Source organism: Aeromonas sp. TECH754 (assembly GCF_056279295.1).
This window is the reverse complement of record NZ_JBWBRA010000001.1, coordinates 1,897,833-1,953,370: the sequence shown is the minus strand read 5'-3', so window position 1 is coordinate 1,953,370 and position 55,538 is coordinate 1,897,833. Positions and strand designations below refer to the sequence as shown.

Genomic DNA, 55,538 nt, shown 5'->3' with positions numbered 1-55,538 from the left:
TCCGAGGTAGGCACCGACTCCGCCAAAGACGTGCTTTATGGCCGCCTGGGGGATGTACCGACCTCATTGTCTGGCCCATCACCGGGTTACCGCCATCATCCGGTGGCCGAGTGGGCCGACGATTTCTACTTTAAGGGACTCACCTGTGAACGAAAGCGGGTTGAGTTCGTCAAGGGGCGCCGGGTGTATCGCTGGGTCGCCCCGTCTGGCGCCCGTAACGAGCCAACCGACTGCGCCGTGTATGCCCTGGCGGGCATTCGCCTCGGGGTGCAGCACCGGGGATGGAGGCTGATAGCCAAGCCGCGCCCGACCACCATCAACCCCTCACCGCCTGCCAGCGTCAAGCCCGCCGCGTCTGCTGCGGGCAATAGCTGGCTGGGCACATCATCAGGATCAGGAGGCTGGCTGTGAAGCTGGAAGATATTGACAGCATGATCGCGCTCTACCTTCAGGCCGAGCGCGATTTACTGGCAGGCAAGCAGATCACTTTTCAGGGGCGCTCGGTCACCTCTGAAAATCTCAACGAGATCCGCACTGGTCGTCAGGAGTGGGAGCGCCGGCGTCAGCAGGTAGCGTCACCGCGTCGCCGCCCCTATGCAGTAGCGAGGTTCACATGACTGCGCTGGATAAGCTGCTCGGATTTGTCTCGCCAGGCTGGGCAGCCAACCGAATGCGTGACCGCCTGCGGATGCAAGCCTATGAGGCTGCCATGCCGAGTCGCACCCACAATGCCAAGCGGGAGCGCAGTGGAGCCAACCAGGCGGTGCAGATGTCGGCGATCAGCCTGCGCGAGCAGGCGCGGGCGCTTGATGAAAACCACGACATCGTGATCGGCCTGCTCGACAAGCTGGAAGAGCGGATCGTCGGTGGCAAAGGTATCCAGATCGAGCCGCAGCCCCGGGCGGTAGACGGCACCCTGCTGCTGGATCTTGCAAAAGAGATCCGCCGCCGTTGGGCCGCCTGGTCGCTGAAACCGGAAACCACCGGCACGTTCACTCGCCCCGCGATGGAGCGGCTGGTTTGCCGTACCTGGCTGCGCGATGGGGAGATGTTTGGCCGCCGCCTGCTCGGCACGGTGCCTGGCTACAAGCATCACAGCGATACGCCTTACTCGATAGAGCTGTTAGAGCCTGATTTCGTCCCGTTCGACTACAACCAGGTAGCAGAGGGGATCCGGCAAGGCATCAAGCTAGATGGCTGGCGGCGCCCAAAATCGTACTTTGTGATGTTCGATCACCCCGGTGAGTTGCAGGGGTTCCGCTATCGCCACAAGGAGATCGATGCCGCCGAGATCTACCACCTGGCCTTGCGCAAGCGGATTCATCAGCTGCGCGGCGTGTCTCTGCTCCATGGGGTGATCACCCGCCTGGCCGATTTGAAATCCGTGGAGGAAGCCGAACGGGTGGCGGCCCGCATCAGCGCCTCGCTCGCCTTCTTCATCAAGCGGGAGGTGCCAGACAACTACATCGAGCCGGAGGCCGGCGAGGGGGAACGAGCCCCACGGATGATCGACATCACCCCCGGCACGACGTTTGACGACCTGCGTCCCGGCGAGGATGTGGGGGTGATCCAGTCCAACCGTCCGAACACCGCCCTGAACGTCTGGCGGGCGGGGCAGCTCCGGTCGTCGTGTGCCGGCACCCGCAGCCAGTATTCGAGCGTGGCCCGCGACTATGACGGCACTTACTCCGCCCAGCGCCAGGAGCTGGTTGAAGGGTGGGAGGGTTTTGCCGTTCTGCAGGATGACTTTGTGGCGCTTTGGTCGCGCCCGGTGTTTCGTGACTGGCTGCTGGCCGAAACCCTGCGCAGCAAAGATCCCCTTGTCCTGCCGCCTGAACTCGACCCAAAAACCCTGTTCGATGCCATCTATCTTGCGCCCGTCATGCCCTGGATTGACCCGGAGCGTGAAGCCAACGGCTGGAAGGCGGTCATTCGTGGCGGTGCCGGGACAGAAACCGAGTGGATCCGGGCTCGCAACCGCAATCCCGATGAGGTACGAGACCAGCGCTTGTCTGAGCTGGAGTGGGCTGAGAAAAACGGCGTGATGACAGATACCAACCCAGCCAATGACCCAGGAGCACAACCCAGTGAAAAAGCACCATCTGACGGCGACGATGCAAACCACGCTGATGCCAGCGCGGGCGGCCGCCAGCGGCCACCCCGCACCCGAGCATGAAATCCCCAATGCCCAGAGTTGGTACAGCATAAGCGCCTTTTCCGGTGCTGTGCCCACAGTCGAGATCTACATCTACGACGTGATCGGGTACTGGGGAGTATCAGCCCAGCAGTTCATCTCCGACTGCAAGGCCGCCGGGGTGTTCGATGCCAAGCAGCTCAACATCCACATCCACAGTCCGGGGGGCGACATCATGGATGGCTTTGCCATCTACAACACCCTGGCCCGCCTGAGCTGCAAGATCGACATCTGGAACGATGGCCTGGCGGCCAGCATGGCCTCGGTCATCCTCTGCCTGCCCAATGCCACCGTCCACATGCCAAGCAATGCCTGGGTGATGATCCACAAGCCCTGGTCTGGCACGGTCGGCAATGCCGACGATCTGCGCGACATGGCGGATTGGCTGGATCGCAATGAGGCGCTGTTGCTCAACGCCTACGAGAAGAAAACCGGCAAGACCCGCGAGGAGCTGGCCGCGCTACTGTCGGCAGACACCTGGCTCGATGGCCCCCAGGCCAAGGAGCTGGGTTTTGTCGATGTCCTGGAAGAGCCGATCTTGGCCGCCGCCTACGTAAATGAGAACAAAATGAACGACTTCACCAATATGCCTACCCAGGCCCGAGCCCTGTTCGGTGCCAAAGCGACCGCTGGCCAGCCTCCCGCGTCGGCGGCCCCTGCTTCTGTCACGACTCAGCCGGCCGCCGCGCCGAGTCAAGCCGAGGCGCTGGCCGCCTTCAAACAGGCGGAGCAGGGCCGCCGCAACGAGATCCAGGATCTGTTCGCTCTCACCGGCGGCCGCTTCCCTGAGCTGATGGCCGAGTGCCTGGGCGATATGGATGTGAACCCCGCCCAGACCAAAGAGAAAATCAAGGCGGCGCTGGGCAAGCCCGCTGGCGAGGCGGGGCCGACTGGCCCGGCAGCCCATATTCATGTGGGCAACGGCAACCTGATCGGCGATTCGATCCGCGCCTCGCTGCTGGCCCGTTGTGGCCATGCTGCCGCCGAGGGTGACAACCGTTACGGCGGTTACAGCCTGCGCGAGCTGGCCCGCGCGTCGCTGGATGGTCGCGGCATTCAGACCGGCGGACACTCCCCGATGGCCTATGTCGGCATGGCCTTCACTCACACCAGCTCCGACTTTGGCAAGATCCTGCTGGATGTCGCCAACAAGTCGGTGCTGGAAGGCTGGGAACATGCCGAAGAAACCTTCGACAAGTGGACGCGCAAAGGCACCCTGTCCGACTTCAAGGTGGCGAGCCGTATCGGTCTGAGTGACATCCCCAGCCTGCGCAAGGTGCGGGAGGGGGCGGAATACAAGCACGTCACCCTGTCAGATACCGGAGCTACCATCCAGCTGGCTACCTATGGCGAGCTGTTTGCTATCACCCGGCAAGCCATCATCAACGATGATCTCGACATGCTGACTCGTGTGCCGGCGTTGTTCGGGGCGGCCGCTCGCGGCACCATCGGCGACCTGGTTTATGCGGTGCTGACGGGCAACGTCAAGATGCCGGACAACAAGACGCTGTTCCATGCGGATCACAAAAACCTGCTGACCGGCGCTGATGCCGCGATGGGGATCAAGGGGCTCTCCGCTGCCAAGACCCTGATGCGCGGCCAGCGCGCCGTTGGGGCCGATGACAAGCCGGGTCGTGCCCTCAACATCCGCCCGGGGTATGCCCTGGTGCCGATCGAGCTGGAAGATACCGCGCTGCAACTCATCAACAGCACCTCTGTCCCGGGCGCGGATGCCAACTCTGGCATCGCCAACCCGATCAAGGGCTTCGTGGATGTGATCGGTGAGCCTCGTCTCTCCGACGCCAGCACCGAGGCGTGGTACTTGGCGGCCAAGGGGGGCGACACCATCGAGGTGGCCTACCTCGACGGCCAGGACACTCCCTGGATCGAGCAGCAAGAAGGTTTCACCGTAGACGGTGTGACCACCAAGGTACGTATCGATGCGGGCGTTTCTGCCCTCGATTACCGTGGCCTGGTCAAGTCCGCCGGCAAGTAATCCCTTGGCCCGCACTGTGCGGGCCATCTCTGACAGCTCCAATACAGGAATAACCTCATGGCTAAAAACTATGTCAGTACCGGCAGTCAACAGTCCTTCGTGGCCCCTGCCGGCGGTGTGGTATCGGGCAAGCCCGTCAAGATCGGCGCCCTGACCGTCGTTCCCCTTGAGTCGGCGCTGGCTGGCGCGGAATTTACCGGGGCCCTCGGCGGTGTCTGGCTGCTGCCCTGCGACTCCGCCCTGACAGTCGGCGCAGCCGTTAAGTGGGACGGCACCAGGCTGGTCGCTGACACCACCAAAGACGCCGACGACTTCGGCAAGCTGGTCAGCAGCGGCTCCAGCGGTTATGCCGACGCGCTGATCGTCCAGTAATGGTGACCGGTTCCCGCTGGCAGCGGGCTGTCAGTCGCCTCAATGTGGCCGTTGACCAGGCGATGGGTATCCCTGCCGTTGTCGCCGGTCAGTCGCTGACCGTGCTCTATGACGAACAGCCTGATGCGTTTGCCCAGGTGGCGACTGTGCTGCGCGAGTTGGCAGTGAGCAGCCCGCCAGCCGGAGTGCGTTTCCGTAACGGTGACAAGGTAGAGGTTCCCAGCCTTGGCCTGGTGACCACCGTCAGAGAGGTGCCATACATGCGGGCTGGTCAGCTGATCATCCCCATCAAGTGAGGCGGCTATGTCCATCAAGCTCGATCTGGAGAAGGCAGTCGCTAACCTTAACCAGCTGCCAGCCAAGCTGGTTCCCAAGGCCAGTGCGCAGGCGGTTAATCGGGTCAGCTCTCGGGCGTCCGGGCGGGCCATCCGGTTGACGGCAAAGGACGCGCGGGTGCGGGTGCCAGCCAAGCTGATCCGCCCCAGGGTGAAGATCTTCAAAGCCACCCCGCAGGCACCGAATGCAGTGATCAGAGTGCGCCGCCGCCCCATCCCCATGATCCGGCTTGGGCCAGCCCAGCAGCGGCTCACCCGGCGAGGTGGCCGCTATCAGGCCGGCGACATGCAGGTTGGGCGTCATCGGGTTGCTGGCGGATTTGTGGCGGACGGTTCCAAAGGGTTTGGCCGGTATCGGCGCGGTAGTGGCTATGCCAGCACAGCGCTCAGGAGCTGGCAGATCCTGCGCCGTGTCGGCAAGGGTCGCCACGCCCTGGAAGTAATGCGGATACCGCTGGTCACCCCGATAACCGAGCACTACGAGCGCGAGGCCAAGGCGGCGATGAGCCGTGACATGCCCCGCGAAATGCAGCAGGCGCTGCTGCGTCAGTTGAAGCTGGCGATTAAATAGGGCTAGGATCCTGATCTCGATAGAAGGAGAGAGCATGATCATCATAAAAATAGCCGTGGCCCTGCTGATGCTGGCGCTGATCGCCGTGGGCACCTATCAGGGCGGCTGGCTTGGCTTTGCCATCACAGTCGGCATGACGCTGGTGCTGAACAACATGTTCAACCGATGGGATGCCAGACGGCAAGCCTCAACCACCAAATAACCCGCTTCGGCGGGTTTTTTATTGGACTCACCATGACCAAAAGAACCCGCATCCGGCAGGCACTGCAAGAGGAGGTGTCACAGCTTCTCAACGCCGGCTCGAGTAGCAAGCCGGCAACGGTGTTTGCCAATCGTCCGTTCTCAGTTGATGAGCAGGATCTACCGGTTGCCTTCTGTTACATGCTGGAAGGCGCACCCTCCGAGTATGCCCTGGATGATGCCTATGACAGCACTCAGCTGATGGTCTCCCTCTACGTGATGGAGAGCAACCAGGCGGATGCCGAGCTGGATGTGCTGGCCGAGGTTTTGGCCGGCCTCAATGAGTCAAACCTGAGCGGATTGCTCACCGAGGGTATGGGCCTAATCAACTGGGCCTATGGCCAAGACGAAGAGGGGACAGGACTTGCCAGCCTGACCCTGTCATTTAACGCAACCTGGAGCGACAGCGATGTCTGATACCACTACACCAACCAAAGGCACGGGCACTCAGTTCCTGATGGCCAAGACGGCCGGCAAGGTAAAACCCGACCCTTCCTCCTCTGTCGATGTCCTGCGCCTGGCGCAAGTGACGGACATTACCCCGCCGGAGATGAGCGCCGAAGCGTCAGAAGAGAATTACCTGGACGCAGAGGATCCTCAGTGGAAAGAGAAGTCGGCCGGCCAGATTGACCCGGGCGAGCTTGGCATCACGCTGGCCTGGAAACCGGGTGATGCCAATCAGACCACCATGGTTAATCTGCTGGGCGGTGAGCCTCGCTGGTTCTTCATCAAATTCCCGAACGGTGCCTATGACGCCCACTTCGGTTTTGTCTCGAAAGTGGGCAAAGCCATCCCGGCGAAAGAGAAGATGACCCGCACCTTTGGCATCACGCTGACCGGCAAGCAGGCGCTGGCCGAACATGTATACGAGGGGGGTTGATGGAACCGCTGATTGATAGCCGCGAGGTAACACTGGTGACCCCGGGCGGCCTGAGTGCCTCAGTGGTTGTGCGTGCCCTGACCGGCCTGCAGATGTTCGAGTACCAGGAGCTGCTGTTGACCAAGCACAGTGACTGGCCACAACAGCCTGCTCCCCCGGCGAGTGATAGCGACATGGCGCGCTATATGTTCGAGGTGCAGAAGCATGTGAGCCGCCTCAACCTGCTGCTGGCTGCGTTAGGGCTGTCTTACCTGCACCCTGACAAAACCCTAGACCAGGTGATCGAGTGGGTGGCTGCGAGCTACCCCAACCTTGATCACCAGCTGCGGCTGGCCATGGCGGTGAAAGCGCTGTCTGGTCTCGAGCCGCCGGCGCCGACCGATGCGGGTAGCGAGCAGGAGGTCGCTCCGCTCGATCCAAAAAAAGGTTAGAGATCGAGCGCGATTATGCAATGGCGTTTGCCCGCCAGTTTGTGCGGGCAGACTGGCGCCGTTTCCTCAGCGAGATATCGGCCCGTGAGTATATCGAGTGGAGCGGCCATTTCCGCCGCTTCCCGTTCGATTACCACCTGCGCCAGTTCGAGATGGGGCAGATCTGCGCTGCGATCTACAACACCGCTTTCCGACCTCAAGACCCCATCCAGTTAACCCAGTTTCTCTATAACCAGCCAGCCGATCCCGAGCCTGTCGAGCGTAGCGATGACGAGCTGATGATGCTGTCTGGTTCCGTACCCGGTGTGGAGCGTGTCGATGTCATCAACGAATGTAGCTGATCTGCGCGTCATGCTCAGCGCGGATCTGTCATCGCTTCCGGGCGATGTTCGTTCCGCTGCCAACATCCTGAAAAGCTATGTCTCTGATGCGGTGCAGGCCGAGGATGCCACCCGCCGGTTCGGCCAGAGCTTTGGTGAGTCTGCCGATCTGCTGTCGCAGAAATCCCAGGCCATCATCGGCGGGTTCAATGTGGTGCAGGGTGCCGTCATGGGCATTGCCGGCACGGCGGTCGGCTTGGCCGCTTCTGTCAGTGCCCTGGCCCAGCAGGGGCGTGAACTTGAGCAGATGGCCCTCAAGGCGGGCGTGACTGTCGAGCGGATGCAGGAGCTCTCCTATGCCACCCAGCAGTACAACGTCACCGGCGATCAGCTGTCTGACATGCTCAAGGACGTTCAGGACAAACTCGGTGACTTCTCGGCAACGGGCGGCGGCGAGTTCAAGGACTGGATGGAAAACATCGCCCCCAAGGTGGGGCTGACCGTTGCCAAGCTGCAGCAAATGGCGGGGCCAGAGGCCTTGGTTGCTGTCCAGAACGCCATGGACGCGACCAACGTCTCGGCCTCTGAGCAAATCTTCTACCTGGAATCCATCGCCAACGATGTCTCGACCCTGCAGCCGCTGCTGCGCAACAACGGGGCAGAGCTGCAGCGACTTACCGGCCACTATCGCAGCCTCAACGTGGCGCTGTCAGAGACCGATATCCGCCAGCTCAAGGAGATGGATCAGGCGCTGCAGGATGTGTCCCTGCGTCTGCGCAGCTCCTTCGCCCAGGGGGTGCTCGGTGCCAGTGAGCAAATCGACTGGCTGAGCCAAAAGCTCGGCTATGCCGTGCAGTGGTGGGGCTCGTTGCTCGATTCATGGGCAGATAATCCCCGCACCATTGACGGCATGGCCAGCCGCCTCGGCAACCTGCGCGAAGAGCTCAAGGAGCTGGACGACCAGATCCGGGAGACCGGCACCCAAAAGGCCTTCGGGGGGGTGGGGCTGCTCGATGCCATTATGGGGAACACCCAGGGCAAGGCCGGGCTGCCAGAACTGCAGCGCCAGCGGGAAGAGATTGCCGCTGAAATCGATCGTATCCAGGAGACCTATAACCGGGCCCGTTTCGGGATCGGGGAGGCCCCTGAATACAAGCCGCCGTTGCCGGTGTCATCCCGGGATATGTCAGCCGACACCAAGAAGCTGACAGACAAGGGCGCGACCACGCTCTCCTCGCTCGATATGCAGTATGCGGACGAACGGGAAAAGATGCGGCTGGCCCATGAGGAACGGCTGGCCAGCATCAGCGAGATGCAGCTATCAGAGCAAGATCTGGTGCGAACCGGGTTCGACTCTATCGAGGCGCTGCGTGACGAGTACCGCCAGCGCGAGGCAAGCCACTACCAGCAAGAGCAAGACGACTACCTGCGCAAGCGCGAGGAGCAGATCGAGCGCGAGCTCGAGGTGGAGCAGCGCCGGCAGGAGCAGCTTGCCGAGCAGGAGCGCCGGCGGGTAGAGCAGCAGTCACGTGACCAGCAGCAAGCCGCCCGCGACATGCTGTCGTTTACCACCCAGACAACTGGGCTGATCACCGACATGCTGCAGAGCAGCGGCAAAGAGCAGACCTTTCTGATGAAGGCCCTGCTGGCCACTCAGAAGCTGCTGGCCATCCCCTCGATTATGGTGGCCGGTCAGCAAGCCGAAGCGGGAGCCGCTGCGTTTGCGGCGATGACCGGCGGCATGATCGGGGCTGAGTCTGCCCGGGCGCTGATGAAGGCCCAGACCATGATCTCGGTCGGCATTGTCGCCGGCACAGCCATCGCCGGCATGGCCCATGACGGTATCGATGCCATCCCCAGGGAGGGAACCTGGCTGCTGAATACCGGTGAACGGGTTTACACCAACCAGAGCGCCCAGCGCATCGATCAGATGTACGACAAGCTGATGGGTTCTGGTGGCGGCACGTTGGGCGGCAGTCCGGTGTTTGAACAGCACCTGCACTTTAGCGCCGACATGACCGACACCGATCGCAATGCGGTGATCAGCAACGCCGCCCAGCAGGGTTACCAGATGATGATCCAGGACTTTGCCGGCTACGGCCAAGGCCGCCGTATGTTGGGGGTTTAATGAATATCTACGATTGGCCTGCAGGTGTGCGGGTGCGGGGGTTCCGTGCCGCCCTGGAAAGCAACAGCCGCTCGTTTGAATCGCCGTTCACCGGTGACGAGCAAGTGGTGGATACCCCCGGCAGCAAGTGGGTGTTTGAGGTGGTGATCGGGCAGATAAAAGACCTGCCGCTTGCCAGCCGTTTCAGTGCTCGCCTTGAGAGTGTGGGCGGCCGCAAACACTGCATCAAGCTGTATGACTTCTCTCGCCCGCGACGCGCCGTGCTCGGTGCGCCAGTGGTGAATGAGTCGCTGGCCATGCGCCGCTATCTGACCAGCCGAGGGTGGACGCCATCCAAGCTGGTGCTGACTGAGGGTGACTGGCTGCAGGTTGGCAATGAGCTCAAGCGGGTGGTCAGTGATGTTCGCTCTGATGCGTCTGGCCGCGCCACCATTAACATCGAGCCGGAGCTGCGGGCAACCTATGCCAGCGGCACCCTGCTGCTGGTAGAGCGGCCTATGGGGCTGTTCCGCATCGATGACAAGCAAGCCGGCAAGGGGATGATCACCAACAAGGGGGCCGACTTCGGCACCATCCGGTTTCGGGAGGCGCTCTATCCATGATCACCGGTATTGATCCCGCCTTCTTGGCGGCTCTGTCTCGCCCCTATGTGACAGGGCTATACGCGCTGGAAATTGACCTGGTGAGCGGGATGTCCAGAATGCACTCTGGCCTCGGCGAGCTGGTTATCAATGGCCAGTTGTTTTATGGCGTGGGTTCGCTGGGCGCCGTATCTACTCAGAAAGAGCAGCTGTCCACCTCTCCCACCAAGTTGACCATCGCCCTGACCGGGCTTGACCACTCCCTGCTGGCCGAAGTGATGCGCGAGCGCATCGTCGGCCGGTCACTGCGCCTGTACCTGGTGCTGCTTGATGATGCCGGCAACGTCAGCGGGGCGGCCCTGCAGTTCAAGGGGCTGATTGACCAGACCCCGGTCAAGGCCGGCAAAACCAACACGATCCAGCTCAGCGTTTCGAACATCTTTGAGAGCTGGAAACAGGGGCTCCCATACCGCTGCACTGACGAAAGTCACCAACGCCTATATCCCGGCGACCGTTTTTTCCGTTACCAGGATCAGATGGCCAACCGGGAGATCCACTGGGGGTCAGCCAAAGACGCCCCATCATTCCGTTACGAGGGATAACCCATGCGCCGGCCAGATTGGCAACGACAACTGATCACCACCATTGAGGCCGCCAGAGTGCGGCCTTTTGTTTGGGGGGAGCTCGACTGCTGCCTGTTCGTTGCTGACTGCTGTGTGGCGGCATGTGGCATTGACCCTGCCGCCGTTTACCGGGGGCGTTACACCACGGCCCTCGGCTCCCAGCGGGTGCTGGCTAAAGAGCATGGCAGCATCGCCGCCGTGCTCGATGCCCACTTCCAGAGAATTGATCCTGCACTGGCCCAGCGCGGTGATCCAGTGGTGTTTGATGGCCCGCTTGGGCTGACGGCCGGTCTGATATGGGCCGGTCAAGTTTGGGCCATGACGGAACAAGGGGCGCGCCCAGTTCCCGATGTTGTTCCCTTGCTCGCATGGAGAGCCGAATAATGCCTGCAGTTGCCATCCCCGTCATAGCTGGTATCGCCGCCGGCGCGGGCTCAGCCCTGGTCGTATCCACTGCCACCGCCATCGCCATCGGCACGGCGGTGATGAGTGCGACCATGATGTTGACCACCAAGACGCCAAGCCTTGGGGACTACGCCAGCGCCAGCGAACGAAGCCAGATCTTGCGGGCGGCAGCCGCTCCGAAGGTGGCCTGTTATGGCCGGGTGGTGTCGTCTGTTCTGATGAGCTTTGCCGAAGAAGAAAAGGGCGATCAGACCGAAGGGGAATGGCTGCACCTGGCCGTTGTGCTCGCTGGTCACGAGATTGACCGACTCGGCAAGATCCTGGTGGGGGAGGATGAGGTCACCACCTTTGGCGATCTGGTCAGCTACACATTCCACAACAACCCGACCGAGGCGGACGCTTTCCTGCTGGCGAACTGCCCGAGCTGGAAGCCCGACATGATAGGCCGGGGTATTGCCTGGTTGCGAATCTCCTACAAGTCCAACTTTGAGAAGTTCCCCGCAGGCCTGCCCAACCTTCGTATCGAGAAGTTTGGCCGCCGGGTATATGACCCCCGTGACGGTCAGACGAAATGGACTGACAACGCCGCCCTGATCATCCTCGATTACTATCGCCACTGGCTTAAAACGCCGGATGACGAGATCAACTTCGAGGAGTTCAAGGTCGCAGCCAACATCTGCGATGAAATCGTGACCCGCCCGGATGGGCGTACAGAGCCCCGTTACACCCTCAACGGCGAGTTCGACCTGACCGAACCGAAAGCCAAGGTGCTCGAGGCGATGCACATCGCCTGTGCGGGGCAACCAACCTATGTCGGCGGCCGCCACGGCATCGTGGCCGGCGCGTACTATGGCCCGGCAACCGATGAGCTCCACGATTACCAGATCATCGGCGATATCGAGCTGCTGCCTGAGCCCGCCAGTGCTGACCGTATCAACACAGTGGCTGGCACCTTCGTTGACCCGGACAGTTTCACCGTCACGGACTTTCCGTCAGTGGTCGTGAAAGAGTGGGTCGAGGAGGATGGCGGCATCGAGCTGGCCGAAGATCTCGACCTGCGCTTCGTCACCAGTCCGTACCAGGCACAACGCTTGGCCAACATCATGTTGCGCCAGCGCCGCACCAGCCGCACGGTGACGGTGCCGGTGAACCTGTCAGGCTGGCGGTATCGCCCTGGTTCGTATCTTCGCCTTCACATCCCCGCACTGGGCATCGCCGGCGCCGAGTTCCGGGTGGTTGATTGGGGGTTCAACCTGCTGGGCGGTGTCAATCTGACGCTGCGAGAAGAGTCCGCGGCGGTGTGGGATGATGCCGTGGGCAAGCCGATGGAGCGCCCCGACATCACGACACTGCCAACCGGTGGACTCGCTATGCCGGATGATCTCCGGTACGAGACCGAGCAGATCGGTGATGTGGTGCAAGGTGTGCTGCACTGGCGCAATGCGGGGCGGGTTGTATACAACCAGGTGATCATCCAGCGCCTTAGCCCGCCGGCTAAAGCGGTGACCGTTCACACCGCCCAGGTAACGGGGGAGCTGTGCCGCTTGGCGGGCCTACCGGCGGGTAATTATGTCGCCCTGGTGCGGGCCGTCTCGATCACCGGCGCCCATTCAGCGGTGGCAGCGGTTAACTTCACCATTGAAGTGCCGCCCACCCCGACAGGGGTGGAGGTGGAGGCGGGCAACTGGTCGCTGGCCATCCGGCCGTTGTTCACTGGCGGCACCGACAACGGTGCGCTGTGCGAATGGTGGTGGAGCCGCATTGAACACCCGATCAATGAGGCCATGGCCAAGGCTACCTTTGCCGGCACGGCGTCATACATGACCCTGCAGGGGCTCAGACCGGACACGCAATACTATGTCTGGCTGCGAGCCGTGAACGCTTACGGCAAGTCTGGCTTGCTGGCGGCCACGGCCAAAACCCTCTATGACCCTGAGTCGATCCTGGATGTGCTCGATGGCGAGCTCGGTCTCGACCAGCTGAAGGAGGATCTGCGCCGCCCCATCGAGAAGATCCCGGCCCTGGACAAGGCCCTGTTTGATGTCTCCGCCATCGTGGCAGACATCAAGCCGGTGGCCGACCGGGTGCCGACCATCGAGCACCTGCTCACCGAGATGGATAGTGAGCTCGCTTCTGTAGCGCAGCGATCCGAGCAGGCCGAGAGCGTACTCAAGGCCGAGCAGGACACCCTTGGCAGCATGGGGATCAACACCGCTCTGCAGCAAGAAAAGCTGCACGGCATGCTGTCCAGCGTGAGAAAAGAGATCTCTGATGTTCGGGATGCGATTTTCACCGTTGACCCCGAGACCGGCAACATCGAGATGGATGCCGTTCGTGCGCTGCGCGATGAAGTCCACGCCTCGGTCACCCATATCAACCAGACCCTCGACGCCCTCGAGGGGACGCTATCCAGCAAGGCCAGCCAGGCAGTACAAGATGCGCAGGGTCAGCGCCTGACCGAAGCTGAGCAGCTGCTCGATGGCATCAAGGGTCAACTGACCCAGTTGGTTACCAAGTCGGAGTTCACCGCCCAGGGCGAACGGCTGACCGAAGTGAGCCAGAAGCTCGATGCCGCGACCGGGGAGCTGTCTCAGAAGGCCGCGCAAAGCGATGTGACTGCCCAGGGCGAACGCCTTGGGGTAGCAGAGCAGCGGCTCTCTGCCACGGCAGACCAGGCATCTGCCACGGCCAAGGCAGTTGATGGCCTGACCGCCAAGGTTACCGAGCAGGGGCAAGAGCTGACGGCCGCCATTACCAACGTGGCGGAGGTATCTGCCTCGGCCACTGAGCAGGTGGCACGGCGGGTATCCGGGCTAGAGACTCGGACTGACTCGGCAGAGGGCAAGATCCGGGCGCTCGAGGAGGTGGTTGAATCCGAGGGAGGTGTCACTGCAGGGCGGTTCGATGAGATCTCGGCCCGTCTCGACCTCAACAAGGTCGCTGCAGACGATGCCGCCCTGGGGGCGATTGGTGCTGCACTGGCCGGTGACGCCGAGGCGCAGCGTCAGCGCCAGACCACGGCCGCAATCCAGCGTGATCAGCGGGTGCAGGTTGAGGCGCACCAGGCACTCGCCAAGACAGTCGAAACCCTCTCGGCTGAGTTCGAAGGGGAGCAGGCCGACACGGCCGCCCGCTTGACTTCGCTGCGGGAAGTGGTCGCCGGCGTTGAGCAATCAACCACCCAGCAGCTCGAGCAGCAGCGCAGTGAATACAAGCAAGGCGACCAGGCAAACATGGCCGCACTGGAAGAGCAGGGGCGCACCCTTGCCGCTGCTGATAGGGCGCAGGTTGAGCAGATCACCCAGCTGTCGGCCAAGGTGGACAAGGGGGATAGCCAGCTGGCTGCCGATATCAAGGCAGCTCAAAAGGCCCAGGTGGAAGGTGACCAGGCGCTGACTGAGCGGCTCGACCAGCAGCAAACCGAGGTCGGGGAGACCAAATCCCAGATCACGGCGCTGGCGAAAACCGTGAGCGATGGCCAGCAGTCCACTGCCCAGGCGCTCGAGGTGCTCGATAGCAAGACCGAGCACACCGCCGCCCAGCTTGGCAACCTCTCCGAGACCGTGGCGGAGCAGGGAAAAGCCCTGGCGACCAGCCAAAGCGACATGATGTCAGAGGTCGATCTGGCGGCCATTGGTGCCATCGGTGCCGCGCTCGCCGGCGATGAGGCCGATCAACGGGCCCGCAAGGCCCGGGCTGAAATCAAGGTGCAGCAGCAGACCCAGGCAGATGAGCAGAAGGCGATGGCCAAGACGCTCGAAACCCTCGGGGCCGAGTTCCAGGGCGAGAAGGCAGACACCGCTGCCCGCTTCACCACGCTGAAAGAGGTCGTCGCCGGCGTTGAGCAGTCAACCACCCAGCAGCTCGAGCAGCAGCGCAGTGAATACCAGGCGGCTGACCGTGCAACCAAGGCGGCCCTGGAAGAGCAGGGCCGAACCCTTGCAGCCGCTGACCAGGCGCTGGCAGAGAAGTCGGAAAAGCTGCAGGCAGATCTGACGCTGCAGGGCAAAGAGCTCTCGGCCGCTGTCCAGTCGGTGGCCACCGCTCAGAACGATGCCGACAAGGCCCTTGGCCAGCGCATTGATACCGTGCAGGCCAGCGTGACAGAGCAGGGCAAGGAGCTCGCGGCGGCTGTTCAGTCGGTATCGACTGCGCAGAAAGAGGGTGATAAGGCCCTTGGCCAGCGCATTGACACCGTGCAGGCCAGCGTGACCGAGCAAGGCAAAGAGCTCTCGGCCGCTGTCCAGACGGTGGCTAAGGCGCAGGCGGACACCGCCGGCAAGCTCTCGGCCGGTTGGTATACGAAAGCCCAGATCAATGGCGAGGGCGGCGGCTTCGGGTTGTCTGTCACCATGGCATCGGACGGATCGATCATGACCTCCTTCGCCATCGATGCGGACGTGTTTGCCGTGCTCTCCCGGGCTGGCGGTGTGACCAACAAGCGCAACCCCTTTGTTATCAAGAACGGCATCACCTACATCAACCACGCGATGATGGACACCGCCGAAATTGCCAACGTGATCGCCAAGTACATCCGTGTGACTAGCCTGGATGCCGCGACCATCGTCAACAGCGATTTCAAGGGCGGCAATGCCGGCTTTGGTCGGGGTGGCCCATACAGTGGCTGGGGTGAGGGATGGCACACCATCATCTATGCCGATGGCACCATCCGCACCAATAAGCTCTACGCCGACTCTGGCAGCTTTACCGGTCATGTACGGGCCAACTCTGGCGAGTTCAACAACGTGGTTATCCGGGAGAACTGCCAGATCCTGGGGCAGCTGGATGTGACGCAAGTGGTGGGGGATATCGTCAAGATGATCCAGGCGACCTCAAACTTCTATGTGCCCGCCTATCGCCGCGCCAGGGTGCTGGTCGCCATCAAGCCAATAAATGCCTCTGCTGCCGTATCTGGGCAAGGGGAGTTCGGCATCAGACTGATCTGCAAGCTAAATGGCCAGGAGGTCGGTTCTGTGCAGAAAACCCAGTATGTCCCGACCGGTGGCAACCCCTATTTCAACGTATCTATTCAACCAGCCATCGAGCTACCCGCCTATAGCGAGGGCAATGTCACCTTTGAAGTGCAGAAGGTCGGCGGCTATGGCATCAGTAACATCCAGTTTTCCGGCACGGCCACCTGGCTGATTGCCGTCAAGTAACTCTAACCCGGCTTCGGCCGGGTTTCTTTTTGGAGAACGCTTCAATGGCAGGATTGTGGTATCGGGTGGGCACAGTCACGCTCACCAATGGCTCTAAGGCCGTGGTGGGCTACGGCACCAAATGGAAGTCTGCCAACCCGCTGCCGGGCAAAGGCAGCATGTTGTGCGGGCCGGACGGCAAGGTTTACGAAGTCGATACGGTCGCTGATGACACAAACATGACGCTGGTATCGAGCTACGCGGGCCCCAGCGGCGCCGGCCAGGGGTATGCCCTGGTGCTGATGGCACTCACCATCCCGCAGTTCTCGACCCAGCTGTCCCAGTTTGTGCAGAAAAACTCGCTGTTCGCCTCCCAGATCAACACCCTGCTGACGGCATCCGGCGATGTGAACCTAACCGACCCGGATAGCGGGTTGGTGATCAAGGTGCCGAGCTGGTCGAAGATTGCCAGCGAAGGGGAAGGGCAGGCGGCCCGTGCCAAGGTTGAGGCGGACAAGGCTGCTGCAGCAGCGGCCTTGGCCGTCAATGCGGTAAGAGAGGCGGCCCTGCCGCTCCCGGATGTCTGGGCCCCGCTGTCTGACAGCCTGCGCCTTATCACGGGGTACGGTAGAGAAGTGAAAGTGGCGGATGATGTTGTTGGCCGCTATGTCACACTAGCTCGCGCCACTGCCGGATGGTTCTTCGATAAGAGCGGAACGCTTCGTCAAGCTTCGGTCAATGAGCCGCGGTTCGAGATGGAGGGGCTTTTGGTCGAAGGCCCCTCTACAAACCTCCATAAGTTTTCGTGGTTTGACGGGACGAATCGTGCAGACCAAGTTCCGTACAACCTTAATTACACCGCCGTGGCAGATCCGGGCTTTAGTTTTACGGTCGGTCGGTTTTCTAAGGATGCCACTGTGGCGACCCACACTTTCGTTAACCGTGGGGTTGTTGCGCCAGCGGGGGCATATTGCGCCTGTGCCTTGGTAAAAGATGCGGGCGCGGGGTCTGTAGAGGTCTGGTTACGTAGTCAGATCGCGGGTATTAACTATTCAAAAATCAACTTCAACTTCCTGACTGGTCAAGTTTTCCATACGCAGGGTGGGGATTTCACTCTAGGCACCGGGGGCGCCATTAAAAAGGATAATGGATGGTGGCTTGTCTGGGTTGCTGGAACCATTCCGGCTGACACAACGCTACAAACCCAAGTTTATGTGAAGAACTCAGCAGCTGAAGCGGGCAGCGATGCTGAAACGATTCTATGCGCTTTCACACAAATGGAGGCGGCGTCATTTCCCTCTTCCTATATCCACACGAACGGTGCAGCCGCAACCCGTGCAGCGGATTTCTGTCAAGTTCAGACGGATCGCAACATCCCAAATAAAGGGTTCACCGTCTCATATCAGCTCAACGTGCCGTGGCTTGGTAAGACAGCTCCGAATATTGCCCCGAGAGCATTTTCTATCATTGGTGGTGGAGTGGGATCTCTCATTGAAAATTCTGTTTATGCGGACGGTGGGTTTGGCGCATTCGGTGGTATCAGTGGCGCATTGGCCAGAGTCAATGCTTTCACAAATCGCTCTATCGTTGCTTGTGTTGTATCAGACACCGGCTTGAGCGCCTATGCGGGAGGGTTGAAAGCCGTTGGGTCGCAAGGACTGAATAGACCTTGTGGCCCAAGCATATGCCTTGGCGGTCAAATTACGGGTTCGACCAGACACCTTTATGGTCATATCCGCGATCTAAAAATTTGGCACTTGGAAGCAACCGATTCCCAAATTAAGGCACTTCGATGACCCGCCACTATTGCACTGGGCTTGGCCCCGTTTTTCCTGGTACTAACAGCTGCTGCCAGCAGCATGACCACGACTATGGCGCCAAAGGCAGGGTATCCCGTGCCGAGGCTGACAGGCACTTGCGCCAGTGCATGATTGCCCAGGGCCAGCCGCTGCTGGCCTGGCTATTCTGGGCCGCTTGCCGCGTTTGCGGATGGTATTTCTGGAAGGACAAGACCCATGATTGATCTCTACCTCAAGGCAGGCAGCAAGTCGGCCATGACCACAGCTCTCAAGGCGGCTGGCTTTAGCCAGGATCCCGAGAGCGGGGCCCTCTATCACCCGGCCGCCGCGCTCGATGTGATCGGCACCATCTACCAGCCCACCGGCGAAACTACCCTGGTCGATGGTCTGGAGGTGCCGGTCATGGCGCCGGTGTCTGGCTATCACGTTAACGTGCGCACCACCTCTGAGGAGCTGGCCGCCGCCCTGGATGCCCAACGAACCTACCCGGTGACGCCCGTGAGAGTGTGGGCCTGATGCGAACCAGCCCCGGCCCAGCGCCGGGGTAAAAATGTTGGATGTATGTCCGTTTAACGGTCAAAGGTGTACAACATCTGAAACGGTACAAAACGTGGTACAGAATAAAAATTTAAGTCACTTATTCATTTAAATTCATAACCTTGCGACATGGGCTCATAATCGTGGAAGTAAAACGTGGGCTCGAGGCCGGATTGTGCTGGTCTGCTCATGGGTTCCGAGATGGGTGTCCGCAATGTCGGCGGCGCCACGGCAAGTGGCGGTGGCAAGGTTGGGCGGTGGCGGGCACCGCAATGCTCTGCATGGTAAACCATCGCGCTGGCAGAACGAAGCCCGCGCACGCCGCCTGCCGGTTTAATGCACGCTGAGGAGCGAAGGGGCTCATCGGGCCAAGGGATCTGCATCGCCACCGTCTGGTGGCTCAGGAGCCCCCGGGGCCAGTGGCGTCAGGCTGTGCAGATCGAGCAGGGTGAAGAAGCCGCCGGCATGGGGATACCAGCCGCCGGTGTCGATGTAGTAGACGTTGCCGAGGCGGGCCGGGGCGCTCACCGGGGTGTGGCCCACCACCAGGGCGACCAGATCCTCGACGCCGCTCTCGTCCAGCCGCTCGATGCGGCGGCGTGACCAGAGACAGACGTTCTTGATGGCCCGCAGCTGGCCGCCGGTGACTCCGCCGTCCAGCCTGTCCAGCAGGCTTTGCCAGGAGGGGAAGGGGCAGTCGGCATGGAGCAGCCCGATGGGGCCAGCCGGGGTGGCCACCTCGATGGCGATCGGCAGCATGCGATAACGGGCGGCAAACCTCTCCTGCTCGGCCAGGCTCAGGTGCTCAAACCAGCTCCCTCCGTTCTGGATCCAGTTCTCCCGGTCGCAGCTCTGGTGGCGGCAGACGTAGTCGTCGTGATTGCCGCAGACCGGGTGAAACCAGGGCCTATCCAGCCAGTCGAGGGCCTGTGTGCACTCGGGTCCGCGATCGGTCAGATCGCCGACGGAGAAGAGGCGATCCCGGGCTGGATCGAACTCGGCCCGATCCAGCGCTTGTTGCAGCAGTGCGAAGTAGCCGTGGATATCGCCGACGGCCAGATCACGCCCTCGCTCGTTGAGGGGGAAACGGCTGATCAATGCACCCTCGCTCATCTCTGCACTCCTTTCTGTACTTTTTGTCTGGAGCCGCCTGCGCCCCGTACTCAGTATTGATAGTTGAACAGTGGATAAAAGCAGCATGGCACGACCCGCCCCGCTGGGGTAGATGGAGCGCACATCTGCGCCCCCTTGCGGCGAGAGGGCCGGGTCGGCGCCCCTATGGTTGCCCATTTTTCCGGGAATATTTCGGCGTGCTATCCCATCCTAATGAAATACCGTCATCTGTTTCGCACCTGTACCATACAAGGGAGTTCCATCATGGCCGAATACAGGGTTCGTCTGATCGCCCGCCAGCCGCTTGCCGAGGGCACCCTGGCCTTTCACCTCGAGAAACCCGCCGGGTTTGACCACACACCGGGTCAGGCCCTGAATCTCACTCTGCCGGGGCATCATGAGCACCCCAGATCTCCCGATGCCCGCCATACCTTCTCCATCGTCACGGCTCCCCATGAGGATGAGCTGGTGGTCGCCACCCGCATGCGGGACAGCCCCTTCAAGCGTGCGCTCGGGGCGCTGCCCCTGGGCACAGAGCTGCAGGTAAACGGTCCCTTCGGCTCGCTCACCCTGCACAAAAATTTGGAGCGCGCCGGGGTGTTCATCGCCGGCGGCATCGGCATCACCCCCTTCATCAGCATGCTGCGGCAGGCGGCGGCCCAGCAGACGCCCCAGGATCTGCTGCTGATCTACAGCAACCGGCGTCCCGAAGATGCCGCCTTTCTGGATGAGCTGCGGCGACTCGAGGGGCAGAACCCGATGTTTCGCCTGTTGGCGACCATGACGGACATGGCGCACTCGACACAGCCCTGGCAGGGGGAGACCCACAGGCTCGACGGTGCCTGGTTGTGGCAGGCCATCAGTGGGCTAACCAAGCCGGTCTGCTATGTGTCCGGTCCGCCCCCCATGGTCGAGGCCATCAGCGAGGCGTTGAAGGTGGCCGGCTTGGACGAGGAGGATCTGCGCAGCGAATCCTTCTACGGCTACTGATGGCTGGCTGTGACAAAAGGGTGCCCGGCAGCCGGGCACCTTTTTATCTGTTCGTACAAAAGGTTACAGAAGAAGCATGGCGGCCAGGGGAGGCGCTGATGAATCATAGGGGGGCTTGAGTCAGGCTGGCAGCCGGCAGGCCGAATCGCAGGCGTTGCTCGGGTTCTGGCCGCCCTCCATGGCGGACGACGGAGCGGTCGGCCAATGTAGGTTCTCATTTGGATTGTGTTTTTTTTCACCCTGGACTGATTTTGCCAGTAGTCTCAACAGGGTGTCTTCATCCTCTCTTCTCGCGACAGGAAGCTTATGCGGCGTCAGCTGTTGATCTGGATCGGCCCTCTGTGCAGCTTGCTGCTGCTGGGGGCGGCATTGACCGTGCTCTATCGTTTGACCCACCTCTGGCACTGGCACGACATCCGGCTGGCTGTCTGGTCCCAGCCGCTGCCACAGCTAGGGGGCGCCCTGCTGCTGACCCTGCTCAGCTACGCCTGCCTGTGCTGCTATGACCTGCTGGCGGTGCGCATGATAGGCAAGCCGTTGCCCTGGCAGCAGGTCGGGGTGACCTCCTTCATCGCCTACACCTTCTCCAATACCCTGGGATTTGCGCTGCTGACCGGCTCCTCGGTGCGCTACCGCCTCTACTCTTCCCTCGGCCTCGGCACGGGGGAGGTGGCGCGAGTCATCCTGTTTTGCTCCATCACCTTCTTCCTCGGCCTGCTGGGGTGGGGCGGCGCCGCCCTGTCGCTGGGGCAGGCCACCAGCCTGCTACCGGGCTGGCCGGCCTGGGCCGGGTGGTCGTTGCAGTTCATGGGAGCCCTGGCGCTGCTGGCCGTGCTGGGCTATCTGCTGTGGCCCAAACCGGTGATCGCCTGGCGCGGACATGAGCTGATCCTGCCATCGGTCAGGTTGCGGCTGCTGCAACTGCTGATCGCTCTGCTCGACTGGGTGGCCGCCGCCGCCGTGCTCTTTGTGTTGCTGCCGACAGAGAGCGTGCCCTACCCGGTGTTGCTCAGCGCCTTCGTGCTGTCCAGCCTGCTCGGGGTGCTGGCCCATGTACCGGGGGGGATAGGGGTGTTCGAGGCGAGCATGAGCCTGCTGCTGGCTCGGTATCTGCCGGTGGACAAGCTGCTGGCCGCCTTGCTGCTCTATCGCTGCGTTTATTACCTGTTGCCCTTTCTCTGCGCCCTGCTGCTGTTTGCCAGCCAGGAGGCGCTGCAACAGCGGGCGCGCTGGCACCGGTTGCAGGGGATCATGGTCGCCAGCCGGGAATTCGTACCGGCGCTGATCAGCATGGGGACCTTCGCGGCGGGCAGTTTGCTGCTCTGCTCCGGCATGATCCCGACCATGCGGGAACGGATAGAGACGTTTCTGCAGGTGCTGCCGCTGCATCTGCTGGAGCTGTCCCACGTGCTCGGCAGCGTCAGCGGCGTGTTGCTGATCCTGCTGGCGCACAGTCTCTACCGCCGTCACGACGGGGCCTTCAGGATCACCCAGTGGTTGCTGGGGCTCGGCATCCTCTTCTCCCTGTTCAAGGGTTTTGACTGGGAGTCTGCCCTGCTGCTTGGGCTCTTCTTGCTGATCATCAGCCCTTGCCGCCCGCTGTTCTATCGCAAGGGATCCCTGCTGCACGCCCAGTTCACACCGGCCTGGCTGATGTCGGTGGGGGCCGTGCTGCTGGGTGCTCTGTGGTTGCTGATGTTCTCCTATCGCCATGTGGCGTATGAACACGGGCTCTGGCTCCATTTCTCGCCTCACGGTCCCGGCGCCGCTTCTCGTGGCCTGCGCGCCATGGGCAGCGTGGTCGCGGTGCTGGCGGTGGTCGGGGTGGCGCAACTGCTGGCACCCTTGCGGGTCTTTGGCAACAAGCCGGGCAAGGAGGAGCTGGCCCGGGCGCAGGCGCTGGTGCTGCGGGAAGGGGGCGGTCACGGTTATCTGGCTCAGCTCGGCGACAAATCCTTGCTGTTTCACCCCGCCGGCGAGGCATTTCTGATGTACGGGGTCGAGGGAAATTGCTGGATAGTGATGGGGGATCCCATCGGTCAGGCCGCCCTCATCGAAGAACTACTCTGGCAGTTTCGCGAGCTGTGCGACGAGCACGACGTCAACCCGGTGTTCTATCAGGTGTCGGCCCGCTATCTGCCGCTCTACCTGGATCAGGGGTTGATCCCGTTCAAGCTCGGTGAGGAGGCCATCGTCGATCTGACATCATTCGATCTCGCCGGCAGTCGCCTGCGCAACCTGCGCCAGAGCCATGCCAAGGGCAAGCGGGAAGGGTTGTCGTTCGAGGTGGTGGAGGCCGGCCAAGTGGCCGCCCTGCTGCCCGAGTTGAAGGCCATCTCCGATACCTGGCTGCAGAGCAAGCAGGGCAAGGAGAAGGGCTTCTCGGTGGGCAGCTTCGAACCGGATTACCTGACCCTGAGCCCGGCGGCCCTGGTGCGGCACGGCGGGCAGGTGGTCGGTTTTGCCAACCTCTGGGTCAGCGACAACAGGGAGAGCCTCTCCATCGATCTGATGCGCTACAGCATGGACACAGGGGCGGCCCCCATCATGGACTTCCTGTTCGTCGAGCTGCTGCTGTGGGGCAAGGGGGCGGGCTATGAGAGCTTCAACCTCGGCATGGCGCCCATGTCCGGCTTCAACGATCACCCCCTCGGCGGTTACTGGGCCCGGCTCGGCAACACCCTGTTCACCCGGGGCAGCCGTTTCTACAACTTCCAGGGCCTGCGGCGCTACAAGGAAAAATTCTCCCCGTGCTGGGAGCCTCGCTACCTGCTCTGTACCAGCCGGCTGGCGTTGCCCAAGACCCTGACCCAGCTGATCTCCCTGATAAGCCGTGGCCCACTTGGCTTGATGGCGAATAGTGTGATGAAAAATGGGCAGATAAAGAAATAGGAGTTGGCCATGAGAGTCTTGCTGTTGTTGCTGGTATGTCTTGCGTTTCCGCTGTTCGCCGCCCCCTCGTCCGCTGCGGTGAAGGCGGATCTGGGGCTGGTGGAGCTGCCGGTGGCGCAAGCCTCGTCCGCCCCCATGGTGGTCTTTATGAGCGGGGATGGCGGCTGGGCCGCGCTCGACAAGGGGCTCAGCGCCGAGTTGCAGCGTCACGGCATGCCGGTGGTGGGCTGGAGCTCGCTCACCTATTACTGGAAGAAGAAGACGCCGGAGCAGGCCACCGCCGATCTGGTGCGGATCCTCGCGGATTACCAGTCCCGCTGGGGGCGCCAGCGCTGGCTGCTAGTGGGTTTCTCCTTTGGTGCCGAAATAGTCCCCTTCGTCATCAATCGCCTGCCCGAGCCGTATCGCAGCAGCCTGGTGGGGGCCGTGATGCTCTCTCCCTCGACCGCATCGGACTTCGAGATCCACGTCAGCGACATGGTGGTGCACGACAAGGCGGGCAGCTATCCCACCCTGCCGGAGGTCAAGGCCATCAAGAGCCTGCCGCTGCTCTGCGTGCAGGGCGCGGATGACGACTCCCCGGTGAAGCTCTGCCCGCACCTGCAGCAATCCAACGTCACCACTGTGACCCTGCCGGGTTCTCACCACTTCGGTGACGACTACGGGATGCTGTACCGGAGCATCGCCGATCGGCTGCCCTGGGCGGGGGATGAGCCGGATCACTGAGCCGGCCTGGACCGCCTGGCAGGGGAAGCTGGTTGGGCGGGCCATTCAGGCTGTCAATAGAATAAAACAACGCCAGTCAATTGACTGGCGTTGTTTTATTCTGTGATACGCCCTTTGATTGCGAGCCAACCGGCTTTAGAGCAGGTCTTCGAGCTGATACTTCCTGAGCAGCTGATCGAAGGTGCCATCCGCCTTGACGCTGTCGATGGCGGCATCGAACTGGCCCTTGAGCGTGGCGTCGTTCTTGCGCAGCGCCACCGCAACCCCTTCACCCAGGGTCTTGTCCTGGGTGCCGTTGAACTGGGGGCCGACGAAGGCGAACTGCTTGCCCATCTCCTTGTCGAGGAAGCCGACTTTGAGCTGCACCATGTTGCCGAAGGTGTAATCGGCGCGGCCAGATTGCAGATCCAGCATGGGGGACTGGGCGTTGACGTAGCGCTTGATCTTGGCCACCTCCCCGTAACGGGCGGTGATGAAGTTGTCCTGGGGCGTCCCCTCCTGCACCGCGATCACCTTGCCCTTGAAGTGCGCCTGGTCGTCGGCGAAGGTGGCGGCCTTGTCGCTGCGCCCCACGAAGCGGTTCTGCATCATGTAATAGACCTGACTGAAGTCGACCTTCTGGCGCCGCTCGTCGGTGATGTTCATGGAGGACATGATGGCGTCGTACTTGCGCACCTGTAGGCCCGGCAGCAGCGCGTCCCAGGGCTGGTTGATCACCTCGCAGTCGGTCTTCATGGCCGCGCACAGGGCGTAGGCCAGCTCGACCTCGAAGCCGCCGAGCTTGCCGCTGCTGTCGACCATCTCGAAGGGGGGATAGGTGGCATCGGTCGCGATCACCAGCGGTTTGGCGGTGGCCTGGCCGGCGGTGGCGAGGGCCACCAGCATCATTGCTGTGTTGAGTTTCATGGTCAGTCCCTTGAGTTGTGGCGTCATGCCGATGGTCTTGAATGTACCGGCCTCATGGGCCGACGGCTATCTTGCGATGATTGAGGGCCGGCAGCTGGCTGCGCACCGCACGTTGGGCGGCGAGATCCAGGGTGGCGATGGCCATGCCCTGACCCTCTTCCACCCGGGCCAGCACCCGGCCCCAGGGATCGATGATCATGCTGTGGCCGAAGGTGCGGCGCCCGCCAGGGTGATGACCCCCCTGGGCCGATGCCAGCACGAATGCCAGGTTCTCCACCGCCCGGGCCCGCAGCAACAATTCCCAGTGCGCCTCGCCCGTGGTGTGGGTGAAAGCGGCGGGCAGGGCGATGAAATCAGGGGCAGGATCGAGTCGAAACAGCTCGGGGAAGCGCAAGTCATAGCAGATCCCCAAACGCAGCAGCCCCCAGGGCAGGAGGTGGCTCACCACCTGCCGGCCCGGGCTCATGGTCGCGGCCTCGTCGTACTGCTCCTTGTCCGTGCAAAAGCCGAACAGGTGCAGCTTGTCATAACGGGTGGCGAGTGTCCCCTGGGGATCGATCAGCAGGCTGCTGTTGTGCATCTTGCCGGACTCACTGCTCGACAGCGGCAAGGTGCCGGCCAGGATCCAGAGCCCGAGCTCCCGGGCCAGGTCCTGTGCCCACGCCAGCAGAGGGTGATCCTCCACCGGGGCGGCCAGGGCGACACGCGCCCGCTCATCTGCCGGCATCAGATAGAAATACTCCGGCAACTGGGCGAACTCGGCCCCCTCGGCCGCGGCCTGGCGCAGTAGCAACTCGGCCTGGGTCAGGTTGTGGGCAAGATCCTCGCCGGACACCATCTGCAAGACGGCAACGCGCACGCAATCCATGGAGCCTCCTAGACGCCGCACAGGCGCTCGGCGCCTGCCAGCAGGGTGTCGTCATCCTTGGAGAAGGAGAGGCGGATGACTCTTTGATCGGTGCCGTCGTGATAGAAGGCGGAGACAGGAATGGTGGCGACCCCGTGCTCGCGAATGAGCCGCTGCACGAACAGGCTGTCCGCCTCGTCGCTGATCCGCTCGTAGCTGGCCAGCAGGAAGAAGCTGCCCGCCGAGGGCAACAGGGTGAAACGGGAATCCCCCAGAGCCGAGACCAGCAGATCCCGCTTGCGCTGATAGAAGGCCGCCAGCCCCTGATAGTGGGCCGGTTGTTGCAACAGGTGGGCGAAGCCGTACTGCATGGGGGTATCGGCGGCGAACATGGCGAACTGGTGCACCTTGCGGATCTCCTCCATCAGGGGACGGGGGGCGACGCAGTAGCCCACCCGCCAGCCGGTGACATGGAAGGTCTTGCCGAAGGAGAAGACGGCGACGGAGCGCTCCACCAGCTCCGGGTAACGGATGACGCTCTGGTGCAGGGCGCCGTCGAACACCACGTGCTCATACACCTCGTCCGAGAGGATGATGATGTCGGTGCCGCACACCAGGCGGGCCAGGCGCTCCTGATCCCCCGCCTGCCAGACGGTGCCGGTGGGATTGTGGGGGGTGTTGAGCACTATCATGCGGGTGCGGGGGCTGATGCGGGCCGCGACCTCGTCCCAGGGGATGGCGAAGCTCGGCGCCTTGAGGGCGATCACCACGGGGGTGGCGCCCTGCAGCTGGATCATGGGGCGATAGCTGTCGAACGCCGGCTCGAACATGATCACCTCGTCCCCGGGATGGACCAGGGCTGTGATGGCGCAGAACAGGGCCTCGCTGGCGCTGGCGGTGATGGTGATCTCTTCGCCGACATCGTAGTGATGGCCGTAGCTGGTCGCGATCTTGGTCGCCAGTTGCTCGCGCAGGGCGGGCAGCCCGGTCATGGGGGCGTACTGGTTTTCGCCGGCCAGCATGGCCTCATGGGTGACCCGGATGAGCTCAGGGTCACAGGGGAAGCTCGGCGCCCCTTGGGAGAGGTTGATGCTGGGATGGCGGTCGGCCAGATCCCCGATGACGCTGAAGATGGTGGTACCCACCTGGGGCAGTTTGCTGAGAATGCGGGGGGAGGACATGACGCCATCACCGATGTGTGTGTGAAAGATGTCCCTTTTTAGCCTCGCGGACCCTTGCCGGACAACGGATTATTCGGCATGTTACGCATGAGTTTTTCTCAAGCATGGAGCCTTGAATGTTGACCAGCCAGCCCCGTAGCCACTTGCCCCTCTACGGCCTGCAGGTGTTCGAGTGTGCCGCCCGCCATCTGAGTTTCACCCTGGCGGCCGACGAGCTGTGCGTGAGCCAGGGGGCGGTGAGCAAGCAGATCGCCCAGCTGGAGGAGCGGCTCGGTCATTTGCTGTTCGTGCGTGGTACCCGCTGTCTGAGCCTGACCCCGGCCGCCGAGCGGTTGCTGCCTTTCATCCGGGAGGGGTTGGTTCGCATGGGGGAAGGCTTGAGCGCCCTGCAGACCCTGCCCCATGAGCAGGCCATCAGCATCAAGGTGCCCTCCTGCGCCAGCCGCTGGTTGCTGCGGCGGCTGCAGGCGTTTGAAGAAGACGCGGTCGAGGTGCGCGGCAGCCACAGTCACGGCATCGATTTCTCCCGCGAGCCGTTCGATCTCGCCATCGTCTATCAAGCCACCCAGGCGAGATATCCCCACAGCCGGCCACTGTTTCGAGAGCGACTAACCCCCATCTGTGCCCCCGCCTTCGCGGCAAAGCATCGATTGTTCGAGCGCTCCCTCGAGGAGCTGCCCCTATTGCCGCTGCTCCATGCCAGCGCGGATCGACGGGATTGGCGCAACTGGTTTGCCGCCTTCCTCGATACTCCCTGGCAGCCTCAGGGCGGTCAGCTGTTCGATACCCTGGATCTCGCGATGAACGCGGCCTTGCAGGGCTTTGGCCTCTCCCTCGGCGATCCCACGATCGTGGCGGAAGAGCTCGACAGCGGTTTGCTGGTGGCACCCTTTGCCCCCGTGCTCAGCACGGATCACGAGTATGCCCTGCTCGTCCGTCCCGACAGCCAGCGCCCCGGCGTGGCCCGGGTCTATCAGTGGTTGCAGGGCAGCCATGCTCACCCCTGATCCCGCTCCACTTTCTGGTTAGTGTGGGCCGCGTGATTTTGGGAATCCGATGGCAAAAATCTTGATCAGTCTGCCTAGGCCTTCAGGCCGGGGGGCAAGTTAGGATGTCGCTTATCCCAGTGGGCAGGTCGCGAGCTGAGGAGGGGGGAGGCGGGGAGATGGGCGGACGCATAGTCCGGGGACAAGACATAGATACATTACGATGACGGGCCCGATAAAGATCGGGCCCGTTGCATGGTCAGAGGGCGGCCATGGCCTCACGGACCAGATTGCCTATCTGTTCCCACTCCTGCCGATCGATGAGATCGGCGGGGACCATCCAGGTACCACCGCAGGCGAACACCGATCCTTGTGCGAGATATTCTTTCACATTGCTCGGGCTGACACCGCCGGTCGGCATGAAGCGAACCGGGTAGACGGCGCTCATGGCCTTGAGCATGGGCAGGCCGCCGGAGGGCTCGGCCGGGAAGAATTTGAGGGTACGAAGACCCAGCTCCATCGCCTGCTCGACCATGCTGGGGTTGTTGACCCCGGGGATCATCAGCACGCCGCGCGCCTGGCAATACTGGACGATGCGTGGGTTGAAGCCGGGGCTGACGACGAAATCCACGCCGGCGTCGATGGCTTGATCCACCTGGGCCGTGGTGAGGACGGTACCGGCCCCGATGATCATGTCGGGGAAGGCGGCACGCATCTGACGAATGGCGTCGGCGGCGGCAGGGGTACGGAAGGTGATTTCGGCGCTCGGCATGCCGTTGTCCATCAGGGCACGGCCCAGGGCGACGGCGTCATCGGCATTTTTGATGGCGATGACGGGGATGATTTTCAGGGTCGACAGTTTTTCAAGCAATGCTGACATGAGGTGTCTCACAGGATAAGGGGGGTGGTTGGCATCGCCAGGCGAGGGATGATAGCCCCGCGATGCTGGATGACGGTGCTGGCAAGCAGGTGAGCATAAGATGCCGCCTCGCTGGCTGACGTCTTGGCCAGTCGTCTGGCGAGATAACCGGCGCTGAAGGAATCACCGGCTGCCGTGGTGTCGATCACCTGATCCTTCGCCAGTTGCACGGCCGGTACTTCATCGCAACGATCCCCCTGCACGATGAGGCAGGAGCCAGCCCCGCGCTTGACGACGATCTCGCCGACGCCGAGTGCCTGGGTGCGTGTCAGCGTCTGTTCGAGTTGACTGTCTCCCCACAAGGCGAACTCGTCGTCCAGGGTCAGGAAGGCAATGTCGGTCAGGGCCAGCATGGCGCTATAGGTCTGCTGCGCGACTTCCCGGCTCTCCCACAACTGCGGGCGATAGTTGTTGTCAAAGGCTACCTTCACGCCGGCAGCCCGGTACTCGGCCAGCCGGTACAACAGGTTCGCCCTGTCCGCGGGAGACAGGATGGCGAGGCTGATGCCGCTCAGATAGAGGTAGTCGAAGTCGTGCAGTTGTTGGCAGATCTGGTCGGCCTCGGGGCCTTGCAACCAGTAACGGGCCGCGGCATCGCTGCGCCAGTAGTGGAAGGTACGCTCGCCCTGCTCGTCGGTCTCGATGAAGTAGAGACCTGGCAATTTGTGCTCCAGGCGCTGTACCAGCTCGGTATTGACGCCTTCCTGTTGCCACTGATCAAGCATATTGCTGCTGATGGAATCGGCACCCATGGCGGTCACATAGTGCACGGCTAGCTCGGGGTTGGTTCGCACCAGATAGACAGCGGTGTTGAGGGTGTCCCCTCCAAAATGACGCACTATCTTTGCCTGGTGTTCGGATAGCTCGATCATGCACTCGCCAATGACGGCAACCTTGATAGACATATGTCCTCCCGCGTAGATGATATGGACATTATATTTAACTGAGTTGAATTATTAAATAAATTAAAACCATGTTTCATTAAATTGTGATGAAACGCATGAGTTTATGGAGTAGGGTCTTGCATCGCCGCCCGGACTACCTGGCAGCACCCCATGCCATGGCGTCACAACGATGGGCGCGAGATGCCGGAGGGGCGAGGCAGGGCATGCAGAGTGCAGGATGTTGGGGGGCATTCGGCGTCGGCTGGAAGGGGTGACTATGATTGCTCTGCCGTTTCAAATATAATGAAACAATAAGATGAATAAGGAGATATGCATGTCAGTGGTCGATAATTCGCCGGATTCGGTCTCGTCAGTATTGAAAGTGTTTGGCATCTTGCAGGCGCTGGGTGAACAGAAGGAAATCGGCGTTACCGAGCTGTCGCAACGGATCATGATGTCCAAGAGTACCGTCTATCGCTTCTTGCAGACGATGAAGACCCTGGGCTATGTCAATCAGGAAGGGGAAACGGACAAGTACACCCTGAGCCTGAAGCTGTTCGAACTCGGCGGCAAGGCGCTTGAGCATCAGGATCTGATCCAGATTGCGGATACCGAGATGTGCCGGCTGGGCAAGCTGACCAAGGAGACCCTGCATCTGGGGGCGCTCGACGAAGACAGCATCGTCTACTTGCACAAGATAGATTCCGAGTACAACTTGCGGATGTATTCGCGCATCGGCCGCCGCCGCCCGCTCTACAGCACCGGCCTTGGCAAGGTGATGATGGCCTGGCTGCCGGAAGAAGACGTGCGCAGCATGCTGGCCAACGTGACGTTCGAGCGTTTCACCGAACGTACCCTGAGCAATGTCGAGGAAGTGTTGGCAGAGCTGGTGCTGGTGCGTGAGCAGGGTTATGCCGAAGACAACGAAGAGATGGAGCCGGGTTTGCGTTGTTTCGCCGTGCCCATCTACAGCCGGATGGGCCGCATCATCGCGGGGCTTTCCCTGTCGCTGCCCCTGGTGCGCTTCAATGAAGAGAACAAGGATGAGTTGGTGGGGTTGCTGCATGAGGCCGCGGCTCGCATCTCGGCCGGGCTCGGCTTTCACGATTACCCTTTTACCCCGCGCTGAGGCATCTCGGATATTGTGGTAATCCGCAGTCCTTTTGACTGATTTTTTAGCACAATATATGGCATGAGGCCGGTGACCAAGCTGTTTGACGACGGCAAGGTTACCGGCCTCTTTCTATTGCCGACTTAGTTGACTGGCCTCTCTCCCGTGAACGGTGTCGCACGTTGTGCCCGATACAGGGTCAAGATGGTGTGGCTGTTGACGATCAAAAAACTGCCTTCCAGCAAGATCCCCCCAATCGATCCCGCCCAGAGGTTATGCGTCAACCAGCAGAGGGTGCTGCTCAGCATGCACAGGCGCAGTGCAATGCCCTCCAGTCGAAACAGGGCGTAGGTACTCAGGGTCGTACCGATCAGGGTCAATATCTGGATCGGGTGCTCCACCTGTGGCATGACCAGCAACCAGGCCAGGATCAGGAAGCACCACATCACGGCCAAGCCGCGATAATAGCCGGAGACCCAGGTCCTTACCGCGCACAGCAGGCAGTTGATGGCGGCGGCCGTGGCGCCGAGCAGCATGAAATGCAGGGCCATCAGCGCACCGTTGAGGGTCAGGTGCAATCGCAGCTTCCTGTCCTGGCGTTGCAGGAAGGCGGTGACACCGATGGCACAGGCCAGCAGGCCGAGCAGTTGGGCCAACCAGGGGGAATCGAGTGGCATGGGGCGAATATCCGTGATGAGAGGAACAAAAAAGGCGCCATAGGCGCCTTTTAGCATGATGGGGAATTAACGGGCCAACCAGCCACCGTCAACGGCGATGGTGTAGCCGTTGATATAGTCGGAGGCGGTGGAGGCCAGGAAGACCACCGGGCCCATCATGTCATCCGGTACACCCCAGCGGCCGGCCGGGATCCGCTCCAGAATGGCGGCGTTGCGATCGTCATCGGCGCGCAGGGCGGTGGTGTTGTTGGTAGCCATGTAGCCGGGGGCGATGGCGTTGACATTGATGCCCTGGCTGGCCCATTCGTTGGCCAGCAGGCGGGTGATCCCCATGACGCCGCTCTTGGAGGCGGTATAGGACGGCACCCGGACTCCGCCCTGATAGGAGAGCATGGAGGCGATGTTGACGATCTTGCCGCCCTGGCCCTGGGCGATGAACTGCTTGGCGACCGCCTGGGACATGAAGAAGACGCTCTTGATGTTGATGTTCATCACATCGTCCCAGTCTTTCTCGCTGAAGTTGATGGCATCTTCGCGGCGGATGATGCCGGCGTTGTTGACCAGGATATCGACGCGACCGAACCGGGAGACCGCCTGATCCACCAGGGCGGGCAGGGTATCCACCTTGCTGACATCGGCCTTGAGGCTCAGGAATGTGCGGCCGAGTGCCTCAACCTTGGCGATGGTGTCTGTGGGTTCAACGATGTTGATGCCCACGATGTCACAGCCGGCTTCGGCCAGACCCAGAGCCATGCCCTGGCCCAGACCGGTGTCACAACCGGTCACGATGGCAACCTTACCCTTCAAATCGAATGCGTTGAGAATCATTTTCTTTCCTCTGCTGCCACCCTGAGTGGCAGCTGTGGTGGGGGGAATACGGGCAGTGCAGACTGCCCGGCACAGAATGGGAATTAGCGCAGATCTCTGACGGCCACATGATCCATGTCACCGAACACCTGATTTTCGCCGACCATGCCCCAGATGAAGGTGTAGGCCTGGGTGCCGACGCCGGAGTGGATGGACCAGCTCGGGGAGATGACGGCCTGCTCGTTGTGAACCAGCAGATGACGGGTCTCGTCCGGTTTGCCCATCATGTGGAACACGGCGGCATCGTCTTTCATGTTGAAGTAGAAATAGACTTCCATGCGGCGCTCATGGGTGTGGCAAGGCATGGTGTTCCACAGGCTGCCCTCTTCCAGCTGGGTCATGCCCATCACCAGTTGGCAGGTTGGCAGCACGTCCGGCACCAGGTACTTGTAGATGGTGCGACGGTTGCTGGTGGCGGCCTCGCCCAGGGTGCTCGGAGACGCCTGAGCCTGGGTGACCTTGCGAGTCGGGAAGCTCACATGGGCCGGGGCGCTGTTGTAGTAGAACTTGGCAGGTTGTGCGGCATCGGCGCTGGCAAAGCTCAATTCGCGAGTACCTTGTCCCACGTAGAGTGCTTCGGCATTGCCGATCTCGAAGCGGGTGCCATCAACGATAACCAGCCCAGGGCCGCCGATGTTGATGAGACCGAGCTCGCGGCGCTCCAGAAAGTAGCTGACACCGAAGGTCTTGCCCAGTTCGTCCGAGAAGACGAGGGGGGACTGAATCGGCATGATGCCGCCAAACACGATGCGGTCGATATGGCTGTAGGTCATGGTCAGCTGATCGGCACAGAAGATCTCTTCCACCAGGAACTCACGGCGCAGGCCCTGGGTATCCAGCTGTTTGGCATGATCGCTGTGAATGCTTTGACGAGTTTGCATGGTTAACCTCAATGAGCGCCTGCGAGATTGGCAGCCGCGTTGTCTACAATGAAAACAATTCTATCAAATAAAAAATAAAATTCAAAACGGTGTTTTGTATTTTTTGTTTGATGGGATTAGACTGCGCATCCCGTATGGCCATGAGGCTGTACCGGGCTGTCCCACCGGGCATGCCCCCTCGCGTTGAGGCATGGAAATTATCTCCAGCCCAAGGTGGAAAGGGCGGCACCTGCCAGTCGGATGCGGCAGAACGTTCGTTGCAAATCTCATTCAATTACAGGTCGACAAATGAAGAAGTGTGTTTCATCAAATCGAATTATCTTATTGGCTGGCGTGGCTGCACTGAGTACCGTCCTGTTTGCCTTTGATACGGCCTCTCTCGGGTTGTGTGCGGCATTTCTGACCACGGGATCTTTCTCGCTGCAGGTGTTCGACATCATCAAGACGCGGGAAACCAAGGCTATTTCCACCAAGATGTACCTGGTGTTCATCAGTGGGCTGGCGCTGTGGCTGACCTATGGCCTGAAGTCGGGCGATACGCCCCTGATCATTGCCAACGGCATCACCCTGCTGCTGGCCAGCTCCGTCATGTTGTTGAAATGGAGTAACGAGCGGGTCTGAGCCAAGGAAGGGGATAACACCTCCCTTCCTGTTGCGGAAATAGCCATCAAGATCAGGATGTGGCATCTCTTTGTGGGACGGAGGTTGTTCGCGTTATCGACAAACGGCGTATCCGGCGTCAATGCCATTCGCTGAAGGGATCCGAACCTGCTGCCTGCACGCTTCAGGCTAAAAAACGAGGGAGGCGCCATGCCTCCCTTTTTCTACAGAGTGCCCGCCATGGCAAGGGGTGGAGGCGGATGAAATCGGTCGTCACGACGTCGTGTAAACCTCATGCATAAACACATGTTCACGGTGATGCTGGGAGAACGGACATTCCTTTTAAGCGGCAGGTCCCCAGCAGACGCTGCGTGTTAGCGACGCAATTCACGTAAATAAGCCACACTCTCCTGCAATTCGTCACCCGTCAGCTCCTCGACAATGATCGGGAGATGACTCAGCCCGACGCTGTCCAGTATGGTCAATACCTCCGCATAATCGATCAGCCCCTTGTCCAGGCCCACCGGGATCTTGTTGCGATCCTGGAGTATGAAATTCTTGAAATGAAACAGCCTGATCCGCTCGCCATGGGTGCCGAGGAAAGCGTCGAGAATGGCGCGCCAGTCGGCGGCATTGTCGGCATCCAGCAGGTTGGCAAGGTCGAGGGTGACAAAGAAACGCTCCCCCAGTCGAGGATTGAGCCGTGCCAGGCTATCGGCGTCGTGAATGACGTGATCCCGTACGGCTTCGACCAGAAAGGCGCAATTCGCTTGTTCCAGCTCGGGCCTGAGCTGTGCCAGCGTCTGCTCCACCTTGTCGAAGGCGGCAACGCCGTGATTGTCCGGGTGGAAGGTCCACTCATCATCGTTCAGAGAGCCGGTCTCGCTGCCGATCTGGCCGATGCCGCAGCGTGCTCCCAACGCGATATTGAAGCGGGCCCGCGCGATCTCGCTCGCCAGAAACGCGGCGTTCGAATGAACGGGGTTGAAATAACTGGCGAGCAGGAAAACCGAGAGCCCCGCCCGCTGCAACTGGCCGATGTTGTCGGCAATGGTGTCGATATCGCGAGCCTGATAGGCCTCTGGCCAACTCTTGTGGATGGCCAGTTGCAGGCCGTCGATATCCGCCTCGCGGGCCTGCTCTATCAGTGCGGCCGGGGTCTGGTCACTTAGGTCATGGGCCCGGGCGCCGATCTTCAATTTGTGCATAAATACTCCGTTAGGGAGCCAGGGAAGGTGAGTGACTACCGGAGTGTCGGTGGCCTCTCACGGCCTGGAATGGAAGGCATGAACCTATGCCGGTAATAGCGCGCCATGTTTCACCCTTGCCACGAGGTCAAGCCACCGGGATAGGGCTCAAGAGAGATATTCCTCTGACGCAAGCGGCCATGCCACCCCGAGAAGGGATTGGCATGGCCATTTTGGGGTTTGTCAGGTCAATATCAGACTGCTGGCAACGGGGCTTCTGCTGCCGACAAGGCGGCTCGCTCCTTGTTGACCTCTTGCTCGAAATACTCGCGAACCAGAGGCGCCGACAGGCCGACAACTACCTGCAAGTTTTTGCCCGTCCGCATCACACCCAGAGCGCCGGCCTGCTTGAGGGCCTTGTCGTCCTGAACCAACGACTGATCGTTCACCACCAGGCGTAGACGAGTCTGGCAATTGCCGATGGTGTCGATATTGGTGCAACCCCCCACGCAGCGCAGGATGGCTGCGGCTCTGAGGCGATCCGGTTCCTGACCGGCCACGGCCTTGCCCGCGGCCTGCTTGTCGCGGTAATCCTGCTTGGAGTAGAGGCGCACGTCATCTTCCTCTTCGTCATCACCACGTCCCGGGGTCAGGAAGTTGAACTTCAGGATCATGTAGCGGAACACGAAGAAGTTGATGGCGGCGAAGCCCAGGCCCAAGGCCAGGTGGATCCAGATCAGGTGAGCATGGTTCTTCGCATAGAAGACCCAGTTGAACAGGATGATGTCATTCAAACCACCGCCCATGAAGCCGACGACGCCGGACAGATAGAGCGCCACGCACAGGGTCGCGCCGATGAGGGCATTGACCAGGTAGAGCACCGGCGCCACAAACAGGTAGGTGAACTCGATGGGTTCAGTGATGCCGACTGCCATGGCGGTGATGATGGCCGGGATCACCAGGGCGGCGATCTTGCGCTTCATCTTCTGCTTGGCGGTGGCATAGATGGCCAGACCGGCGCCCAGCGAGCAGAACACGCTGATGTTGCCGTACAGGGAGTAACCGGCCGCCGGGAACTGCTCAACCAAGGGAACGGTAGAGGCCGCATAGGTGGAGACGTTCTCGATCCAGTGGGTGTAGAGACCTCCATCAACGACTGCCGGGCCGAAGAAGAAGGGGAAGTAAACGAAGCGGTGCAGACCGGTCGGTACCAGGATCCGTTCCACGAAGGCGAGCATCCACATGCCGAAGGCATCGGCTTCGACATAGAAGCCCTGCATGGCGTTGATCCCGACCTGAACCTTGGGCCAGAGCTCACAGGTCAGATAGGCCATGGGCAGCATGACGCAGAAGGAGATGATGAACACCAGGCTCATGCCCTGGAAGATGGAGAGGTAGTCAGGCAATCTCTTCTCGAAGAAGCGATTGTGGATCCAGGTCACCACGCCACCGATGATGAGGGAGAAGATGATGCTGGTATCCAGCGTCTTGACCCCGCCCACCAGGGCCAGGCCGCTGGATCCCCCCACTTCCTGGTTGAAATCGACCCCAAACTCGGGCCCCCAGAAGGTGAGCATGCTGTTGGTGAAATAGTTGTATGCCATGTAGGCGAAGAAGGCGACCAGAGCGGCGCGCCCCTGTGCCGATCTTGCCAGACCGACCGGCAGTGCCATGCAGAACAGCAGCGGGAAGTTCTTGAAGATGGTCCAGCCGCCGGACTTGATGACGGTCATCACCTTGAAGAAATTGGAGTCGGGATGGGCCAGATCGCCCATGATATCGGGCATGGTGAGCAGGCCGGTGAAGGCGAGCAACAAACCGGTAAAGGGCAGGAAGGCGATGGGGACCGCCATGGCACCGCCAAAAGTCTGGAAGGCCCCCATAAAGTTCCGTTTGGACATTAAATTTTTCTCCGAATAATTACAACACTAAAAACGGTTACGCCAACCACTGACCCTGCTCCAGCTCGAGCAGCAGCAACATCGTCAACGCCTGGGCATAGGGCACGGGCGCCATGGCAATGTCGCAGTAGTACTGATGATCGTGGCCAATCATGGTTCCCTTGGAGGCGTCGAGGACGATGCCATCCCCATCGATGCGCTCCCACACCGCCCGGGCCGCCCGCAGGGCGGGCTCGATCACCGAGCTATCCAGCAAGCCCAATCGGACACCGCGCAGCATGCCGTAGGCGATCCCCGCCGTGGCGGAGGATTCCTGCGGTGAATAGGGATCGTCGAGCACCGTGTGCCACATGCCGTTGTCGGCCTGCAGTTCACACAGGGAACGCACCTGGCGCGCCACGACCTGGGTGAAGTAGCGCCGTACGCCGGCGTCCAGATGCTCCCCCATCAGATCGATGAACTCGGGGATGGCGACGGTGATCCAGGCATTGCCCCTGGCCCAGAACGCCTCGGCGAAATGATGCCGATCGAGGTAAGTCCAACCGTGATACCAGAGTCCGCTTTTGGGCTCGCTCAGGTAGCGGGTGTGCAGCAGAAACTGATAGACGGCCTCGTCGATCAGATCCTGTCGCGCCAGCACGATCCCGGCGGTTCCGAGGAACAGGCAGGTCATGAACAGGGTGTCGTCCCAGAGCTGGCCGGTATTGGGCTGCTCCTTGACCACGTGCTGAAATCCGCCTTCTTCGGTTCTGGGCAGGTTGGCGAGCAGATCGTCAGCCCAGGCGTTGACCGCTTCGCGCAGATCGGCGCGGCCGCTGTGACCCGCCAGCAGTGCCAGGGTGATCATGGGGGCCGTGGTGTTGATCTGCATGGCGGGCAGTCCCTTGGCGATCTGTCCCTCATACCAGGCCAGCAGGGAGGCCTGCAGCTCGGCGTCCCCCTTGTGTTCGGCATAACGCCAGAAGCCGTAGAGACCGACGCCGACCTCCCACTCCCACTGTTCGAACTGGATGGACAGGCCCTGGCTGGCCGTCAGCTCACCCATGCCTTTCAACTGGCAGAAGCCATGGACCACCCGCTCCAGGGTGGGGATGAGTGCTTGCGGTTTCATTGTGCGTCTCCACGATAGATCACGATGGGATCGGATCCCGCCTCGGCGGGGAAGGTGTGCGAGACGCCATCGATCTGGCAGTCACCCTGCCAATCCAGCTGCATCAACGCTTCCTGTGCCGTGCGGGCGATGGCGGTTTCTCCCTCCAGATGGATCTGCAGGGTCGCCATGCGCAGACAGAAGGCCGCAAAGGCCGCTTCATCGCCATGGCCGACTTCGATATACCAGGCCACCTGACGGGCGTTGGCGCGGTATTCGCAGCCCGCCGTCATGCCCTCGGTCACCGCCTGCAGCGGAGCCGAGCAGCCGATGACGGCGAAGGCATTCCCCGCCCGCACTACACAGCTGTGGGCTGTGGTGATCACCTGATCGAAGGCGTCGCCCGGCAGATAGAGGTGGGTCCAGGGGAAGGGCTCGTCCTCGGCCAGTCGGTAGAGCTGCAGGACGCGGTTCTCCACCTGCATCACCCGCGGCAGCACGCCGTTGCCAGACCAGTAGGAGGGGCGCTTCTCACCGCCGGGTTCGGCCTCGCCCGGGTGATTGACCCAGAGCTTGGCGTCATGCCGGGAGGCGAACTGCAGATCCACCAGATGCTGTTGGTGACCCCGCTGGCCGCTATGGTGGTCAACGCAGCTGGAGAGGCTGACGCCGGGCTCCTTCCAGACGACGATCTTGCCGCCGCCGCACTGGTAGTGGGCCGACAATGCCCCCTGGTGCAGGGTTGCGTAACGATCGGTTTCTACCGGTGGCTGGTAGTCGCTGGCGCAGAACAGCGGCAGGGAGGCACACTTGCGGTTGTACCAACCACCGCCCCAGGCGACGTTGCCGTAGGCCGACAGCTCGGTGAGCACGCCCGCCAGCAGTTCCTTCTCATAGACCCGGCCCATGGTGCCGGTGGCGATACCCGCCTGGTAGTGCAGGGCGCTCAGCCGCATCAGTCGATCGATCAATCCCTTGGCACGCTCGCGCACCCAGGCGTCTTCTGCCAGCTGGTAGAGGGCGAACAGACCGATGTAGTCGACCGGGTAGTAGGGGGCCCGAATTCCACTCGACGAAGCCGTGCTCCTCGATGGCGTCGAACCACAGACCCAGGCGCTGGGCGGCCAGGGCGCGTTGCTGCCCCCCCTTGCGGCCGGAGGCCAGGAACAACGCGTCCGGGAACATCTGGCCAGCCAGATACTGGGCGGCGTGGAAGCAGAGAGTGTGGTTCTCGCTCCAGAACCACATCACGTCGTTGCCCGGCTCATCCAGCCAGTAGCGGTAACCGAGGATGGTGGAGCGCATCCGCCGCCACAGGGCGGCCGGGAAGTGTTCTCCCTCGTGCTGGCGCCAGATCCAGAGCAGGGGCACCAGGGAGAAGTCGGAGCAATCCTCGCGGGCGCTGATCCGTTTCAGGGTGTCGAGCAGCAGTTGCTCGGCATCGGCCCCAATCTCGTCGCTGTGCAACATGGCCAGCAGGCGGGCGGTCCGCTCCATGCCGTGCTGCGCAATATGGCGCAGCGCCTGTTGCTTGCGAGCCTGCAGGCTGGTCGTGGTCTCGGCCGCACAGGGCTCGGCCATGAGGTTGATGCCGAAGCTGCGGTTGAGGTGGACGCCATCACAGCTCAGGGTCAGGACTACCTGATAGTGAGCCGGGCCGATGTCGGCGGGCAGGGTCAGGGTCAACGTCTGGCTGTGTGCCGCGAGTTCGCCGAAGTCGACCCGGCGCGGCGTGAAGTTGTCGTTGCCCATGCCGTGGATCTCGCCGTGCAGGCGGATGGTGCGGGCAGGGGAGGCGTCACCGAGCCGGATCCGTACCTGATTGTTCCGGGCCGCGAGCTCTGGCCGCATGCCGGTGGCCAGGCGGGTCAGATCGTCGAGCACGGGAGCCGCGATGCCGGGCAGGGAGACACCCAGTGCTACCTCACCCAGATAGACGAGGCGCAGGGCAAAGATGGTATCGCGCTCGAACAGCTCTTCCAGATGGATCCGCAGGTTGTTCTTCCCCGCCCGCAGTGGCAGCGCCACGTCGAGGCTCTGCATCTTGTTGCGAGTGAAGGGGGTAAACTGGGCGACGGCCACGCCATCACACCAGAGCCGAGCACCGCCACAGGTCGACAGCCGGAATGGATAGCAGCCTGCTTCGGCGGCGTGCAGCTCCACCTCCAGCCAGCGCTGTACATGAAACGGCTGGCGCTTGAAGGAAGAGAAAGAGACGACGTCTCCCTCTCCGGAAAAGCTGACCTGAGTCATTGGCAGTGCTTGTGCCGGATCCACTTCCCGCTCGGCCATCTGCTGGCGGAAAACCCGCCGGCAGAATGCATCCTCTTTCGGTCCCCCACCATTCTGGAACCGATAGTCCATGGTCATATCCATGGCTTCGCCGGTGAAGAACTCGGCGAATCGCTCCTCACGGGGAGCGGAGACACAAAAACGAGTGAGTGCCGCATTTGGCTCGAGCACCCAATTTCCAAGCTTCATACAATACTCCTTGAAGCTGTTATTTATATTGATGTACCGACCACCTTCCGTTATTAATGAGGGGGTCGTTCAATATTGAACAGATACAATGATTAGGCGGCAGTGAGTCTCATCTTGACGAGATGATATTAACTGCCCCCTTAGACATATCTTTTTACGACTCGTTCAGCGGTTCATCCCGAACTGTGATCCGAATAACAAGTTGAAAACTTGCTTCCCAAGATATTCCCTGAACCCAGGCATAATGACGAATAGCAGCAGGCAATATGCTGTGAACAAGTCAATGCTGGATAAAGGTTCATCTTGTGAACCATTGCACGTATTCAATAAAAGCCATGCAGGGTTTGGAATAAAAGGATTCATTTAATTCCTGTTTATCCTGACCTGGTAGAAATTAGTTTTGTACGGTGATGACTGTCAGCACCTTATGAAAATCTGGTTCTAATGGCTCTTTAATGTCAGATAGCGTGCGACGCTCATGGGTCTTGTTGGAATGAGTGGGCAGATTAGAATATGTACTCAACCCCGACCCGCCAGCGCCACTGCCAATCATTGGGGTAGGGGCTATCATCGGTCGGATCGTTGTAAGAGACGTAACCAATCTCGGTAAACGGACGCCAGTTCTTGTTAATGGGGACGCGGATGGTGACGTTGTTCAGATAGGAGTACTCCTCACCATCGAAATCGGGATAGTCGAGCTTCTTATATTCGAAGTCGTAAGCGATGGACCAATTTTCCGCGTTATAGCCGAGATAGTAATTCAGCTGGAAATAGTGGCCATTTTCCTTGTTCATTTCGTCAACGTAATTACGCTGACCCACCCGGAAACGAGCAGCAGTATAGAAATTCTGATTGAACCAATATGTCGGCTTGAAGTGAACGCGCAGATCCTGCACATCATCCGTGATCTCGGTATTGAAGCCGGCTTCCCACCACCATGTATCGTTGGGTTTGGCAAGGTAGCTCAAATCATATTCGGTCCCCGTGGTGTGGAGTTCATCGAATGCCCCTTCTCCCTCACCCCCGCTGGTAAACTTGGACTCGACGCCAAAGCCCCAGCCATTATCGAAGCGATGTGATACCACCAGACGGTCGCTCTGTTGATCCTGCTTCTCCAGGAACTCATGGCGATAATTGAGGCTCCATGCATTGGCATTCATGCTGGTGAGCGCCGAGCAGACGGCAATGGCGGCACATGCGAATTTTAACTTCATACCTTTCGATCAATCCTATGAAACGGCGGCTAATGGTGGTCCAGGCCAGATGACGCGCCATATGGTTTTCAATCTGGCGTGGACTCATTAAGGATCGTGTTTGAGCAGCAGATCATGGCAATGGTTGTGAAGCGCAGGGCGGTGTCAGAATCAGGTACCGCCTGAGCCCATTCAATGCAATGAATTCAATTTTTCAAAACGACGGTTCAAATATACTTTGGTTGATGTTTCATTTGCAATGAGAGTGATGCGATTGCACATGAAAAATGAGAGATTTATCTATTAAAAATGAAACGATGTTTTCATCTATCTCAATTTGGACTTTTTTGAGCCCTGTCATGGCATCATCACCGCAGTGGAAAGAAGGCAAGGGCAGGAGGTTGAGCGCCAGTCATGAAAAGACCCAAAATAGTCTGTCATGGTCGCTATCGCATGAGGCTGCCACCAGCGGCATCAGCTGATCGGTGAGGGGTGATGCGGTTCGATCGGGAATTCATTGGTTCGTCATTGCTTGCGAGGAGGATGACGAGGGAAAGCGGATGACTCAAGAAGACGGTTTGTCGGGAGGGGGAGAGGACGCTCGGAGTCGAGACTGCCCCCGGTAGTGTTGCAACGAGCTTATCAGCTCTCCCGCTGCACAGAGTGGTTGGCGTTACTGCTGAGGCCGTCACAGACTCACGGCCGGGCAGTCGATCATAGATGGCGGCCAGCATCAGCCCCAGCAGTGAGGGCAGCAGCCAGGCCAGACCCTGCTCCGCCAGCGGCAAATGCAGGCTCCACTCGGGTAGCATGCCGGCCAGTGCGGCGCTCTTGATGCCGTCGCTCATGCCAAACAGCAGGCTGATCAGCATGGTCGGGTGCTTTACTTTTGACGATGACTGTATAAAAATACAGTTATAAATCATGGAGAGCTATCCTATGCGCCTGGAAATCATCATCGACAAAAAACATCAGATCCCCACTTCGACCATGGAGGCGCTGCGGCAGGAGTTGCTCAAGCAATTAGGCGAGCCGTTTCCCGACCTGCATGTGCGGGTCGCGCCGGGCAGCGCCATGGCGCTGACGGTCAGCCGCGCCAGCAAGGAGGACAGGGAGCGGGCGGAGGCCATGGTGCAGGAAGTGTGGGAGAACTCCGACAGCTGGATGCCGGAGGCGGAAAACGCCGACGCCTGAGTCGGTGTCTGCACCAGATGTGCGGCACTCTTGAGATCAAAAAACGCAGCCAGGGGCTGCGTTTTTTGTTGCTGGCGACGCCAATGTCAGTGGTGTCATGCAGGGCGCGGCAACGCCGTCGGCTCGTCTATAACCCGGCCCAGCGCTTGAGGCTATCTTGCTGGACTCGCTGGTTGGCCTGGGCGATGTCGCCGTTGCTGCGCAGGGTCTTGATGGCGATGGGCAGGGCGTCGCGCACCTCGTCGGCGGTCATGCCCGCATGCAGGGCCGGGTGATAGGCGAGCTTGAGCAGCACGTAGTCGAGTCCGGTCGGGAAGCTGTCGACGCTGTGATCGTTGAAGATGGAGGGAAATACCTTGTCCGAGTCATTGGGCAATCCCATGATCTGGGTGAGCTCTTCCACCACGCAATCCAGAAAACGGCCCTTGTCACGACTGTAATCCACCGGAATGATGACGGTGGCGCGGGTGATCTCATGGGCGGCATTGGTGGCGAAGTTGGCCAGGCAGATCCCCTCCTTGAGGGCGATCTTGACCGAGCCATCCTGGCCTATGGTACGGCTGGCCCAGCTCGCCATCTGTTTGTGCCGGGTCATGATGAGGGTGAGATTGGGGTTGTCATTGACCAGCCGGATGGGTTGGCCGGTGATCCTGGCCAGATGCTGGCTCTGGATCCTGACCACTTCGGCCTGCAGCGGCTTGTCGCCAAATTCGTTGATGAGCTTGAGGCGAATGGGGGTCTGCCAGCGAGAAAAGCGCACCTGCTGCTCATGGCCGTATTCCCGCTTCATGGCGACCTCGAAGAAGCTCTGGATCAGGTAGTCATCGCTCTGCCAGCGCTCGGCGGCGAGGGCGGGCAGGGACAGCAACCACAGACCCAGCATCCGGCAGATCCAGACGAGATGGGCAGAACGATGTCGCCATGGGTTCATGTCGCCTCCTTGCAACCAAGGGACTCAGCTCCTGGCGCGCTCGATGTCACGCCAAGTGAGCCAGAGCCTGAGATCAAACTCCAGTTGATGATAGTCCGGTTCCATGTGCTGGCAGAGCTGGTAGAAGGCCTTGTTGTGATCCTTCTCCTTCAAGTGGGCCAGCTCGTGCACCACTATCATCTTCAGGAAGGCGGGATGGGCCTCCTTGAACAGGGCGGCGATGCGGATCTCGTTCTTGGCCTTGAGCTTGTTGCCCTGCACCCGGCTGACATAGGTGTGCAGGCCGAGGGCATCCTTGATCACGTTGATCTTGCCATCGAAGATCACCTTGGAGAGGGGGGAGGAGCTTTTGAGATAGCGGTTCTTCAGCTCCATGGTATAGCTCAGCAGCGCCTTGTCACTCTGGACGAGGTGACTGTCGGGATAGCGCTTGGCCAGCATGGCGCCGAGCTTGCCCGCCGCAATCAGTTGCTGCACCTGAGCCTTGAGCGGGTCCGGATAGCCGCCCAGATAGGTCAGTTCCGCCATGATTCATCAGCCTCCAGGCTAAAAAAGAGCGTCATTGTAGTCAGGATGCGCCGGTTTGAACACCGCAGGTCTTCTCTCTGTGCCCGTATCGCTGATGAAAAGGGCCGTCATCGTTGCCAATGACGGCCCTGCTGTCAGAGTGTGCTACTTCAGCGACGGCGATACAGGCCGGGATCGACCTCTTCGTAGTGCGCCGTCAGGTATTGATAGAAGGCGAGGCTGGAGGGGGAGCTTGGCTGCTTCAGCTCGGCCGCGATCCGCTCCGGCTTGGCGATGATGAACTTGGGATTCTGGCGTTTGAGATCGGCCAGCACCCGCTCGCGCACGTCGTAGGGCGGGTTGACGTTGGCAAAGAACAGGTAGGCGGACGCCGGCTGGCGATCGGTCCACAGATAGTATTGTGGCTGGATGCCGTCGACCCAGATCTTGTCGCTCGGGCTGGTCTCTGCCTTGATCCTGTCGACTCGTACCTGCGCCGGCGGATTGAACGGCTTGCCCTTCAGGGTACCCTCCCAGGCATTGTTGAGCAGCAGCGCCAGCATGGCCAGCGAGGCGAGCCAGGGGGTGGCACTGCGCACATCCCAGGCGCGCCACAGGGGCACCAGGATCAGCACCGGCAGGGCCCACAACAGGCTGTTGCCAAGCACCTCCCGGACTCGTTCCAGCGACCACTCCTTGGTGCTCCAGCCGTAGCCGATCTGTTGGGCCAGCAGCCAGCTGGCGGTCAGTACCACCAGCGAGATGCAGAGCAGGCCGAGGGCATCGGTCTGCTGCTCGCTGCGGTCCAGCAGACAGGCGAGCGGCAGCAGGCCCAGCGGCAGATAGAGCACGTCGTAGTGATCGAATACATGGCCGGAGACAGAGTTGGCGACCAGAGTGAACAGCACCCCGAGCAGGGTGGCGCACAGGGCGGGCAGATACCACTCCTGTCGTCTGCCCAGCATCAACACGATGAAGGCGGGCAGCAACATGACGAGACCGGTGCGCAGCAGGCCGACGGCGCCGACCTCCGGCGAGAAGCCGTTGCCGTAGCTGCCCTCGAAGAAGATGCCGAAGGCGTAATACTGGAATTGTGCCAGCAAGCCATGGTGCTGGAAGTAGGCAAACAGCGGGCCGCCGACCAGCGCCAGCCCCAGCAGGCTGGAGAGGAGCAGGCCAAAGGCGCAGCGCCACTGCTCGCGCAGGCACCAGTGGCAGAACAGCACCAGATACCAGGCCCCCCAGAATGCGCCGTTGTTGGTGCGCATCCAGGCCACGATGGCGAAGGTGATGGCCGCCACTAGGGCCGGTCCCCAACTGAAGCGCTTGTCCAGCAGCATGGTAATGAAGGCCCACTGGGCGATGAGGGCCAGATAGAAGGTCCAGTCCTCGGTCATGTTGCCGTAGTAATAACGGGTACCGTAGAGCGCAAGCAGCGCCAGCATGCTGCCGAGCCGCGCCCGCAGGGAGAGGCCGAGCTGGGCAAAGGCCTGCCAGCTCGCGAGCAGCCCCAGCCAGCACAGCACCCACTCCAGCAGCCAGATCCCGAAGAAGCCACCCATCCCGTAGCCGAGCGCATCGAGGGCGAAGATCATCGGACCCTTGATGTCGATCATGTCCCGATAGAGCACGCCGCCTTCGCTCCACATCTTGCCCATCACCGCGAACAGCGAGGCATCGAAGCCCGGCGCCATGCCATGAACCAGCGGGTTGCGCAGGCAAAACAGCAGCGCCATCAGGGCGGTGAGCAGGACCACCAGTGGTTTGAGCCCCGGATTGTGGCGTTGTGGGGTAAAACGGATGCTGTTATTCATGGATGACCTGTGGCTGCGGGAGAAACGAAAAGCGGGCCTATCTTGCCGAGGCTAGCAGCTCTATGCAATGGGGTGGGGGGATGTGCTTGAAATAATTTATAAAAGTATCGTTTTCAGTCCCTCACGGGGAGACGAAAAGCGGGGCCCAGTGTTGCCGAGGCTGGCAGCTCTATGCAATGGGGTGGGGGGATGTGCTTGAAATAATTTATAAAAGTATCGTTTTCAGTCCCTCACGGGGAGACGAAAAGCGGGCCCAGTGTTACCGAGGCGCTCATTTCCTATGCATTTTGGTAGTGAAAAATATTGATGCGCTTAAATGGGTGTCGTTTTATGTTGCTAATGCCCTATCTAACCTCCCCATTCTGCTGATGGGGCGCTGTGTGGTGGTTTTTTTGCCTGCCATCGTGGCCAGGGTCGTCTCGTGGGATAAGGCCCTTCCCCCGCATGGGGAAAGGGCCTCTGCCCATGGAAACCACGGGCAGAGCCTAGCCGCGATATTCCACCAGCGCCGGCAGGGGGGCGAGCTCGGGCAGATAGCGAGCCCAGCGGATAAAGGCATCCGCCAGGGTGATGCCGAGCTCCTGATTGTGCTGGGTCAGGGTGCGGGCCAGCGCGGTGTAACCCTCCTTGCCGGAGGCGGTGTAGGCGCTGGAGACCCCCCGATAGACGGTATCGGCCTCGACGGCCTGCCACTGTCCCGGACTGGCTTCCCACTCGAGGCGAGTGATCCGGCCCCCTTTGGGCATGTCCGCCTGATAGCAGAACCGGACTCCGGCGGTATAGGGGAAGCTGCCGCTGCCATTGCCGACCACGCCGTTGTTGGTGGCGTTGTCGATGGCTCCCTCCAGTGCCTCGGCGAGCTCATGGCCATGCACCCGGTAGAGGGTGAGCGGAATGGCGAAGGGCAGCAGGCGGCCGGCGATGTCCGCTTCGCTCAAGGGGCCGGGTTCGAGTGAGCAGCGCACGCCGCCGGCGTTGTGCAGCGCGAAATCCACCTGACCCACCTGTTCGCGGGCGGCGGTCAGCATGGCCTGGGCCACCAGCGGCGCCACCTGGCTGCCGGTGGGCAGGACCGCATCGGGCAGGCGCTGATGGTGCAGTGGCCCGGCGAGCCGGGTCACGATGCGGCGGGTCATGGTCTCGAGCTCGGGCCGATAGCGTTTGGCCAGATGTTGCTCCAGCGCGGGGGCCGGCTCGCAGAAATGCAGCCCGGCCGGCGGCGTCGAGGCGAAGGGCCAGGGTTGCCAGGGCAGCCATTCGAGTTGGCCGGCGGTGCGTTGCACTCGGCCATTGTCGTCAAATTCCAGCTCGCACACCCCGAGGCAGAGCGCGCTGTGGGCGGCGTGCAGGATGGCGACCCCCTCGACCATCAGCGGATAGCTGCCTTCACTTTGCAGTCCGAGCGGGGCCAGATCCCCCAGCTGGCTGTGAGTGTGGCCGCCGACGATGAGGCTGAGCTCCGGAAAACGGGCGGCCAGGCGCTTGTCCTGCTCGAGCCCGAGGTGACTCAGCAGGATGATGTGATGGATGCCTTCGGCCTGGATCTCCCTGAGGGCGGCGGTGAGGGTCTGCTCGATGCCGTGAAAATGGGTGTGGGCATCGGGGCTCGCGATGGCCGCCATCTGCGGCAGGGTGATGCCGAGCAGGGCGAAGGGCACGCCGTCGATGAGACGCTTGTGCCAGGGACGGCTGGCGTCATGCAGCCGTGGCAGGCCGCGCAGTCGCAGCGGGGCGTCGGCAGGCTCCTGGCTGCTGTCGAGATTGGCGGCCAGCACCGGGAAATCGAGCTGGCGCAGAAACTCCACCAGCGGGCCGTTGCCGAGATCGAACTCGTGATTGCCGATCACCATGGCATCGGGTCGCAGCAGGCCGAGCAAGTCGGCGTTGGCCCGTCCCTTGAATCGGTTGAAATAGAGCGAGCCCTGGAAGGTGTCACCACCGTGCAGCAGCAGGCAGCATTGGCCTGCGGCCGTGGCTTGCTGGCGCAGAGTCTCGAGCCTGCTCAGGATGCGGGCATAGCCGCCGCACTGGGTGCGCCACTCGGACTCGCCTGCGGGGAGGAAGCGCATGGGCGCGCCATCGAAATGGGAGTGGCAGTCACTGAAGTGGGCAAGTTGAACCGTAATACTCATCTCGGTCCTCCTTAGAGAAAAAAGAGCACCGAGTCTACTCCAATCACGGGGAGAGATACCAGCCCGGCGAGGTGCCGGGCTGGTGGCAGATCTGGCGGGTACTTAAGCGGGGACCATGATCTGGGTGGCGAGGATCACCACCACCAGGCCGACCGCAACCGGTACCGAGGTGCGTTTGACCACCTCGAACGGCGACAGATTACCCATGCCCGCACAGGCGACCACCACGCCGGACACCGGCGAGATGGTGCGACCCAGGTTGGAGGCCTGCAGCATGGGGATGACCAGGTAGGCGGGGTTGACGCCGAGGCTGGTGGCGAGATGGGGAATAAGCTCCACGAAGGCATAGAAGGGCGCATTGCCCGAGCCGGTGGTGAAGGCCGCCAGGGTGGTGATGACCACCAGCACCAGCATGATGACGATGCCGCCGGTGCCGAAGCTCTGGGCCAAGTCCAGCAGGTTGGCGATGAAACCAAGCCCCATCAGCCCCTGGGCGAAGACCCCGGCACCCACCAGCAGCATGACCACGCCGGCGAAGGCATCGGCCATGTTGCGCCAGCACACCTGCAGACCGTCCAGCAGCTCCTTGCCATTGCGCTTGCGTACCAGCTCCAGCAGGGCGGCCAGCACCAGACAGATGACGATGATGGTGACGATGTCGAGCTTGGGTCCGACTTTGCCGTCAAACAGCAGCACGCCGATGATGGGGGTGAACGGCAGCATGGCGTAGAGCGCGGGGGCATCGGTGATGAGATCGCTCGGGGCGACGGGCGCATTGTGCTCGCCAGACTTCTGGTCCAGATAACGCTGCCAGAAGAAGTGGGTCACCGCCATGGCGGCGATGGCCACCAGCGAGATGGGCAGGGTCAGCTTGAAGGCGAACTCGATGAGCTCCATGTTGGCGGCCTGGGCGGCCATCACCACGTCCCCCGAGGTGGGGGCCAGGATGATGGCGGCCGGGGAGGCGCACACCGCCGCCGCCGCGCCACGGGAGATCCCCATGTTGACCATCAGCGGGAACAGAGTGGCCATCAACAGCACGCCGAGGCCGGTGGCGGAGCTCACCGCCAACGACATGGCGCAGGCGACCAGATAGGCGGCGACCAGCAGGATGTAGGGGGACTTGATGATGCCAAGGGGCTTGCTGGCCAGCTTTACCAAGATGGTGTTGGCACCGATGTGGCTCATGTAGCCGGCGAAACCGCACAGCACCATGATCAGCATGCCCAGGCCACCGCCACGGTCGACCAGCAGGAAGCGCACGTACTCGAACACGTCGGTCGCCACATGGCCGGTGGAGGCGACGCTGGCGGGCAGCACGGCCTTGCCCATCAGGGCGGTGATCGCCAGCAACAGCAGGCCGCCGCTGAGCAGCACCCCGGTGGCCGAGTAGCCCTTGAAGATGTAGCGACCCACGGCCAGGGTGACCAGGGTGCCAATAAGGAGTTCCATCATAGAGTAAGTTCCTGAGTACGGGATAACGGTGGTCGATGCCCGAGGTCAACCTGGCGAAGATCTGACCAGCGTTAACCTGCTTTGACAAAAAACGTGCTGATTATTATCCCAAAAGTAGTATTTTTCTTTGATCTACCTCCCCATCTGCAACACTGTCCCCTGGCTAAATGTGCGCGGCCCGCACCCTTGTTGCGACGGTGTGATGACAGCAGGTGACAGCGCCCGAGATCGCGGTTAATCTCCCATCCTGAGTATTAATTCATTGATTCTTAATTGAATTCACGCTGGGACTCACAAGAGGCAAGGCTGCGGACAGATGGGACTTTTCAGTAAGACAGGCGTGGTGGCGGCCTTGATGTTCGCCGCCTCCAGCGGGGCTGATCCTTCCCATTATGCCGGTGTCAGGCTCGCCCCCGACATCAAGGTCGATTTCCAGTTCTATCGGGTCTCCGGCCCCGACGTCGCCGCCGTCATGGGCCAGATTGCCAAACAGGAAGCCACTCAGGCCGGCGGCCACATCGGCAGGGCCAGCTATCAGCTCTCCTGGCAGTTGCAGACCACGCCGACCGCCACTCGCTGCGAGCTGGAGCAGAGCGGTGTGACGGCGCGCATCCAGGTCAGGGTGCCGAACTGGATGGACAAGGCCAAGGCCCCCGCCGCCGAGCGCCAGCAGTGGGACAAGCTGGTGGCGGCCATGTTTGACTACGAGAGCCGCCACAAGGACATCCTGTTGGAGAGCGTCAGCCAGCTCGGCACCCGGCTCGCCCAGTTGCCGGTGACGCGCGATTGCGCCGCCTTGCAGTCGCAAGGCTGGCAGGAGGGGCAGGCGGTGCTGGACAGCATCCGCGCGCGTTTCGCCGCCCTGGCGAAGCAGACCGACGGGGGGCGCAAGCTCGGGCTGAGATGGCCGACGGCGAGCTGACTCGCGATTCTGAGGATGAAAAACGGGCTGCCCGCAGGGGCAGCCCGTTTTGTTTGATCGCGACGAGACGCGGTAGTTAGCGGTGCATCAACCGTGCAGCGGCTTGCCCTTGAGCAGCTTGCGCACCCAGTAACGGGCGGGATGCAGCGCCTCCAGCAAGTCGGTCGGCAGCGGCAGGGGATCGCCACAGATCTCGCTGGCGACCAGTTCGCCGCACAGTGGCGCCGAGCACAGGCCTCGCGATCCGAGGGCTCCCAGCACGAACAGGCCGGGGTAGAGGGGCAGGGGAGCCGCGTTCTCCCGCTCGCTCTGTAGCCGGGTGTAATGATCCGCAAGGCCTGTCAGTCTGACGACAGGCCCCGCCACCGGCAGATGATCCCGGCTGGCGCAGCGCACCCCGACCCGCGCCTCACCGGCACTCACATCCACCTCACCCGGCCAGGCCTGATCCGGCAGGCAGGCCTGCAGCCGCTGCTGGTTCTGGGCCTGCTCCTCGGCGCTGTAGTCGGTCCCGCTCTGGTTGCGGCCATAGCTGGCGCCGATGCAGTGCGCGCCGTTGTGGACCGGGGTGAGATAGCCGTCGTAGCAGAGCACCGTCTTGAGGTGGCTCAGGTTAGTGGTAGTCGGCACATGGCTCACCTGACCGCGCACCGGATAGAGCGGCAACTCGGCGAAGGGGAGCAGGTCGGGCAACTTGTGGCCGGCGGCAACCACCAGGGTGGGTGCCTGCCAATGGCGACCCTCCCGGCTTTCCACGCGCCAGCCGCCCTCTTGCTCGCTGATTGCCGTGATCTCGGCACCGTACTCCACCCGCAGCAGCCCGGTCCCTTGCGCCTCGGCCAGGGCCGCACGGGTCAGATCCGCCGGACAGAGCCAGCCGCCCAGCGGATAGATGACACCGCTGTGGCCACAGGGCAGGCCGCAGGCCTGTTCTACCGCAGACTCAGTGAGCGGGTGCATCAGCTCGGGCGGGAAGGGGCCCTGGCACATCTTGGCGAGCTTGGCGGCAGACTTGTCGTCGTAGCCGAGTTGCACCACGCCGCATAAGTCAAAGGCGATGGAGTGACGCGCCGTCAGCGCCAGCAGGCGGTTGCGGGCATAACCAAATGCCAGGGCATAGAAGCGGGAAAGCGCGTCGTGCTCGCCGTTGAGCAGTGGATAGAGCGCCCCCTGGCGGTTGCCGGAGGCGCCGGCGGCGGGGGCGTCATCCTCGCACAGCAGGGTGACCCTGCGGCCTCGCTCCACCAGCGAGAGCGCCGTCATGGCCGAGGCGATGCCACCGCCGATGATCAGCACCTCACCGCTGCGGCTCGGGCCGTTGGCATCGGTACGGGCATACCAGGGGGCAATGGTCTGCTCCGGCACTTTGTCTTCCCGTCCACCCGCCAGCATCTCCCGCTTGCTGCCGTGGCCCTTGACCTTCTTGGCGGCAAAGCCGGCGGCAATCAGCCCACGGCGCACGAAGCCGGCGCAGGTAAAGGTGGAGATGGTCGCGGCGGGACGAGCGAGGCGGGCGAGGCCGTCAAACAAGTCTTGCGTCCACATCTCGGGGTTCCTGGCGGGGGAGAAGCCGTCCAGATACCAGGCATCCACCAGACCATTCGGGCCCTGAGGCACCAGAGGCAGGGTGTCCTTGATGTCGCCAAACCAGAGATCGAGCCGAATCCGGCCGCCTGCGAACTGCAGGCGATGGCAGCCCTCAATCGGTAGCGGCCACTGCTCGATGAGAGCCTGGCTCCAGGATGCAAGCTCCGGCCAGGCCCCTAGCGCCTTGCGCAGATCGGCCCGGGTCAGGGGGTATTTCTCGAAGCTGATAAAGTGCAGGCGAGTGCAACGCGCGGGGTCGGCGGCCTGTTCCAGAAAGGCGGCCATTGTCGCCAGAAAGTTAAGGCCTGTGCCGAAACCTGTTTCACCAATCACGAAACTGTCACTGTCGTGGTGCAAGAATCGCTCTGGTAGCCGATTTTGCTGTAAAAAGACGTAGCGGGTTTCACTTAGACCGTTATCATTGGAAAAGTACACGTCCCCGAACTCACTGGAGACTGGAGTTCCCGCTTCATTCCAGTCCAATCGGGCATGATGTAAGGATGTTTGACTCACGTTACCCTCTGCTCGCGTCACAAAATCGCGGGCATTCTACGTGAAAGCAGACCAGTTTGGCAGCCGAAAGCGGGTAGACTCGGTGCCAGTTTTTCCAGACGAGATGAATTAATGAGAAGAGCAGTGATCACCGGTATCGGCGTCATCTCCAGTATCGGCAACAACAAGGAAGAAGTGCTGGCCTCCCTGAAAGCAGGCAAATCCGGCATCACCTATTCCGAGCAGTTTGAGCAATACAACCTGCGCAGCCGTGTCTGGGGTAACCTAAAACTCGAGCCGTCTGAACTGATCGACCGTAAAGTCATGCGTTTCATGGGCGATGCGGCGGCTTACGCCTATCTCTCCATGCAGCAGGCCATCGACGACGCCGGTTTGCCGGAAGAGATGGTCTCCAACGAGCGTACCGGCATCGTGACCGGTTCCGGCGGTGCCTCCGGCAAGAACACTTCGGAGTCCGCGGATATCGCTCGTGAGAAGGGCGTCAAGCGGGTGGGGCCTTACATGGTGCCGCGCACCATGTCCTCCACCACCTCCGCCTGTCTGGCCACGCCGTTCAAGATCAAGGGTGTCAACTACACCATCAGCTCCGCCTGCGCGACCTCTGCCCACTGCATCGGTCACGCCATGGAGCTGATCCAGCTCGGCAAGCAGGACATCGTCTTCGCCGGCGGCGGCGAGGAGCTGGACTGGTCTTCCACCATCCAGTTCGATGCCATGGGCGCGTTGTCTACCAAGTACAACGACACCCCGGAAAAAGCATCCCGTACCTATGATGCGGACCGCGATGGTTTCGTCATCTCCGGTGGCGGTGGCATCCTGGTGGTCGAGGAGCTGGAACACGCCCTGGCCCGTGGTGCCCACATCTACGCCGAGATCACCGGCTATGGCGCCACCTCCGACGGCTACGACATGGTCGCCCCGAGCGGTGAAGGCGCCGTGCGTTGCATGAAAATGGCGATGCAGGGTGTCGGCAAGGTGGACTACATCAACACTCACGGCACCTCCACGCCGGTCGGTGACACCAAGGAGCTGGAAGCCATCCAGACCCTGTTTGGCAGCAATGCACCCAAGCTCTCCGCTACCAAGGCCATGACCGGTCATGCCCTGGGCGCCGCCGGTGTGCACGAAGCCGTCTACTCCCTGCTGATGATGCAGCATGGCTTCATCGCCCCCAGCATCAACATCGAGACCCTGGACGAGAAGGCCGTTGGTCTGCCCATCGTGCGCGAGTACGAAGCCGCCGACCTCAATACCGTCATGTCCAACAGCTTCGGTTTTGGCGGTACCAACGCCTCACTGGTGTTCAGCAAGTTCAAGGCTTGATGTTCACCGGGTTGAGATAGAAAAAGGCGCCGAAAGGCGCCTTTTTTATTGGCTGGTATTAATGGGATAGGTCAGAGTCTCACACCGGTTCGGCCAGCGGCAGCCGCATATAGACGGCGCCCTCCCCATACTCCTCCAGCGACTTGCGGGTCGCAGAGGGAACGAACCCCTGCTTGCGCCAGAACGCCGGTGCATCCTGCACCGCCACCAGGCCCGCGTGCTCATAACCCTCATTGCAAGCAAACTCGAGAGCGGTCGCCAGCAGGCGCTGACCCACCCCCAGTCCGCGTGCCTCGCAGGAGACGGCGAGATCGTGCAGGTAGAACTCCTCGTCGCCCGCCAGGGTCTGCATGGGCACCGAGAGGGGCGGGGGCTGATGGGCACGCCAGGGGTGGCAAAGCAGATAACCCAGCACCTTGCCCTGGCGCTCTGCGACCCAGCAGCAGGCCGGGGCAAGCTCGGCCTTGTTGCTCATCACGGCGAGCGGCTCGGGTTCCAGCTGGTGATAACACTCCTGCTGGATGGTCATGATGGCGGGCCAGTCGAGGGCCCGGATGGTGCGGATGTTAATCATAACCTGGCATGCTGATGCAGTGAGTCACTCTGTGACGGGGCATCAGAGTAGCATAAGGTGCTGATAAATTGAACTGGAAAGGTCTGTTTGACGCCCTCTGGATCAGTTGTCGGCCTGCTTGCTCACGACTTTGATCAGCTGGTAGCGCACCGAGGAGGCGTCGGCCGGCACGTCGGTCAGCTGCTCCTTGGATACTTCCAGCTCATAGCGGTAGCCAGGCTCAAAGGCGAAGCCCTCGATCTGCTGGTAGAACAGACTCCAGCTCTCGCCGGGCTGACCGCGTACCTGCATGCACTTCATGGGGGCGACACCGATGCAGTCGGCCAGCTGGCTCTTGATGTAGAGGGTTTCGGTGGCCGGGGTGCTTTGGCAGGCGGCGAGCAGCAGGGTGGTGCACAGCAGCAGAGGGGTTTTCATGATGGGGTCCTTGGCGTAAAAGGGCGCGATTAAAACCTCAAATGAAAAGGCGGTCAATGACCGCCTTTGTAACAAACCATGTCAGATCCGGGTTCAGCGCTGATCGAGCGGGGTGAACTCTCGCTGCGGCAAGCCGGTATAGAGCTGACGCGGACGACCGATCTTCTGATCTGGGTCCGAATGCATC

At 61.4% G+C, this 55,538-nt stretch carries 53 protein-coding genes (2 of these 53 cut by a window edge); 28 read left to right on the top strand and 25 right to left on the bottom strand.

Annotated features, from left to right (window positions below; translation table 11 throughout):
* From ACZ9IL_RS08550 to ACZ9IL_RS08460, 19 genes are all read left to right on the top strand, one after another.
* Positions 1 to 411, top strand: the final stretch of a protein-coding gene (locus ACZ9IL_RS08550; protein WP_323929300.1) for a phage terminase large subunit family protein. 1,440 nt of this gene lie to the left of the window's left edge; 411 of the gene's 1,851 nt are visible here — the last part of the coding sequence; its start codon lies beyond the left edge, outside the window; the stop codon is at positions 409 to 411.
* On the top strand, positions 408 to 617 hold the full coding sequence (locus tag ACZ9IL_RS08545) for a hypothetical protein (protein WP_163136992.1): 210 nt from the start codon (positions 408 to 410) through the stop codon (positions 615 to 617). Before ACZ9IL_RS08550 ends, ACZ9IL_RS08545 begins: the two co-directional genes overlap by 4 nt.
* Positions 614 to 2,176: a phage portal protein gene (locus tag ACZ9IL_RS08540; protein WP_476003124.1), complete on the top strand. Its 1,563-nt coding sequence runs from the start codon at positions 614 to 616 to the stop codon at positions 2,174 to 2,176. Before ACZ9IL_RS08545 ends, ACZ9IL_RS08540 begins: the two co-directional genes overlap by 4 nt.
* A complete protein-coding gene (locus tag ACZ9IL_RS08535) occupies positions 2,088 to 4,190 on the top strand; it encodes a ClpP-like prohead protease/major capsid protein fusion protein (RefSeq protein WP_476003123.1) in 2,103 nt (700 codons plus the stop codon). Before ACZ9IL_RS08540 ends, ACZ9IL_RS08535 begins: the two co-directional genes overlap by 89 nt.
* A 57-nt stretch (positions 4,191 to 4,247) precedes the next feature.
* Entirely contained in the window at positions 4,248 to 4,562 is a 315-nt protein-coding gene (locus tag ACZ9IL_RS08530; RefSeq protein ID WP_476003122.1) for a DUF2190 family protein, read from the top strand.
* Entirely contained in the window at positions 4,562 to 4,858 is a 297-nt protein-coding gene (locus ACZ9IL_RS08525) for a hypothetical protein (protein WP_429153805.1), read from the top strand. Before ACZ9IL_RS08530 ends, ACZ9IL_RS08525 begins: the two co-directional genes overlap by 1 nt.
* A gap of 7 nt (positions 4,859 to 4,865) precedes the next feature.
* On the top strand, positions 4,866 to 5,468 hold the full coding sequence (locus ACZ9IL_RS08520) for a phage tail protein (RefSeq protein ID WP_476003121.1): 603 nt from the start codon (positions 4,866 to 4,868) through the stop codon (positions 5,466 to 5,468).
* A 34-nt stretch (positions 5,469 to 5,502) separates the two neighbouring features.
* A complete protein-coding gene (locus ACZ9IL_RS08515; protein ID WP_476003120.1) occupies positions 5,503 to 5,670 on the top strand; it encodes a hypothetical protein in 168 nt (55 codons plus the stop codon).
* Positions 5,671 to 5,702: 32 nt separating this feature from the next.
* Entirely contained in the window at positions 5,703 to 6,125 is a 423-nt protein-coding gene (gene gpU / locus ACZ9IL_RS08510; RefSeq protein WP_476003119.1) for a phage tail terminator protein, read from the top strand.
* The gene (locus ACZ9IL_RS08505) at positions 6,118 to 6,588 is read left to right on the top strand and encodes a phage tail tube protein (RefSeq protein ID WP_476003118.1); all 471 of its coding nucleotides are present in this window, start codon (positions 6,118 to 6,120) and stop codon (positions 6,586 to 6,588) included. Before gpU ends, ACZ9IL_RS08505 begins: the two co-directional genes overlap by 8 nt.
* Positions 6,588 to 7,019 (top strand): hypothetical protein, encoded by a 432-nt coding sequence (locus tag ACZ9IL_RS08500; RefSeq protein ID WP_476003117.1) that lies wholly within the window; start codon positions 6,588 to 6,590, stop codon positions 7,017 to 7,019. The genes ACZ9IL_RS08505 and ACZ9IL_RS08500 overlap by 1 nt, the downstream gene beginning before the upstream one ends.
* Before the next feature lie 20 nt (positions 7,020 to 7,039).
* Positions 7,040 to 7,360: a phage tail assembly protein T gene (locus ACZ9IL_RS08495; RefSeq protein ID WP_073349969.1), complete on the top strand. Its 321-nt coding sequence runs from the start codon at positions 7,040 to 7,042 to the stop codon at positions 7,358 to 7,360.
* Positions 7,338 to 9,467 carry a hypothetical protein gene (locus tag ACZ9IL_RS08490; RefSeq protein ID WP_476003116.1) on the top strand — a complete coding sequence of 710 codons (2,130 nt, stop codon included), beginning with the start codon at positions 7,338 to 7,340 and terminating at the stop codon, positions 9,465 to 9,467. Before ACZ9IL_RS08495 ends, ACZ9IL_RS08490 begins: the two co-directional genes overlap by 23 nt.
* The gene (locus tag ACZ9IL_RS08485) at positions 9,467 to 10,069 is read left to right on the top strand and encodes a hypothetical protein (protein ID WP_476003115.1); all 603 of its coding nucleotides are present in this window, start codon (positions 9,467 to 9,469) and stop codon (positions 10,067 to 10,069) included. The genes ACZ9IL_RS08490 and ACZ9IL_RS08485 overlap by 1 nt, the downstream gene beginning before the upstream one ends.
* Entirely contained in the window at positions 10,066 to 10,650 is a 585-nt protein-coding gene (locus ACZ9IL_RS08480; protein ID WP_476003114.1) for a hypothetical protein, read from the top strand. Before ACZ9IL_RS08485 ends, ACZ9IL_RS08480 begins: the two co-directional genes overlap by 4 nt.
* Positions 10,651 to 10,653: 3 nt before the next feature.
* Complete coding sequence (locus ACZ9IL_RS08475) at positions 10,654 to 11,055, top strand: DUF6950 family protein (RefSeq protein WP_476003113.1); 402 nt, start codon at positions 10,654 to 10,656, stop codon at positions 11,053 to 11,055.
* Positions 11,055 to 16,235 (top strand): phage tail tip protein J-related protein, encoded by a 5,181-nt coding sequence (locus tag ACZ9IL_RS08470; protein WP_476003112.1) that lies wholly within the window; start codon positions 11,055 to 11,057, stop codon positions 16,233 to 16,235. The genes ACZ9IL_RS08475 and ACZ9IL_RS08470 overlap by 1 nt, the downstream gene beginning before the upstream one ends.
* Before the next feature lie 44 nt (positions 16,236 to 16,279).
* Positions 16,280 to 18,010: a phage head spike fiber domain-containing protein gene (locus ACZ9IL_RS08465; protein ID WP_476003111.1), complete on the top strand. Its 1,731-nt coding sequence runs from the start codon at positions 16,280 to 16,282 to the stop codon at positions 18,008 to 18,010.
* Between the two features lie 219 nt (positions 18,011 to 18,229).
* Entirely contained in the window at positions 18,230 to 18,529 is a 300-nt protein-coding gene (locus ACZ9IL_RS08460) for a hypothetical protein (protein WP_476003110.1), read from the top strand.
* Positions 18,530 to 18,910: 381 nt separating this feature from the next.
* Here the strand turns inward: ACZ9IL_RS08460 and ACZ9IL_RS08455 are convergent, their stop codons facing one another.
* On the bottom strand, positions 18,911 to 19,663 hold the full coding sequence (locus ACZ9IL_RS08455) for a metallophosphoesterase (RefSeq protein ID WP_476003109.1): 753 nt from the start codon (positions 19,661 to 19,663) through the stop codon (positions 18,911 to 18,913).
* A gap of 264 nt (positions 19,664 to 19,927) precedes the next feature.
* On the opposite strand from ACZ9IL_RS08455, the gene ACZ9IL_RS08450 reads away from it, so the two are divergent.
* From ACZ9IL_RS08450 to ACZ9IL_RS08440, 3 genes are all read left to right on the top strand, one after another.
* Positions 19,928 to 20,653, top strand: a complete 726-nt coding sequence (locus ACZ9IL_RS08450) for a ferredoxin--NADP reductase (RefSeq protein ID WP_476003108.1) — start codon at positions 19,928 to 19,930, stop codon at positions 20,651 to 20,653.
* A 306-nt stretch (positions 20,654 to 20,959) separates the two neighbouring features.
* Positions 20,960 to 23,545 carry a bifunctional lysylphosphatidylglycerol flippase/synthetase MprF gene (mprF, locus tag ACZ9IL_RS08445; RefSeq protein WP_476003107.1) on the top strand — a complete coding sequence of 862 codons (2,586 nt, stop codon included), beginning with the start codon at positions 20,960 to 20,962 and terminating at the stop codon, positions 23,543 to 23,545.
* Between the two features lie 9 nt (positions 23,546 to 23,554).
* Positions 23,555 to 24,271: an AcvB/VirJ family lysyl-phosphatidylglycerol hydrolase gene (locus ACZ9IL_RS08440; protein WP_476003106.1), complete on the top strand. Its 717-nt coding sequence runs from the start codon at positions 23,555 to 23,557 to the stop codon at positions 24,269 to 24,271.
* Between the two features lie 135 nt (positions 24,272 to 24,406).
* On the opposite strand, the gene ACZ9IL_RS08435 is transcribed toward ACZ9IL_RS08440, so the two are convergent.
* From ACZ9IL_RS08435 to ACZ9IL_RS08425, 3 genes are read right to left on the bottom strand one after another with little or no spacing between them, the layout of a single operon-like run.
* Positions 24,407 to 25,204, bottom strand: a complete 798-nt coding sequence (locus ACZ9IL_RS08435) for a transporter substrate-binding domain-containing protein (RefSeq protein WP_476003105.1) — start codon at positions 25,202 to 25,204, stop codon at positions 24,407 to 24,409.
* 25 nt (positions 25,205 to 25,229) lie between these two features.
* Positions 25,230 to 26,045, bottom strand: coding sequence for a carbon-nitrogen hydrolase family protein (locus tag ACZ9IL_RS08430; protein ID WP_476003104.1), 816 nt, complete (start codon positions 26,043 to 26,045; stop codon positions 25,230 to 25,232).
* Between the two features lie 8 nt (positions 26,046 to 26,053).
* Positions 26,054 to 27,205, bottom strand: coding sequence for a methionine aminotransferase (locus tag ACZ9IL_RS08425; RefSeq protein WP_476003103.1), 1,152 nt, complete (start codon positions 27,203 to 27,205; stop codon positions 26,054 to 26,056).
* A 116-nt stretch (positions 27,206 to 27,321) separates the two neighbouring features.
* On the opposite strand from ACZ9IL_RS08425, the gene ACZ9IL_RS08420 reads away from it, so the two are divergent.
* On the top strand, positions 27,322 to 28,212 hold the full coding sequence (locus ACZ9IL_RS08420) for a LysR family transcriptional regulator (RefSeq protein ID WP_476003102.1): 891 nt from the start codon (positions 27,322 to 27,324) through the stop codon (positions 28,210 to 28,212).
* A 238-nt stretch (positions 28,213 to 28,450) separates the two neighbouring features.
* Here ACZ9IL_RS08420 and ACZ9IL_RS08415 read toward each other — a convergent pair whose 3' ends face one another.
* A complete protein-coding gene (locus ACZ9IL_RS08415) occupies positions 28,451 to 29,071 on the bottom strand; it encodes a bifunctional 4-hydroxy-2-oxoglutarate aldolase/2-dehydro-3-deoxy-phosphogluconate aldolase (RefSeq protein ID WP_476003101.1) in 621 nt (206 codons plus the stop codon).
* Between the two features lie 8 nt (positions 29,072 to 29,079).
* Positions 29,080 to 30,015, bottom strand: coding sequence for a 2-dehydro-3-deoxygluconokinase (gene kdgK / locus ACZ9IL_RS08410; protein ID WP_476003100.1), 936 nt, complete (start codon positions 30,013 to 30,015; stop codon positions 29,080 to 29,082).
* Positions 30,016 to 30,328: 313 nt separating this feature from the next.
* Here kdgK and kdgR point away from each other — a divergent pair, with 313 nt between their 5' ends.
* Complete coding sequence (gene kdgR, locus ACZ9IL_RS08405) at positions 30,329 to 31,123, top strand: DNA-binding transcriptional regulator KdgR (protein WP_476003099.1); 795 nt, start codon at positions 30,329 to 30,331, stop codon at positions 31,121 to 31,123.
* Positions 31,124 to 31,248: 125 nt separating this feature from the next.
* On the opposite strand, the gene ACZ9IL_RS08400 is transcribed toward kdgR, so the two are convergent.
* The 3 genes from ACZ9IL_RS08400 to kduI form a co-directional block, all read right to left on the bottom strand.
* A complete protein-coding gene (locus ACZ9IL_RS08400; protein ID WP_476003098.1) occupies positions 31,249 to 31,782 on the bottom strand; it encodes a YgjV family protein in 534 nt (177 codons plus the stop codon).
* A 66-nt stretch (positions 31,783 to 31,848) separates the two neighbouring features.
* On the bottom strand, positions 31,849 to 32,610 hold the full coding sequence (gene kduD / locus ACZ9IL_RS08395) for a 2-dehydro-3-deoxy-D-gluconate 5-dehydrogenase KduD (protein WP_476003097.1): 762 nt from the start codon (positions 32,608 to 32,610) through the stop codon (positions 31,849 to 31,851).
* A gap of 83 nt (positions 32,611 to 32,693) precedes the next feature.
* Positions 32,694 to 33,530, bottom strand: coding sequence for a 5-dehydro-4-deoxy-D-glucuronate isomerase (gene kduI / locus ACZ9IL_RS08390; protein WP_476003096.1), 837 nt, complete (start codon positions 33,528 to 33,530; stop codon positions 32,694 to 32,696).
* A 288-nt stretch (positions 33,531 to 33,818) separates the two neighbouring features.
* Between kduI and ACZ9IL_RS08385 the strand changes: the two genes are divergently transcribed.
* Positions 33,819 to 34,151: a SemiSWEET family sugar transporter gene (locus ACZ9IL_RS08385; protein ID WP_476003095.1), complete on the top strand. Its 333-nt coding sequence runs from the start codon at positions 33,819 to 33,821 to the stop codon at positions 34,149 to 34,151.
* 353 nt (positions 34,152 to 34,504) lie between these two features.
* Here ACZ9IL_RS08385 and ACZ9IL_RS08380 read toward each other — a convergent pair whose 3' ends face one another.
* From ACZ9IL_RS08380 to ACZ9IL_RS08350, 7 genes are all read right to left on the bottom strand, one after another.
* Positions 34,505 to 35,338 carry a sugar phosphate isomerase/epimerase family protein gene (locus ACZ9IL_RS08380; protein WP_476003094.1) on the bottom strand — a complete coding sequence of 278 codons (834 nt, stop codon included), beginning with the start codon at positions 35,336 to 35,338 and terminating at the stop codon, positions 34,505 to 34,507.
* A gap of 233 nt (positions 35,339 to 35,571) precedes the next feature.
* Positions 35,572 to 37,218, bottom strand: a complete 1,647-nt coding sequence (locus ACZ9IL_RS08375; RefSeq protein WP_476003093.1) for an alpha-glucoside-specific PTS transporter subunit IIBC — start codon at positions 37,216 to 37,218, stop codon at positions 35,572 to 35,574.
* A 37-nt stretch (positions 37,219 to 37,255) separates the two neighbouring features.
* Positions 37,256 to 38,329, bottom strand: a complete 1,074-nt coding sequence (gene bglB, locus ACZ9IL_RS08370; protein ID WP_476003092.1) for a beta-galactosidase BglB — start codon at positions 38,327 to 38,329, stop codon at positions 37,256 to 37,258.
* On the bottom strand, positions 38,326 to 39,264 hold the full coding sequence (locus tag ACZ9IL_RS08365) for a hypothetical protein (RefSeq protein ID WP_476003091.1): 939 nt from the start codon (positions 39,262 to 39,264) through the stop codon (positions 38,326 to 38,328). The genes bglB and ACZ9IL_RS08365 overlap by 4 nt, the downstream gene beginning before the upstream one ends.
* Positions 39,200 to 40,789, bottom strand: a complete 1,590-nt coding sequence (locus tag ACZ9IL_RS08360; RefSeq protein ID WP_476003090.1) for a hypothetical protein — start codon at positions 40,787 to 40,789, stop codon at positions 39,200 to 39,202. Before ACZ9IL_RS08360 ends, ACZ9IL_RS08365 begins: the two co-directional genes overlap by 65 nt.
* A 506-nt stretch (positions 40,790 to 41,295) precedes the next feature.
* Entirely contained in the window at positions 41,296 to 42,003 is a 708-nt protein-coding gene (locus ACZ9IL_RS08355) for an oligogalacturonate-specific porin KdgM family protein (protein ID WP_476003089.1), read from the bottom strand.
* A 425-nt stretch (positions 42,004 to 42,428) separates the two neighbouring features.
* Positions 42,429 to 42,908, bottom strand: a complete 480-nt coding sequence (locus ACZ9IL_RS08350) for a branched-chain amino acid transport system II carrier protein (RefSeq protein WP_476003088.1) — start codon at positions 42,906 to 42,908, stop codon at positions 42,429 to 42,431.
* 13 nt (positions 42,909 to 42,921) lie between these two features.
* On the opposite strand from ACZ9IL_RS08350, the gene ACZ9IL_RS08345 reads away from it, so the two are divergent.
* On the top strand, positions 42,922 to 43,176 hold the full coding sequence (locus ACZ9IL_RS08345; RefSeq protein WP_033132477.1) for a DinI family protein: 255 nt from the start codon (positions 42,922 to 42,924) through the stop codon (positions 43,174 to 43,176).
* Positions 43,177 to 43,303: 127 nt separating this feature from the next.
* On the opposite strand, the gene ACZ9IL_RS08340 is transcribed toward ACZ9IL_RS08345, so the two are convergent.
* The 5 genes from ACZ9IL_RS08340 to dcuC form a co-directional block, all read right to left on the bottom strand.
* Positions 43,304 to 44,059, bottom strand: coding sequence for a DUF2927 domain-containing protein (locus tag ACZ9IL_RS08340; protein WP_476005325.1), 756 nt, complete (start codon positions 44,057 to 44,059; stop codon positions 43,304 to 43,306).
* 72 nt (positions 44,060 to 44,131) lie between these two features.
* The gene (locus tag ACZ9IL_RS08335; protein WP_476003087.1) at positions 44,132 to 44,635 is read right to left on the bottom strand and encodes a M48 metallopeptidase family protein; all 504 of its coding nucleotides are present in this window, start codon (positions 44,633 to 44,635) and stop codon (positions 44,132 to 44,134) included.
* A gap of 149 nt (positions 44,636 to 44,784) precedes the next feature.
* On the bottom strand, positions 44,785 to 46,428 hold the full coding sequence (locus tag ACZ9IL_RS08330; protein ID WP_476003086.1) for a hypothetical protein: 1,644 nt from the start codon (positions 46,426 to 46,428) through the stop codon (positions 44,785 to 44,787).
* A gap of 485 nt (positions 46,429 to 46,913) precedes the next feature.
* Positions 46,914 to 48,560 (bottom strand): bifunctional metallophosphatase/5'-nucleotidase, encoded by a 1,647-nt coding sequence (locus ACZ9IL_RS08325; RefSeq protein WP_476003085.1) that lies wholly within the window; start codon positions 48,558 to 48,560, stop codon positions 46,914 to 46,916.
* A gap of 102 nt (positions 48,561 to 48,662) precedes the next feature.
* Positions 48,663 to 50,015 carry an anaerobic C4-dicarboxylate transporter DcuC gene (gene dcuC / locus ACZ9IL_RS08320; protein ID WP_476003084.1) on the bottom strand — a complete coding sequence of 451 codons (1,353 nt, stop codon included), beginning with the start codon at positions 50,013 to 50,015 and terminating at the stop codon, positions 48,663 to 48,665.
* 316 nt (positions 50,016 to 50,331) lie between these two features.
* Between dcuC and ACZ9IL_RS08315 the strand changes: the two genes are divergently transcribed.
* Positions 50,332 to 50,937, top strand: coding sequence for a DUF922 domain-containing protein (locus ACZ9IL_RS08315; RefSeq protein ID WP_476003083.1), 606 nt, complete (start codon positions 50,332 to 50,334; stop codon positions 50,935 to 50,937).
* Positions 50,938 to 51,024: 87 nt separating this feature from the next.
* Here the strand turns inward: ACZ9IL_RS08315 and mnmC are convergent, their stop codons facing one another.
* A complete protein-coding gene (gene mnmC / locus ACZ9IL_RS08310) occupies positions 51,025 to 53,058 on the bottom strand; it encodes a bifunctional tRNA (5-methylaminomethyl-2-thiouridine)(34)-methyltransferase MnmC2/FAD-dependent 5-carboxymethylaminomethyl-2-thiouridine(34) oxidoreductase MnmC1 (protein ID WP_476003082.1) in 2,034 nt (677 codons plus the stop codon).
* 90 nt (positions 53,059 to 53,148) lie between these two features.
* On the opposite strand from mnmC, the gene fabB reads away from it, so the two are divergent.
* The gene (gene fabB, locus ACZ9IL_RS08305; RefSeq protein WP_476003081.1) at positions 53,149 to 54,360 is read left to right on the top strand and encodes a beta-ketoacyl-ACP synthase I; all 1,212 of its coding nucleotides are present in this window, start codon (positions 53,149 to 53,151) and stop codon (positions 54,358 to 54,360) included.
* 79 nt (positions 54,361 to 54,439) lie between these two features.
* Here fabB and ACZ9IL_RS08300 read toward each other — a convergent pair whose 3' ends face one another.
* From ACZ9IL_RS08300 to ACZ9IL_RS08290, 3 genes are all read right to left on the bottom strand, one after another.
* Positions 54,440 to 54,934, bottom strand: a complete 495-nt coding sequence (locus ACZ9IL_RS08300; protein ID WP_476003080.1) for a GNAT family N-acetyltransferase — start codon at positions 54,932 to 54,934, stop codon at positions 54,440 to 54,442.
* Positions 54,935 to 55,036: 102 nt separating this feature from the next.
* Entirely contained in the window at positions 55,037 to 55,351 is a 315-nt protein-coding gene (locus ACZ9IL_RS08295; protein WP_476003079.1) for a DUF4377 domain-containing protein, read from the bottom strand.
* A 93-nt stretch (positions 55,352 to 55,444) separates the two neighbouring features.
* On the bottom strand, positions 55,445 to 55,538 hold the 3' end of the coding sequence (locus tag ACZ9IL_RS08290) for a citrate synthase (RefSeq protein ID WP_476003078.1). Its footprint extends 1,193 nt past the window's final position; the window shows 94 of its 1,287 coding nt (coding positions 1,194–1,287); its start codon lies beyond the right edge, outside the window; the stop codon is at positions 55,445 to 55,447.

What these genes read in the sequence shown, in the direction of transcription:
- kdgR (WP_476003099.1), top strand. Translation starts at nt 30,329, where the DNA reads ATGTCAGTGGTCGATAATTCGCCGGATTCGGTCTCGTCAGTATTGAAA.
- ACZ9IL_RS08315 (WP_476003083.1), top strand. Translation starts at nt 50,332, where the DNA reads ATGGGACTTTTCAGTAAGACAGGCGTGGTGGCGGCCTTGATGTTCGCC.
- ACZ9IL_RS08540 (WP_476003124.1), top strand. Translation starts at nt 614, where the DNA reads ATGACTGCGCTGGATAAGCTGCTCGGATTTGTCTCGCCAGGCTGGGCA.
- ACZ9IL_RS08525 (WP_429153805.1), top strand. Translation starts at nt 4,562, where the DNA reads ATGGTGACCGGTTCCCGCTGGCAGCGGGCTGTCAGTCGCCTCAATGTG.
- ACZ9IL_RS08495 (WP_073349969.1), top strand. Translation starts at nt 7,040, where the DNA reads ATGGCGTTTGCCCGCCAGTTTGTGCGGGCAGACTGGCGCCGTTTCCTC.
- ACZ9IL_RS08475 (WP_476003113.1), top strand. Translation starts at nt 10,654, where the DNA reads ATGCGCCGGCCAGATTGGCAACGACAACTGATCACCACCATTGAGGCC.
- ACZ9IL_RS08515 (WP_476003120.1), top strand. Translation starts at nt 5,503, where the DNA reads ATGATCATCATAAAAATAGCCGTGGCCCTGCTGATGCTGGCGCTGATC.
- ACZ9IL_RS08380 (WP_476003094.1), bottom strand. Translation starts at nt 35,338, where the DNA reads ATGCACAAATTGAAGATCGGCGCCCGGGCCCATGACCTAAGTGACCAG.
- gpU (WP_476003119.1), top strand. Translation starts at nt 5,703, where the DNA reads ATGACCAAAAGAACCCGCATCCGGCAGGCACTGCAAGAGGAGGTGTCA.
- ACZ9IL_RS08440 (WP_476003106.1), top strand. Translation starts at nt 23,555, where the DNA reads ATGAGAGTCTTGCTGTTGTTGCTGGTATGTCTTGCGTTTCCGCTGTTC.
- ACZ9IL_RS08415 (WP_476003101.1), bottom strand. Translation starts at nt 29,071, where the DNA reads ATGTCAGCATTGCTTGAAAAACTGTCGACCCTGAAAATCATCCCCGTC.
- ACZ9IL_RS08325 (WP_476003085.1), bottom strand. Translation starts at nt 48,560, where the DNA reads ATGAGTATTACGGTTCAACTTGCCCACTTCAGTGACTGCCACTCCCAT.
- ACZ9IL_RS08300 (WP_476003080.1), bottom strand. Translation starts at nt 54,934, where the DNA reads ATGATTAACATCCGCACCATCCGGGCCCTCGACTGGCCCGCCATCATG.
- ACZ9IL_RS08420 (WP_476003102.1), top strand. Translation starts at nt 27,322, where the DNA reads ATGTTGACCAGCCAGCCCCGTAGCCACTTGCCCCTCTACGGCCTGCAG.
- ACZ9IL_RS08520 (WP_476003121.1), top strand. Translation starts at nt 4,866, where the DNA reads ATGTCCATCAAGCTCGATCTGGAGAAGGCAGTCGCTAACCTTAACCAG.
- ACZ9IL_RS08470 (WP_476003112.1), top strand. Translation starts at nt 11,055, where the DNA reads ATGCCTGCAGTTGCCATCCCCGTCATAGCTGGTATCGCCGCCGGCGCG.
- ACZ9IL_RS08465 (WP_476003111.1), top strand. Translation starts at nt 16,280, where the DNA reads ATGGCAGGATTGTGGTATCGGGTGGGCACAGTCACGCTCACCAATGGC.
- ACZ9IL_RS08435 (WP_476003105.1), bottom strand. Translation starts at nt 25,204, where the DNA reads ATGACGCCACAACTCAAGGGACTGACCATGAAACTCAACACAGCAATG.
- ACZ9IL_RS08400 (WP_476003098.1), bottom strand. Translation starts at nt 31,782, where the DNA reads ATGCCACTCGATTCCCCCTGGTTGGCCCAACTGCTCGGCCTGCTGGCC.
- ACZ9IL_RS08385 (WP_476003095.1), top strand. Translation starts at nt 33,819, where the DNA reads ATGAAGAAGTGTGTTTCATCAAATCGAATTATCTTATTGGCTGGCGTG.
- ACZ9IL_RS08500 (WP_476003117.1), top strand. Translation starts at nt 6,588, where the DNA reads ATGGAACCGCTGATTGATAGCCGCGAGGTAACACTGGTGACCCCGGGC.
- ACZ9IL_RS08350 (WP_476003088.1), bottom strand. Translation starts at nt 42,908, where the DNA reads ATGATTTATAACTGTATTTTTATACAGTCATCGTCAAAAGTAAAGCAC.
- ACZ9IL_RS08505 (WP_476003118.1), top strand. Translation starts at nt 6,118, where the DNA reads ATGTCTGATACCACTACACCAACCAAAGGCACGGGCACTCAGTTCCTG.
- ACZ9IL_RS08530 (WP_476003122.1), top strand. Translation starts at nt 4,248, where the DNA reads ATGGCTAAAAACTATGTCAGTACCGGCAGTCAACAGTCCTTCGTGGCC.
- ACZ9IL_RS08460 (WP_476003110.1), top strand. Translation starts at nt 18,230, where the DNA reads ATGATTGATCTCTACCTCAAGGCAGGCAGCAAGTCGGCCATGACCACA.
- ACZ9IL_RS08425 (WP_476003103.1), bottom strand. Translation starts at nt 27,205, where the DNA reads ATGTCCTCCCCCCGCATTCTCAGCAAACTGCCCCAGGTGGGTACCACC.
- ACZ9IL_RS08355 (WP_476003089.1), bottom strand. Translation starts at nt 42,003, where the DNA reads ATGAAGTTAAAATTCGCATGTGCCGCCATTGCCGTCTGCTCGGCGCTC.
- ACZ9IL_RS08345 (WP_033132477.1), top strand. Translation starts at nt 42,922, where the DNA reads ATGCGCCTGGAAATCATCATCGACAAAAAACATCAGATCCCCACTTCG.
- ACZ9IL_RS08450 (WP_476003108.1), top strand. Translation starts at nt 19,928, where the DNA reads ATGGCCGAATACAGGGTTCGTCTGATCGCCCGCCAGCCGCTTGCCGAG.
- ACZ9IL_RS08295 (WP_476003079.1), bottom strand. Translation starts at nt 55,351, where the DNA reads ATGAAAACCCCTCTGCTGCTGTGCACCACCCTGCTGCTCGCCGCCTGC.
- ACZ9IL_RS08490 (WP_476003116.1), top strand. Translation starts at nt 7,338, where the DNA reads ATGTCATCAACGAATGTAGCTGATCTGCGCGTCATGCTCAGCGCGGAT.
- ACZ9IL_RS08360 (WP_476003090.1), bottom strand. Translation starts at nt 40,789, where the DNA reads ATGAAGCTTGGAAATTGGGTGCTCGAGCCAAATGCGGCACTCACTCGT.
- ACZ9IL_RS08335 (WP_476003087.1), bottom strand. Translation starts at nt 44,635, where the DNA reads ATGGCGGAACTGACCTATCTGGGCGGCTATCCGGACCCGCTCAAGGCT.
- fabB (WP_476003081.1), top strand. Translation starts at nt 53,149, where the DNA reads ATGAGAAGAGCAGTGATCACCGGTATCGGCGTCATCTCCAGTATCGGC.
- ACZ9IL_RS08480 (WP_476003114.1), top strand. Translation starts at nt 10,066, where the DNA reads ATGATCACCGGTATTGATCCCGCCTTCTTGGCGGCTCTGTCTCGCCCC.
- bglB (WP_476003092.1), bottom strand. Translation starts at nt 38,329, where the DNA reads ATGAAACCGCAAGCACTCATCCCCACCCTGGAGCGGGTGGTCCATGGC.
- ACZ9IL_RS08430 (WP_476003104.1), bottom strand. Translation starts at nt 26,045, where the DNA reads ATGGATTGCGTGCGCGTTGCCGTCTTGCAGATGGTGTCCGGCGAGGAT.
- ACZ9IL_RS08340 (WP_476005325.1), bottom strand. Translation starts at nt 44,059, where the DNA reads ATGCTGGGTCTGTGGTTGCTGTCCCTGCCCGCCCTCGCCGCCGAGCGC.
- kduI (WP_476003096.1), bottom strand. Translation starts at nt 33,530, where the DNA reads ATGCAAACTCGTCAAAGCATTCACAGCGATCATGCCAAACAGCTGGAT.
- ACZ9IL_RS08485 (WP_476003115.1), top strand. Translation starts at nt 9,467, where the DNA reads ATGAATATCTACGATTGGCCTGCAGGTGTGCGGGTGCGGGGGTTCCGT.
- dcuC (WP_476003084.1), bottom strand. Translation starts at nt 50,015, where the DNA reads ATGATGGAACTCCTTATTGGCACCCTGGTCACCCTGGCCGTGGGTCGC.
- kdgK (WP_476003100.1), bottom strand. Translation starts at nt 30,015, where the DNA reads ATGTCTATCAAGGTTGCCGTCATTGGCGAGTGCATGATCGAGCTATCC.
- ACZ9IL_RS08375 (WP_476003093.1), bottom strand. Translation starts at nt 37,218, where the DNA reads ATGTCCAAACGGAACTTTATGGGGGCCTTCCAGACTTTTGGCGGTGCC.
- kduD (WP_476003097.1), bottom strand. Translation starts at nt 32,610, where the DNA reads ATGATTCTCAACGCATTCGATTTGAAGGGTAAGGTTGCCATCGTGACC.
- ACZ9IL_RS08330 (WP_476003086.1), bottom strand. Translation starts at nt 46,428, where the DNA reads ATGAATAACAGCATCCGTTTTACCCCACAACGCCACAATCCGGGGCTC.
- mprF (WP_476003107.1), top strand. Translation starts at nt 20,960, where the DNA reads ATGCGGCGTCAGCTGTTGATCTGGATCGGCCCTCTGTGCAGCTTGCTG.
- ACZ9IL_RS08365 (WP_476003091.1), bottom strand. Translation starts at nt 39,264, where the DNA reads ATGCGGCTGAGCGCCCTGCACTACCAGGCGGGTATCGCCACCGGCACC.
- ACZ9IL_RS08455 (WP_476003109.1), bottom strand. Translation starts at nt 19,663, where the DNA reads ATGAGCGAGGGTGCATTGATCAGCCGTTTCCCCCTCAACGAGCGAGGG.